We start from the raw sequence: 57,671 nt of genomic DNA, 5'->3' as shown, positions 1-57,671 counted from the left end.
GAACGCTGCGGGACACCGGGCCGTCCTGGTGGGAGGCTGCGTCCGGGACAGGCTGATGGGCCGGACGCCCCACGACTATGACGCGGCCACCTCCGCCCGGCCGGAGCAGATCCGGGAGGCCTGTGCCCCCATGCGGGTGGTGGAGACCGGCGTGCGGCACGGGACGGTCACCGTTCTGTCCGGCGGCCTGCCGGTGGAGGTGACCACCTTCCGCCGGGAGGGGCGGTACACCGATCACCGCCGCCCGGACCGGGTGGAGTTCACGGGGGATCTGGGGGAGGATCTGGCCCGCCGGGACTTCACCATAAACGCTATGGCCTGGGAGCCCTCCGGCCTGACTGACCCCTTCGGAGGCCGGGCCGACCTGGCGGCGGGGGTCATCCGCTGCGTGGGGGAGCCGGAGCGCCGCNGGCCTGCGGGGGCCCGCGGTGGGCCGGGCGCTGGCCGCCCTGCTGGAAGAGGTGATGGAGGGCCGTCTCCCCAACCACCGGGCCGAGCTGATGGCCGAGCTGGACCGTTTGGCGGGGAGGGAGCGCTGAGCGCTCCGTTGCCCGCTGGGGGCACAAAACAGGACCGGGGGACAGCACGGACTGTCCCCCGGGGCATTTATCCCAGCATCACATCCAGCAGCATCATCACCAGGAAGCCGCACATGACGCTGGCGGTGCCCACATGGGAGTGCTCCCCCAGGTGGGCCTCCGGGATCAGTTCCTCCACCACCACATAGATCATGGCCCCCGCGGCGAAGGAAAGGACCCAGGGCATCACCAGGGAGACGCTGCCCGCCACCAGTACAGTGAGCAGGCCGAAGATGGGCTCTACCACGCCGGACAGGGCGCCCGCAGCGAAGGCCCTGCCGGTGCCCACGCCGTCGGACCGGAGGGGGAGGGAGATGGCGGCCCCCTCAGGGAAGTTCTGGAGCCCCATCCCGATAGCCAGGGCCACTGCCCCGGCCAGGGCGCCGCTGCCGGTGTCCTGGGCGGCCATGGAGAAGGCCAGCCCCACCGCCATCCCCTCCGGGATGTTGTGCAGGGTGACGGCCAGTACGATCATGGTGGTGCGGCTCAGATGGGCGGGCAGCCCTTCCGGATCGCTGCTGCCGATGTGGAGATGGGGGGTGAGCCGGTCCAGGACCATGAGGAAAGCCCCGCCCAGCAGGAACCCGCCGCCCACCGGAAGGGCGGGGGACTGCCCCATCTCCTCCGCCATTTCCATAGAGGGGATGAGCAGGGACCACACAGAGGCAGCCACCATCACGCCGGCTGCGAAGCCCAGAAAGATCTTCTGGGTGGCGGGTTTCAGGTCCTCCCGGAAGAAAAACACCATGGCGGCTCCCAGCACGGTGGCCAGACAGGTAAAGCCGGTGCCGATGGCGGCAAAGGTAAGTTCTCGGATCAGCATAGCGACCTCCTGCCCCAGGGACTGGGGCACGTTCAGTTTATGTAGAGCGGGGCCATTCTATTTGGGCGTCCCCGCTCCTGGGGCGGGTCAGAACAGAAACCCGGGCTCCAGGCCGGGCGGGAGCTCCAGCTCCCGGAACATCCCGGCAGTGAGGGCCTCAAACTCCGCCGGGTCCGCCGCCTTGCGCAGCTTTTTGGCATAGCTTTCCGGGTCCCGGAAGAGGTGGATGAGATAGGACCAGAGCTCCTTCATCCGCAGCATGGCGTTGCGCCGGCTGCCGAAGTCACGGGCATAGCCCTCATAGAGGGCGTCGTGGAACGCGCGGAGGGTGTCCCGGTCCGCGCCGGGCCCGCCCTTGGCCTTGGAGGCCAGCGCCGGGTCGGCCACCAGCCCCCTGCCCATCATCAGACCTGCGCCGGGGAAGCGGACAGAGAAAGCTCGGCAGTCCGCCGCTGTCACCAGGTCTCCGTTGTAGCACAGGGGGGTGCGGCTGGCGGCCAGGATGGCGGGGAACAGCTCCGGCCGGGCGGGGCGGCGGTACAGGTCCTCCCGCACCCGGGTGTGGACAATGAGCTGGGCGATGGGATACTTGTTGTAGATGTCCAGGATGGGCCAGAACTCCTCCGGGTCCTGGATACCCAGACGGGTCTTGACAGAGACGGCAGTGGGGGAGGCGGAGAAGATGTCCTCCAGCAGGTGGTCCAGTTCCTCCGGCCGCCCCAGCATCCCGGCCCCCTTCCCCTTGGCGGTGACGGTGCCGGAGGGGCAGCCCAGGTTCAGGTTGACCTCACGGTAGCCCATCCGGGCCAGCTCACCTGCCGCCCAGAGAAAGTCCGCCCCGCTCCGGGTGAGCAGCTGGGGCACCGCATCCAGGTCCCCGTCCTGCTCCGGCAGGATGTCCCGCAGCTCCCGGCGGGTGAACACGTGGTGCTGGCTGGGGGAGAGAAAGGGCATGAAATACCGGTCCACCCCCGGGAAGAACCGGCGGTGGGTCCGGCGGAACAGGGCTCCTGTGATCCCCTCCATGGGGGCGAAAAAGCAGCGCATAGCCTGCAATTACAGACCCGCCGCAGCCAGCAGGGCCTGAGCATCTCTCTCATCAGGGCGGGTGCGGACCGCGTCGAAGTCCTTCAGCAGAAGCTCTGCCTGTCCGGCGGAGACGGGGTCCTGAAGCATGGCCTCATAGCGGCGGCGCACTCCCTCTCCCATGCGCCCAGGACACATGTACCAGCCAATCACGGTGCAGTTCTGGGGGAGTTCACCCTCAAGGCGGCGGATGATCTGAGAAAAATACGCCTGATCCGCACCAAAGCCGGCGGTGCCGAAGAGAAAGATCTGCTTGCCTGCCAGTGAGGGGAGAACAGCCCGCAGACGGTCGGAGCAGGTGCCCTTGTCCGTCCAGAAACCCAGATAGACCAGCTCGGCTTTCGAGCAGTCCAGGGACCCGACTGGACCGCATGGGACGTTGGGCAGGGCATGGGAGAGGGCTTTGGCCAGATATTCTGTGTTTCCTGTGGCGCTGTCATATAAAATGATCTGCTTCATCATCGGGCTCCTTTTTATTCTAAGCAATAGGGACTGATCCTCATGGTGATTATAGCATCCCGGCGGGGCTCTTGTCGACAGCAAGAGAAGGAAAATCATAGCGGTAGGGAGGGAAAATGTTCATGGTAAAATCTTCACAAAATGAAGGAGGCCAAAAATTAAAATTTCATAAATATGCAAGGTATGTTTTGACTTTTGGACAAAAACACAGTAAAATAAAAAGGGGGCTTCTGCCCGATTTTCCGCGGCACGGGATGGCCGCCCCCAGAATTTTAGGATGACAAAACGCAGGAAAAGGAGAATAGAATGATGAAGACAGGTTTGCGGCGCCTGTTGGCGCTGGCCCTGGGAGCGGGGCTGCTGACCGCGAACACCTACGCGGCCGCCACTACATTCACCGATGTGCCCACCACCTACTGGGGCTATTATTACATTGACCGGGCCGCCACAGAGGGGCTGGTGTCCGGCATCGGAGACAACCAGTATGGACCGGAGCAGACCCTGTCCAACGCCCAGTTCGTCACCATGATCTGCAACATGTTCTATAAGACGGCGGTGGCCGCCAACCAGAACAGCTCCGGCCAGTGGTGGTATCCCTACATGGCCGCAGCCTACTCGGCGGGCATCCTGAGCAACACCACTGTTGCCCAGCGCCGCGCCGCCGCCGGCGGCTGGACCGAGGCCATGGTGAACGCGGAGATCAGCCGCTATGACATGGCCCAGATCATGGTCAACGTGGCCGGCTCCAAGGGGTGGGAGAACCCCAGCGCATGGGATCTGATGGCCGCCCGGATCAGCATCAAGGACTGGAGCACCATCCCCAGCAATTACCAGAATGCTGTGGCCGGGGCTTATGCCAGGAAGCTGCTCAGCGGCGATGAGAACGGCAACTTCAACGGCGCCGCCAGCACCACCCGTGCCCAGGCAGCTGTGGTGCTCTGCTCCTTGTATGACGCCTCCACCACCATCCAGGTGCCCACCTACGTCAACTCCAACCGGCTGGTGAGCGGCAAGACCCCCTCCGAGTCCAACGTGTATGACGACCTGGTGGCCCTGAAGAGCGACTATCCCGAGAACTACCTGTGGGATATGACCCGCAGCTACACCTCCAAGGAACTGGGCACCGCCACCGGCGTGGAGGCCTTTGCCTACATGCTCAGCGACAAGGTGTTCGGCGCCATGGCCGCCAGCAAGCTGAAGGACCCCGCGGACCTGCGGGTGGGCGACGTGGTCAGCTTCGACTCCGGCAGCGACTTCGGCGTGGTGGTCTCTGTGGACCGGAATGACTTCACCTATGTCACCTGTGACAACAGCGGCTGGATCACCTGGAAGGAGACCGCGGACCTGGACAGCAGGGATACTGTCTACACCCGCTATCTCACCAAGGCCTCCGGCGACGACACCCTGAGCAACGGAGAAAAGGCCACTGAGTCCAACGTGGAGGACCTTCTGGACGACCTGATGGACGACTATGAAGACGGCGACGACTGGGATATGAGCGACCGCTACACCTCCAACGTGTTCGGCTCCGCCAAGGGCGACGAGGCCTTTGCTTACACCATCAGCGACGAGATCTTTGACGAGCTGGATTACAAGAGCGTGAAATATGCCGAGGACCTGCGGGCAGGCGACGTGATCTATGACAGCGGGAATGAGCTGTGGGGTGTCGTGGTGGATGTGGACACCAAGAACGAAGTCTGCACCTACGGCAGCATTGATTCCAAGGACAGGATCGCATGGGATTTCGAGGCTGATTTCGATGACCTGGACGAGATGTACACCCGCTATCCCAGCAGCTCTTCTTCATCCTCTGACGATGAACTGACCAACGGGGACAGTATTACCGAGTCTCATGTGGAAGATTATCTGTGGGAGTTTGAGGACGACAGGGATTATGGCGATGGAGAATACTGGGATGACGATGATGAAGACTTTGCCTGGAGCCTGAGTAATGAAATCTTCGGTGATTTGGATGATACCCGACACAGGGACTCCGATGAGCTGAAGATTGGTGATATCGTGGAGTTGGACGATGGCAGTTATGGCGTGGTCATTGGCATCAGCAAGAGTGATTTCGATTATGTGGGCCTCTATTCCGACGGCGAGATTTGTTGGGACTTTTACGCAGATTTTGATGACATTGATTATATTTATACCCGTTATCCCGACAGCACCTCTTCTGACGACACCTTGAGCAATGGAAAAAAGGTTAATGAGAGCAATGTAGAGGCCCTTTTGGAAAAGAAGCTGAAGGATATCGACTCCTGGGACATGAAGGAATACTATGATTCCAAAGTGTTTGGAGATGATCTGTCTGGAGCCGAAGGGTTTGCCTGGATGCTCAGTGATAAAGTATTTGGAAATTTGGACTATGAGCGTTTGAGCGACAAAAAGGAGCTCCAGGCAGGGGATGTGATCGAGTTCAAAGACGATGATTCCTATGGTGTCGTGACGGATTCGCAGGGAGATAGTGACTACGATTTCTTTTATGTGACTGTAAACAGTAAAGGAAGAATTCAGGAAGACCAAAGGGCAGATTACGAAGATATTTACCGCGTCTACACCCGCTACCCCGACTGATACGCGAACGACAGACCAGACCTCACAGGCGCGCGGCTCAAAAAGCCGCGCGCCTGTTTCATCTCCTTCCCGTCCATCTTCACGCCCCATCTCAGGGGCGTCCCTCCACACGGGCCAATAGGCCGGGCGAGCCTGGGACCTGCCCCTGCATGGGAGCTGGGAACAAATATACCCCGCATGGTGCGCATGCCCTGATCCCGATGTAGGGGCGGGCTGGCCCCGCCGGCCCCAAAGGTATCCCGCCCTGTCACCAGCTTTCCTCAAAAAAGAGGTATATTTTTTTCCAAAAAGCTGGTAGAATAAACCGAAAACATACACAAGGAGTGAGCTTATGGTCCATCTTTACTGCGGAGAGGGCAAGGGTAAGACCACTGCCGCCATGGGGCTGGCCCTGCGGATGGCGGGCCGGGGAAAGTGGGTGGTGGTGGCCCAGTTCCTAAAGGGGGCGGACAGCGGCGAGCGTTATGCCCTGGCCATGCTGCCTCAGGTCACCCTGCTCCCCCTGCCGGAGCGGGTGAAATTCTCCTTTCAGCTCACCCCGGAGGAGCGGGAGGCGGAGCAGGTCCGCTATCTGGCCTTGGCGGAGCAGGCCCGGACACTGGGGGCACAGCCGGACTGCGGACTGCTGGTGCTGGACGAGGTCTGTGCTGCGGTGAACACCGGCCTGCTCCCACTGGAAGAGGTGATCTCCTGCCTGGACCGTGCGGCGGGGGAGGTGGTCCTCACCGGGCGGGACCCCGACCCGGCCCTGGTGGGACGGGCGGACTACATCACTGAGATGGGCAAGCTGCGCCATCCCTTTGACCTGGGGACGGCGGCCCGGCCTGGGGTGGAGTACTGAGGGCAACATCGCCATAAATGTGAAAAAATCGTGAAAAACTCCCGCCGGACAGTTGCAATATTTCGTGCAAATAGGTATAATATTTCCGCGACTGTCAAAGGAGGCCTGTGGGGGCCCCCGGAGGGCGGCGGCGACTTGGGCTTGTTTGAGACATGCCGGTACGTCCGGTGCCGCCGTGTTTCAGACAAGCCCCAGGATTGAAGAAAGGAATGAAGTAAATGGCAACAAAGTATGTGTACCTCTTCTCTGAGGGCAACGCCAACATGCGTGAGCTGCTGGGAGGCAAGGGCGCCAACCTGGCCGAGATGACCAACATCGGCCTGCCCGTGCCCCAGGGCTTCACCATCACCACCGAGGCGTGCACTCAGTACTATGAGGACGGCCAGAAGATCAACGACGAGATCCAGGCGCAGATCATGGAGTATATCGTCAAGATGGAGGAGATCACCGGCAAGAAGTTCGGCGATCTGGACAACCCCCTGCTGGTCTCTGTCCGTTCCGGCGCCCGGGCCTCCATGCCCGGCATGATGGACACCATCCTCAACCTGGGCCTGAACGAGCAGGTGGTGGAGGTCATGGCCCAGAAGTCCAACAACCCCCGCTGGGCCTGGGACTGCTACCGCCGCTTTATCCAGATGTACTCCGACGTGGTCATGGAGGTGGGCAAGAAGTACTTTGAGCAGCTCATCGACAAGATGAAGGAGGAGCGCGGCGTCACCCAGGACGTGGAGCTCACCGCTGATGACCTGAAGGAGCTGGCAGGCCAGTTCAAGGCCGAGTACAAGGCCAAGATCGGCGTGGACTTCCCCACCGACCCCAAGGAGCAGCTGATGGGCGCCATCAAGGCCGTGTTCCGCTCCTGGGACAACCCCCGCGCCAACGTCTACCGCCGGGACAACGACATCCCCTACTCCTGGGGCACCGCCGTCAACGTGCAGTCCATGGCTTTCGGCAACATGGGTGACGACTGCGGCACCGGCGTGGCTTTCACCCGCAACCCCGCCACCGGCGAGAAGAAGCTGTTCGGTGAGTTCCTGACCAACGCCCAGGGCGAGGACGTGGTGGCCGGTGTCCGGACCCCCATGCCCATCGCGGAGATGGCCGAGAAGTTCCCCGAGGCCTTTGCCCAGTTCGAGGGCGTCTGCAAGACCCTGGAGGACCACTATCGGGATATGCAGGACATGGAGTTCACCGTGGAGCACGGCAAGCTCTTCATGCTCCAGACCCGCAACGGCAAGCGCACCCCCGCTGCAGCCCTGAAGATCGCCTGCGACCTGGTGGACGAGGGCATGATCGACGAGAAGAAGGCCGTGGCCATGATCGAGCCCCGCTCTCTGGACACCCTGCTCCACCCCCAGTTTGACGCCGAGGTCCTGAAGAAGACTCCCGTCATCGGCTCTGCTCTGGCCGCCTCCCCCGGCGCCGCCTCCGGCAAGATCGTCTTCACCGCTGAGGACGCCAAGGAGTGGGCCGCCCGGGGCGAGAAGGTGGTCCTGGTCCGCCTGGAGACCTCTCCCGAGGATATCGAGGGCATGAAGGCTGCCCAGGGCATCCTCACCGTCCGCGGCGGCATGACCTCTCACGCCGCCGTCGTGGCCCGCGGCATGGGCACCTGCTGCGTGTCCGGCTGCTCCGCCATCGTTATGGATGAGGAGAACAAGCAGTTCCAGCTCGCCGGCAAGACCTTCCACGAGGGCGACTGGCTGAGCTTGGACGGCTCTACCGGCAAGATCTATGACGGCGCCATCCCCACTGTAGATGCCTCCATCGGCGGCGAGTTCGGCCGGGTCATGGCCTGGTGCGACAAGTACCGCCGCCTCCAGGTCCGCACCAACGCCGACACCCCCCACGACGCCGCCCAGGCCCGCAAGTTCGGCGCCCAGGGCATCGGCCTGTGCCGCACCGAGCACATGTTCTTCGACGAGGACCGCATCCCCGCCATCCGGGAGATGATCTGCTCCGACACCGTGGAGCAGCGCGAGAAGGCTCTGGCCAAGCTGGAGCCCATGCAGCAGAGCGACTTCGAGGGCATCTATGAGGCTATGGAGGGCTGCCCCGTCACCATCCGCTTCCTGGACCCCCCGCTCCACGAGTTCGTGCCCACCGAGGAGGCTGACATCGAGAAGCTGGCCAACGACATGGGCAAGACTGTCGCTGACATCAAGGCTATCATCGCCGGCCTGCACGAGTTCAACCCCATGATGGGCCACCGGGGCTGCCGTCTGGCCGTGACCTACCCCGAGATCGCCGCCATGCAGACCCGCGCCGTCATCAAGGCAGCGCTGAATATCCAGGCCAAGCACCCTGAGTGGAACATGGTCCCCGAGATCATGATCCCCCTGGTGGGCGAGGTCAAGGAGCTGGCCTATGTGAAGAAGGTAGTCACCGAGACCGCCGACGCCATCATCGCTTCTGTCAAGTCCGACATGAAGTATAAGGTGGGCACCATGATCGAGATCCCCCGTGCCGCTATCACCGCTGACGAGATCGCCAAGCAGGCCGACTTCTTCTCCTTTGGCACCAACGACCTGACTCAGATGACCTTCGGCTTCAGCCGTGACGACGCGGGCAAGTTCCTGGATGCCTACTACGATAGGAAGATCTATGAGAACGATCCCTTTGCCAAGCTGGACCAGAAGGGCGTGGGCCGTCTGATTGAGATGGCTGCCAAGCTGGGCCGTACCGCTAACCCCGACCTGCATCTGGGCATCTGCGGCGAGCACGGCGGCGATCCCTCCTCTGTGGAGTTCTGCCACCGTGTGGGCCTGGACTATGTTTCCTGCTCCCCCTTCCGTGTGCCCATCGCCCGTCTGGCCGCCGCGCAGGCTGCCATCAAAGAGGGCTGATCCCAAGCAACTCTCTGTGAAAAAAGCGCCCCGCTCATATGAGCGGGGCGCTTTTTTCAGCTCAAAGGCGGGAGAGAGCGCAGGGAGTGCCTCAGAACAGGCTGAGGATCAGGATGGTGTACCGCTTCAGGCCCAGCATCCCGCACCCGAGAGCGATGTGGTAGTTTTCTGATGCGCCCCATCCCAGCTCGCGCAGCAATGTGCTGGATCTGCTGACTATGTGGAGTTGGACTCCTCGAAAAGTCCGCGTCCCCAAGGGCTGAAAAGGGACACTGGGAACGCTTTAAGAACAAAAAAGACGCGTAGCGTTTCAACCGGAATTACGCGGTAAGACGGCATTATGGGGCGGGGGAGATTATGAAGGAATGCGACCCGGAGACTTGGAGATCGGATCGGTGATTGAGGTGCTCCCTCAGAAACAAGAGACTGCCAACACCGTCTGCGCTTGGCCTGGTCCGCTGTTCTGCATATGGGGGTTGCAGACCGATAAGCAAACAGTGAAAGCTTGACATTTTGTACACCCAGGATGAATTCCACGCTCCGCCATGTTACGAGTTCGCCCTCTGCCACTTGATGGTGGTAGAGGATTTGATAAAACTGTTTCCGATTATTTAGGTTCAGAAATAGGTGAGTAGATACAATGAAGCGATTAAATGCTGATGCAATTGTCGACAGTAAAGATTCGGGTCCTTTCCAATTTACATTAGATGTCATTTTGAATACGCAGTATGGTCCTTTGATATGAACGGCGTTCATTATAGAGAAGCAAAGCTGTTCTGTCAAGTGCTGCAATCATTTTCGAGTTCTCTGCGGTTTGTTTGATTTGAAGCGATGAAAATTTGGTGACTCCCTGCCGGTAAGGATAAAGTCAAAACTGCATCTAGATTAATATCTTGAAACAGACTCAAAAGAAGGGCCGTCTCTTTGCTCGAACCAGGAAAATTACTTCATTTATATATGAACTGTAACATATTTGTGAATTGATTGTAAAAATGCTTGGACACCAATTGACAGAACATTGTTTTCGCAATATGCTACTACACAGATAGTTTAATAATAAACTGTCTGCAATAAAAATGAGGAGACTATTTCACTATGGAAGCGTATGATCGATCCTCGCAAGATGTATGCAGTGAATTGAAAACGGAACCACGATCGGGGTTGACCTCCACCCATGCTGAGGAGATATTGACCCAAGTAGGGGAGAACCGCTTGAAGGCAAAGAGAAAGCAAACCGTTGTTGAACGATTCTTCAGCCAGTTCAAAGATGCCATGATTCTCATCCTGCTGGCTGCAGCGGCTATCTCCTTCTATGTAGCATTGCAGGGCAGCGATCCAACGGAGTTTTTTGAGCCGGCTCTGATCCTGCTCATTGTCATTTTGAATGCCATCATGGGTACGGTTCAGGAGAGCAAGGCAGAAAGATCACTGGAAGCACTTCAAAATATGTCTGCTCCCCATGCGCGAGTGCGTCGTGATGGACAGGAATCCATCATTGACGCCAGCAAACTGGTGCCCGGGGATATCGTTTTGATCGAAGCGGGCGATTACATTCCCGCAGATGGGCGCCTGATCTCGGCTTTCAATCTGAAGGTGGAGGAGTCTGCTCTTACTGGTGAATCCGTTCCGGTTGAGAAGGACGCTCAGGCTGTGGTGGCCTCCAGTGCGCCTCTGGGAGACCGGCTGAACATGGTCTACTCCGGATGCAGCGTGACCTACGGCCATGGTGAAGCAGTTGTGACAGCTACTGGCATGAACACCGAGATGGGCCATATTGCCGGGATCCTGAACAACGAGAAACAGACTCAGACACCTCTGCAGAAAAAGCTGGCCCAGTTTGGGCGGATGCTGGGTGTTCTGGCGATCATCATCTGCGCAGTGATTTTTGCGATCGGTCTGGCCAGTGGCATGGAGCTGATGGAGATCTTCATGGTATCGATCTCTCTGGCGGTTTCTGCCATCCCAGAGGGCCTTCCCGCTATCGTTACCATCGTGCTGTCCATCGGTGTTACCCGGCTGGCCAAGCGCAATGCCATCATTCGAAAACTCCCCGCTGTAGAGACACTGGGCGGTGCTTCGGTGATCTGCTCAGATAAAACAGGTACTCTGACCCAAAACCGTATGACCCTCATTCAGGGCTACTGTGTCCAAGGTGATCTCAGAGAAGATATCTCTTCCGCCAACACGCCTGAGATCCAGACTCTGCTCAAACTTGGGACCCTGTGTTGTGACGGCATAGTCACCATTCAAGATGGGAAAGAAGTGGATATCGGCGACCCAACGGAAACCTGTATCGTTGCTGCCGCTCTGAAAAATGGCTTTTGTAAAGACGACTTGAACAAGGCGTGCCCCCGTGTAGCTGAGGTCCCCTTCGATTCCGACCGTAAGCTCATGAGTGTGGTCTGTCGGATTAGTGGCAAATTAGTTGTCATTACCAAGGGCGGTTTCGACACCCTAGCCTCACGCTGTACTGACGGCTTGACGGAGAAGGCCGCCAACGTGGTAGAGGAGATGAGTCGGCAGGCTCTACGTGTGTTGGCGGTGGCCTGTAAGGTCATTGATGAGGTGCCGGAAGAAGTCACTTCGGAAACTTTAGAGCACGATCTGACACTGATCGGACTGGTCGGCATGATCGATCCGCCTCGTGAAGAGGCCAAGCAGGCGGTGGCTGTTTGCCGTCAGGCAGGTATCAAGCCGATAATGATCACTGGAGATCATGTGCTCACTGCGTCCGCTATTGCCCAGCAGCTCGGCATCATGGAGCCTGGTGACCGGGCTGTGACTGGAAGTGAGCTGGCCAAGCTGAGCGAGGAAGAGTTGGATCAGCAGATTGAAGATATCGCAGTTTATGCCCGTGTGTCTCCAGAGGATAAAATAAGGATCGTCAAGGGCTGGCAACGCAGAGACGCGATCGTAGCCATGACGGGTGACGGTGTCAATGATGCCCCCGCTTTGAAGGCAGCAGATATTGGCTGCGCGATGGGGATCACTGGTACTGATGTTGCCAAGGGCGCCTCTGATATGACGCTGATGGACGATAACTTTGCCACTATCGTTTCTGCTGTTCGAGAGGGCCGAGGTATTTATGACAATATTAAAAAGGCGGTCGCGTTCCTTCTGGGTACCAATATTGGCGAGGTGCTGGTCACTTTTATTGCCATGCTGCTTTGGAATCAGGCCCCCTTCCTGTCCATGCAGCTGCTGTGGATCAATCTAGTCACTGACTCTCTGCCTGCTATTGCCCTGGGAATGGAGGCCATCGACCCCAATGTGATGGACCGTCAGCCAAAGCCCAAAAAGGAAGGGATTTTCGCCAACGGGCTTGGAATTCAAGTTGTTTTGCAGGGTGTCATGTTTGCGATCCTGTCACTGATCGGATTCCGTGTTGGCAGTCAGGTCACCGGTGCCATTGAAGGTGGCCGAACCATGGCTTTCCTTGTGCTGGCCTTTGCGCAGATCCTGCATGCGTACAATATGCGCTCCCATAAATCGCTGTTTAAGACCGGACTATTTACTAACAAATATCTGAATCTAGCCAGCCTTGTTTCCACTGCTTTGATGTGCTTGGTGCTTTTTGTTCCTCCGATCGCCTCCGTGTTTGGCCTCATCCGTCTTCCTATGAAGCTGTATATGCTGGGCTTTGGGCTGGCGGTCGTTCCCGTGGTCGTACTGGAGATCGTCAAGGCGTTTGGGCTGGTGAAACATCATAAGTGAGTTGATATTCGATGAAGAACGTCGTAGGAACATTCCATAAAATACAGAAGGCGTATTATCAATACTGCTATCAGGCGGTAGAACCAGACGGGATCAAAATGAGTGAGATGGCTTGTATATTGTCTCTCTACAACAGTGCGCCTAAAGATACTGCACGGGATATCATTGAGTACTCCTGCCTCTCTCCCGGCATGGTAAGCAGGAGCTTAGAGTCACTTCGTAAGTCTGGTTTGGTTGAAGGATATCGTGACCAAGAGGATAGCCGATATATCCATCTGCGTCTGCTGCCGAGAGCGGCCCCGATTTTGGACAAGCTCACACAGGCTCAAACCAAATTCATTACTTGTATTGCGGAAGGCATTTCAAAAGAGGATTTTGCGCAGGTCTGCCAAATTGCAGAGAAGATGGCTGAAAATCTGGATGCGAATCCGAAACTCAAAGAGCCCCTCACTTAAAAACAAGAGGAGTGCATGGAGAGTAACTCCTTGCACTCCTCTTATATGTATAAAACAAAACCAAAAGCAGATATCTTGGCATCTAAATATCGGGCGACAGAGGAGGTTTCACAATGCAAGTGTGGTTCAGCGAATTTATTAGAGGGCGTGTGTTCTCTGTCCTCTTTTGTATATTAGGTTTTGGGCTGACGATTTATCTGTCCAGCCGATTGGGCATACTGATTGAGGAATTTGCCGGCCTTGACCTCCAACTGGCAATTTTTTTGATACTGACAGTGTTTTGCACCTATATGCTCATCTATGTGAATATCCACAGAGAGAACAAGAAAACACAGAAGTTATTCAACCTATGTGGAATCATATTTTCTTTTTTTCCAAGCACAGTGATCTGTTTTTTCTTGTTCGACCTGATAAGATCCCTTTGCGGAGCCTCCGATGGGCGGCTATACCTCATTCCACTGCTGTTGGCTGCTGTTGTGTCTGCCTATGGATTTGTCCATGCCAGAAAGATCTTTGTGAAAGAGTATTCGATACCCATTGCTGCCAGCAGCAAGCACCAAAGATCTGAGGTAAAGGCAGTACTGCTCAGCGATATCCATACCGGGAGCTATGTGGATCGGAAACAACTCCACAAAATAGTTGATGCAGTCAATCGGTTGCAGCCAGACCTTGTCATCATGGCCGGTGACACCTTTGATCAAGATGCCTTCGGGCATTGTGATATGGATGGTGTCAAAGCAGAACTACAGAGGCTCCAGCCAGAGGGAAACGTCTACGCTGTGCTGGGGAATCATGATCCGGATTCGAGCCATAAAGAGGTCAAGGAATATTTCGAGGAGGCTGGAATACATCTGCTGATTGATGAATGTGCAGAAACAGAGGACTTCTTGATCGTCGGTCGGGATGATATCTTGGGAAATCCTGCCCGCAAGGGCATTTCTGAACTGTTCGCCGGTGTGGATACGGAGAAGCCGAAGATCATAATTGACCACAACCCTTTAGGCATCGAAGATGCCGTCAAAGCGGGGGCCGCTTTGATCCTTTGTGGGCATACCCATAAAGGACAGTTTTTCCCCGCCACACTGTTTACCAAGTGGGCATACGGCAGACGCGGATTCTATGGGCACTTTCAGACTGGAGAGACCCATAGCGTTGTTTCATCTGGGACCGGTTATTTTCAACTGCCAGTCCGTTTGGGGACGAACAGCGAAGTCGTTGTTTTACATATTAAACTTCAAGCATGATGAAGGGGGCGGGATAGGGGGCGGCGCGGGTCACCTTTCATAGGTATCCACCGGGGCTTGAACATCTGTTCCCTGGGCCGGTCACAGCAGCGGCGCGGCGGCTTTTGCAATAAAGCCCAGCAGCCGGCGCTTGAGTGGCTCTGCTGGGAGCAGATCCAGCGTGACTTCCCTGCATTTACCCTGTGTCTTTTCAAAATCGTCTTGGATCTGGGGGATACAGTCCGTTCCCCACAGATAGGTCGCGCATTCAAAGTGATGATAGAGGCTGCGGTAGTCCAGATTGATGGTGCCGACAACAGCCTCCCGGTCGTCACAAACAAAGACCTTGGCATGTACGAAGCCGGGGGTGTATTCGTAGATCTTCACCCCGGATTCCAGCAGGGATCTGTAATGGGTCAGCGCAAGGGCAAAGGGGATGTACTTATCTGGAACACCAGGCAGGATGATCCGCACATCAACACCGCGCTCGGCGGCATACTTGAGCGCATTTTCCAGCTCACCGTCCAAAATCAGATATGGCGTCATGATATGGACATACTTCTGGGCCCGGTTCAGCATATCCATGTAGACCTGCTCGCCCACCTTGTCCTTGTCCAAGGGGCAGTCTCCGTAAGGCATGACAAAACCGTTTGCAGCCTGCTGCTTTGCCGGTACATTCAGAAATGTGTCAAAATCCGGTGCCTTTTCATCCAAGTACCACATGTGCAGGAACATCCTGGTGAAGCTGCGGGCTGCTTCGCCCTTTACCATCACGGCGGTGTCCTTCCAGTGACCGTACTTTTCATAGGCGTTGATGTATTCATCCGCCAGATTGATGCCGCCGTTGAAGGCGGTCTCCCCGTCGATCACCAGGATCTTCCGGTGATCGCGGTAGTTATAATGGGTGGAGACAAAGGGCTTGATGGGGGCAAACATTTTGCTTTGAATGCCAAGAGATCGAAGCCGCCTGGGGTAGTCATGGGGCAGGGTAGACAGCTCACAGGTGCCGTCGTAGAGCATACGGACCTCCACGCCCTCTTTGGCCTTCCGCGCCAGGATCTCCAGGATCTTGCCCCACATTTCCCCCTCATCCACGATGAAGTACTCCAGGAAGATGAACCGCTTTGCCTGCTCCAGCTGGATCAGCATCTCCCGGAACTTGTCCTCGCCTAGTGGGAAATAGGTGACGGCAGTATGGTCATAGACCGGATAGCATCCACTGCGCTGAACATAGCGGGCAAGCGCCGCGGCTCCGGGGTCGGACTGCCCCAGGGCCTGAGCTGTCTCCGGGGACTGGACAAGGGTTTCCGCAGTTTCCGTATTCAATTCCGCATAGCGCTTTTTCAGAGCCCGGTGGCCAATGTTTTTCTGGGTGTAAAGAAACAGCAGGGCGCCGAACACCGGCAGGAGCATGACCACCACCAGCCACGTGATCTTGGCGGTGGGGTCCATAGCGCTGTTGAGCAGATACAGTACCATAAAAAACGTGAAGATCACAACGCCGCCGTAAATGTGGGGCAGGAAGGCCTCGAACCAGTGAAAGATGCTGAACAGGAACAGCACCTGCACGGCCAGCAGGACGAGGATCAATCCAGAGCGGCTGAAGATCACCCGGAAAATCCCCCGCTTGCCCTTTTCCAAAAGGTGTATCCCTGCTTTTTTGGAATTCTCTTTCATAATAAGCCCTCTCTTTTGGAAATTACAAAAATTTCCGCAAACCTTATGCAACAGCAGTTCTTAACTTTTATTATATCATTGAAATCTCCTATTTGAAATGGAAGTCACCAAAAGTTAACAAATGCGCTTGCGGGGTGTACAAAATTTTATATTGGATAGGTGGAAAAAATACGCTTTAGTAAACGGGGACAAAGATAAGAAAACGATCTTGTTTCAGCAGTTTAAACATGTCTGTCGGTTCATTTTGGAGGCCGGTCATTCTGGGCTTTATTTCATAGGGGAAATTATTGAAACCTACATTGTATAGGTGTTTTTGAAGAAGGGGTGGCTCTTTGCTTTGTGTTACGAGCTATAATAAAGGAGCACCAATTTGGATAGGCAAGTGTACAGAATGAAGGCCAGTTCTGGATATTCTAACTTCGGCAGTCCAAAAGTGAAAAAGATACCGCCGGCTATCAGCAAGACAGCCGGCGGTATCTTTTATCAGATCTCTGTGCTGGCCTTCATGGCCTTGAAGCCGATCAGGACCGTCCAGACATAGGCGCAGGTCTTGGGGATCATCAGCATACCAATCATAGGGACGACGTCTGCCCAGAGGACCACGGGAATGTAGAAACCGAAACTGAGCACAATGGTCAGCCACATATTACGGAACGCGCGGTCCTTTGCTTGCCGGGCGCTCCTGTAGAACAAGACGATGATCAGCAGGCCCAAAAGCGCAAAGGGAATGTTCCGGTAAATGCCCCAGGAAAGCGGCGCATTGGCGCTCAGCCATGCATTCTGAGGGAAGAAGCAGAGGGCGATCCGCAGGGCAGACAGCAGATACACGGCGGCGGTAATGCCGTTTTGACCATTGACCTTGTACCGGACCCGCCACACATAGTAGAGGATGATGTAAAAGATCGTCATGGTAATGGAGGTGATGAATTTGCCTATGCCCAGGGGGACGATAAAGTTTTCCAGACCAGTGGTGCAGAGAGCCAGAGCCCGGGGGACCAGATGGAAGGCGTCGCCGGCGCCAAGGACGACGGCCATGATGCCGAACAGCCAGTACTCTTTGTTTCCCCTGCTCTTTACGATCATGGTGACGCCAATGGCGATCACGGAAGTCAGATAGACTGCATCAAACAGTGTTTCAACAATAGCTTGCATAAAGAGGCCTCGCTTTCCTACTTGATATGAACTTTGTTCATTTTGCTGGATAAAGAATTCCCGCATGAACGGGAATTCTTTAACGGTAAAGGATCCGTTCCACCATCCTGACAATGCCGGCACAGTCATAGTCGTGCCGCAGCAAAGAGGAGATGATCAGAGAGAAGATGATCTCAACAAATTTTTGAGGAGTAAAGACGTCGTCAAAAACCGCCCGATCTACATTTTTATCCCGCATTAGGACCATGTGGAAGCCCTCCTGAATGTGTTTCCACGATTTTGCCATCAGCTCCTGCCCACTGGACTTGTCTTCACCGACAAAGCTCATGGAGTGCATGGAGAAGAAACCGGGATATATTTCATTCCCACGCCGCATACTTTCATAGGCCCATTCAATGCAGTCTGGAAACCGTTTGAAGGAGGTCTGGCCATCAGGGATGTGGAAGATATCGCACCAGACGCGTTCCACCGTTGCGGCGATCAGGTCAGATTTGCTGTCAAAATAATTATAGACGGAGCCGACGGAGATATTGCAGGCCTGCGCCACGCTGCGGATGTTGACGGCCGCCCAGCCGTTCTCCTGGATCAGCTTGCGGCTGGTCTCCAAGATGGCCTCTTTGGAAGTGATGACTGTGTTCACGTTTTCACGCCCCATTCTGAACGATGTTCACTATAGCATCCCACCCTTGATTTGTCAAGACTTTTTTGTGTCAGGTCTCTACCCTGTCAATGGTCGAAATGGACGGCAAAAGCAGCCGTTGACGGGGGCCGCAGGCTGTGCTTTGTCTGTTATCAAGGTGGGACAGCCGCAGGCTGGCTGTCCCACCGCTGTGATATTAGTTTGATTTTTTATCAGCCCGATAAGCTGGGATTACAGGTCCATTAACATTTGCGCAAAATGTTCAATATGTTCAGAGAGATCCTGTTCTCCATAGTAATCGGCAAACAGGACGGTATCTCCGCGACGCAGCACGAGGATGCCGCCGGGCAGAAAAACACGCGGTTCCCCGGTTATCTCATTGACATGAGTTCGCCCTTCGCGTTTGGCGTACAAGCATTCATCGAGAACATCAAACTGCTGATAGTCACCGGAGTTGTTAAATTTCTGCCTGCTCCATTCCTCTGCCCGCATTTCGGCGAGTATATCCAATGGGTAACGAGTGATGATGACCTCCAGATGAGGTACGTCATTTGGGCTGTCATCCTCGTTGAATGCACCATACTGATGAAAATACCAAGATTCCGGGTCGAGTAGCGTTCCACCATGAGAGATATAGTCCATGCTGTAAAACACATCCCGGGAGAGCGGCAGATCTTCTCCCTCAATGTCCGTCAGAGTGATGAAGCCGGAACCTGCTAGATCATAGGGGCGGTAATCTGTTCCCGCAAACAACTGTATGGTATTGATAAAGACCGGAAGCAAAAACGCGAATCCTATCGCCAACAACCAGCCGACTCTTTCGTGTCTCTTTGGAACTGTCCCGCTTTTAATCGCCTTTCGGTAGCACAGTAAATGGAAAAGCCCCAACAAGTACGATAAGTCAATCAGCAACAACCCAAACGCTGTCAGTAGGAACGGGAGCACAGGTCGGTTGGAAAAGGTCTCAACGGGATAATATCTGAGCCATGTCCAATCAATTTCCCATGGGGAGCCGTTTTGATAAAGGCTGAGCAAAAGCACATTTCCGAAGGCAAGCAGTACACCTCCAATCACTTTCTCTTTGAAAAAGCGCTTTAACGCATAATCCTGTGTTTCCGAGTCTGTATGTGCCTGCGCCGTCAAGTCGTCAGAGGCAAAGACATAGAAACTTCCGCGGAAGATCCCCCAGTAGTGCCAGCCTGCATCTTCGTAAAGCGCATTTAGCTCTGGATCATCATTTACTGCTCCGCGAATCGGCTCTAAATGGATTTGTACCGTTTGTTGCGCTGTCTTTTCAAAAATGGTGAGGGGGCCAGTGGTCATGGAAAAGCGCAGTCCTTTCCCAGCCATAACAGCGAACCAGTTTTCTAACCCTGGAATATCAAAACCGCCAACTGGTGTTATACGGATCACAGTCTTGCTCATAAAAATTCCTCCTCTCCGTCAAGGACACAGGCTTTTAGGCGTGCCAGCTCGTCCTTAAATACTGCTCTGCCTCTCTCAGTCAGCCGATAGCTGCGTTTGCGGCCATCGGTTTGTGTTTCTTCGATCAGGTGCTCATCTTGAAATTTGCCTAACAATGTATAAAGCGTACCGGGACCAAGACGCACCCGTCCATTGGTCTTCTGTTCTACAAATTCTGTGATCTCAATACCACACATTTCACGGTGCAGGAAAGACATCAGCACATAGAACATTGACTCTGTCAGTACCCCTCTATCTTTCATATCGATCATGGCACCTCTCTCTGCAATATCGTCTCACGATATTGCTTTTCCCCATTCTAACATCGCGGCGCGATATTGTCAAGCAGCTCCTCCTGTATATGCGGATATGGAGTTGTGAAATTTAATGTCTTTAAGATTTAGCAGAACAAAAGAAAAAGCCGACACCTACAAAACTGTAAGTGTCGGCTTTGGTTCACCCTGTTATGCGCTTTTATTTTTGCGTTTGTGGAGTAAGCTTGGCATAAGGGCTGCACTCCTGTGTTGCAAAAGTTCAGCGTTTTCAAGAGGTCGAGGCATGTCTTAGTACATGCCGCCCTTACGGACCACTCTTTGTGTCGGCATCACATTTTCAATAAATATCGCAAAAAATCAATTTATTTTCTAAAAATAGCGAACTATTTAGAATGTTTTTGCAAAATACCGATTTCCGATCCACTCCGTAACTCTCCTTAAATCTACAGAAGTTTACGGGCAAAGTGTGTAAGCTGTGTGTAAGCTATGTGCAAACACAAGGATGAAAAAATGCAGTGATTACAAGGCCTGCGCGATCTGTCGGAAGGCCCGCTCCGCAGATTCAAAGTCGCTATGTGTGTAAACATCCAGCGTCACGCTGGCCGTCGAGTGGCCCATGAGGTATTGCAGACTTTTCACGTCCAGCATAGCCTGCTGTGCGTTGGTACAGAAGGTATGTCGCAATACATGTGGAGTGACCGCAGGAAGCGTTTTCCCATACATCTTGACATACTTTCTTTGCATCCCTCTCATATAATTCTCTAGGTGCATAGCGACCTTAGGTCGGGCATCTTTATCCAGAAACAGGAACCCACTGTACCCATCCACCATCATCTCCACCTTTGGGTTACCACGGCGCTCCATCACCCTGCGAAAGGCCATATAGACCGCATCTGTCATAGGGATGCTGCGGTTTCCGCTGCTGGTTTTTGGCGGTGCCACAAAATACGGCTTGTCTGCTGTACGACAGAGTTGCTTACGAATGTGGATACAGCGCCGGTCAAAATCGACATCTGCACGAGTCAGCCCATACAACTCGCTCACTCGCAGCCCTGTGCCCAGCAGAATGACAATATCATCGTAATAATTATCTTTGCCATAATCACGGATAAACTGCAAGTACCGTTCCTGTTGGGCCTTGGTGAGCGCGCTACGGACATAGGCATCCTTGGGGATCACATCAGACAATTTGAATTTGAACGGATTCTTACGAATCATGTCATCATCTACTGCCATTTCAAAGGCTGGCCGGAGAACACTTTGAATGATCCCAATGGTATTCTGCTTGAGCCCGGCATCATGCAGGGCCACGAACCAACCTTTTCCATCAGAGAGTTTGACGCTTCTGATCTTTCTCTGCCCGAAAGGGTCAGCATGAATCCGTTTGATTGCCGTGCCATAGGCTCGCATGGAGTTTTCCTTTAAGCCACGCCTTAAATTCATATACCGATCTACCAGCTCTGCAACTGTGATTTCACCACCGGCGTAGTCGATGCCATCCAGTATGTCCTTTTGGATCTCCTCTTCCTTTTTGCGAAGTGCTTCCAAGGTTGGTTCATAGATGTAATACCATTTTTTATCCCCATTCCTGTGATAGCGATAGAAATAGGTCCCATTAGGACGTTGGCCTTCCCCGGAACGAAAGATCCGGCCCTTTTTATCTTTGCGCTTTTCGGACAATTCTTCGCTCCTTTCCGCCGGAAAGCGCTTAACATAGCATATCTGAATCATACACTATCTTCCGCCATTTTCCAAGCTCAAACCGAGAATGCAGACTCCAAATATTTCTCGAACGCTTTTCTCTTGATCAACCGCTTGCTCCCATTCCAGAGTACAAACGGACAATTCTCATCATTGGTCATATCCCGGAGTTTGTTCACCCCAATCCCAAAGTAGGCTGCCGCTTCCTCCAGACTGAGGTTGGCTTTCTCCCAAACAGGGACTTTCTCAGACGGCATCCATCCCACCGCCTTCCTGTGACGCTAATGACGGTAATGACGGTTCTTCCCCAGTGGGGGGTATATCGTCATTTGCGTCATTACTGTCATCCATCGTTTTCTGGGAAAATGTGATTCCCCTCCGCTTACTGCTCCTGTGATTGCGGTAGAGGATCCCATATTCTCTCTCCAGCCTCGTTGTCAGTGTGTTGAGTCTCCGCGTCAACGCATTGGGCTCATTCGTTAGACTGGGATCGATTTCCTTGATTAGACGCATCAACTCTGTTGCAGTACCTTCCCAGCAGCCACCGTCCACAATCTGAGCGATGACCTCCAATACTGGTTCAGGAGGCTCCTGTATCGCATCCAATTCCTTCCGAACCAGTTCCCAGATACAGCGTTCTCTGTTGAAGGAAAGCACATACCGCTGGCCAGGCATATCACGGACACTCTGCTCCAGGAAAACTTCATTCTTTTCCCGGTGCAATAAAAATGCCCCATCCGCAGCCCCCAGCAGGCCGTTGGTCCCAGAAATCTGATTGAACGGATTTTCATCTTCCGTTTGCTTTCGGGTATGATGCACTACAATCAGCGCAACGTCATGTGCATCCGAAAAAGTCTTCAATGGCGTAATCGTCTCATAATCGCATTTATAACTGAAAGATGTCCCAGTATCCTCACGGATCCTCTGTAAGGTGTCGATTACAATCAATCTGGTCTCCGGGTGATCAAATACAAAGTCATGAAGCTGTGGGATCAAGGCCTCTCCCCGCTGCTCTATCTGGAACAGCAGGTGCAGGTCATCCCCGGCCCAGTCCGTGCCAAACATCCTCACCAAACGTGCTTGCAGCCGTTCTCTGGTATCCTCCAATGTCATATACAGCACGGTTGACTTCCGTGTTGGCATTCCCAGAAAGGGAACTCCTTCTGCCACGCTCCAGCAAAGCTGTGTTGCAAAAAAGGATTTTCCGATTTTCGGAGTGCCGGCCAGAATATAGGTGCCGGTGGGCAGCATTCCTTCTACTACTATGGGCTTCGAGGGCAACTGCTTGTCCAGCAATTCACCCGCAGTCATAATTTCATGTTCAAACATCGTTACGAACTCCATTCATATCAAAAATCAAAACCATCTGCCATGTAATGGCCAGATTGCATCCTCACCGGTACGGATTGCTGTGTCAAAATCCTCCAATAGGCCGGATGGCATAGAAGTCAGGTCTGCATCAGGTGGGCAGATCTTCTTCGCCGTGGAGAACTGGAAATCAAAGAAGTAATTGCTTTCCTCACCGTTGAAATCTGGCTTGCCGATCCCGTCTAGTTGGAAGAGATAGCCTGGCAGCATGGTCACGGGACAGCCACAGCGTTCGTATAACCACTTTTGAAGTTGGAAACTATAATAGCCGTCCAGGATTGCCTGAAGCAGCATGATTCCATGACGATCCAGTGTCCCATAGTAAAAGGTGTTACTAGGCGTAAAGCGGATCAGTCGGCTATGGGGATTCTTCGCATGACGCACGATCCGTTCTGCCAGGGCCCAATCATCTCCAAGAAGGAGATTGCCACCGAAATGAAGATTTCTGCCGATTTCGGACAGTTCAAACCGATCACGCAACAGCTGCTCCGTTTCTGTATTCCAGCGCATATTGCGATCTCCTAAATAGTAGGCGGGATAGTAGGTGTATTCATCTGCAAAGATCCCGGACGCCCGTGCGGACTTGTTATCCTTGCCAGATTTCTTATCCAGGTGATAGGTACTGTAGTAGACCAACTTCTTGCCTCTGGCTGCATCCTGCGATTTACCCGGCATCCATACGGCTCCAAGTTTTATGGCAGCCAGCAGACAGGCTGCATTCCTGTGCAGACGATGGGTTCGCCGCCAGTTTCCCTGACCATCCTTTGGGGCCAGAAGATGCTGTCGGATTTGCGCCGCCTGATTGGGAGAGAGATGCTGAATCTGCCGCAATCCCGCCTCGGTCAAACTCAGAGAGCGGACCACATGGCGCTGCTCCGCCCGGAATATCCGTTCCTTCAGATACCCTGCCCGGACCAATTCTGTAACCACTCTGCGATTATAATCGTAATAGCCTTCCATCCACCGTACCAAAGAGATTGGAACCTCTCCGCAATATCCCACAAATAGCAACAGACGAAATCCGAACTGCCCAACTTGCAATTTCATTTTGAATACCTCCTATTACAATGTATTTACGGTTGAAGGAACGGCAGCCAGCCGTGTCTTTTTCCGCATCGTTGCCAAAGCTGTTAGAATGAGAGAGTCTTGGCCTGATGTATACCTCCAAGGACCAGCGCGTCCGTGACGAAGTCCGTCAGCCGGCCTCTTCGCACCAACCAGACCACTCCTCCACGACCTTGATCCTGTCCACACAGACCACCTTTTACAGGCTGTCCAGTCCCCCACACGCCTTTTCTCACAGCAGTAAACATCCCCAAAGAGGCTGCCTGCGCTGGCACGTATCTTTTATACCAAGCAAACCCACACGCGGTTCAGCCATCCGCCCGGAATCCCTTGCAAATCAAGGCTTTTCCACTCCAATACACCACCGAAAATGTGCAGCTTCCCTAAAACAGATTTTGGTATCGTTTTTCATGGCTATTGCTGCATGATTTCGGTGCCGTTCTTCCAGCACTCCGGATAACACTTCAACCACTCTGGGAACTGCTCCGGCGTCAGGATCCAGATGCGGGTGCTGTCGTTCTCTCCGTGGTGGCTGCACTGAAAGGCCGAGCAGAGGGAAGAGGTGTCGTTGACCAGAAATGCCGCTTCCAGCACATCCTGACAGTGCTTCAGTTCCAGATTATCGTGGTCAATAAATCGGTGGCTGCGACTGATGTCATAGATATGTTCATAGACCAGCACACAGGTACGGAACTTTGGGGGGAGTGTTTCCTGATATTCCCGCCGAATGGCATTCCGCAGCAGACCGGCGAGAAATCGGGAGCGATCTCCATCTGCGCGCTTCGGCAGCATCGCCGGCAGGAGCAGGGAGAGCCAGCCTTCTGTTGTGAATTCCACAGAGGTGATGTCCTTCGCTTCCCCGGATACAGATGTGGCGCTTTGACGACCAGTGAGTTCTGCGGCGGCATATTGCCGGAGTCGGATGGCTGCCGTTTCCGCAGACTGGACCGCTTCCAAAAGAGCCTGTTCCTTTTTTAATCCATTCATCATGATATCACGTCCTTTTTCTATTTTCCGAGAAGGAAGATACATGGCCTTCGATTTTGAATCATTCCAGGTTCCTCTTGTCCAAGATTCCAGGTCATCTTCTCTACCCCCTCATTAAAGCAGGAGAAAAAGCGGGGCAGAACACAACCCAGTTTTGAGAAATTTTTGAGGAAATTTTTCCGCCACATTTCCTTATCATAATGAATGTAGAAATCCCCCCGCCTTTGACCACCCTCCAAATGAAAAAATGACGTATAACGTAGACTTTCCTGAACCAAGCCGGGGGCTCGATTACATTCGCTCTACGTTATACGTCATGAAAAAAATAATGGTGAGATAGGTCTACGCTGTACGTAATATTTCTATCAAAGCACCGCCGGAAGCCGGAGTACAAATCGATTCCCGCCAGCCTGATGTTCCTCCACCCACACGCTGCCGCCGTGGACCTCCGCGATGGCCCGGACCAGGGCCAGCCCCAGGCCAGTGCCGCCCAGCTCCCGGGAGCGGGCGGTATCCACTCGGAAGAAGGGCTCAAAGACCCGCTCCCGCAGCTCCGGCGGGATGGTGGGTCCCTGGTCGGCTACGGTGATGACCATGTCGTTTCCATCCAATTCCGCACAGAGCCGTACCTGTCCGCCCTCCGGCCCGTATTTCACTGCATTTTCCACCAGATTGAACAGCGCCCGGCGGAGCAGCTCCCTGCTGCCGGTGATGGTGCCGGGAGCAGAGTCCACCAGAATGACAGAACCTTTGCTGTTGGCCAGAGGAGATATATCATCGGCAACTTGGCCGAGCAACTCCTGCAATTCGACTTGGTCGGTGCGGGGCACCTGTTCCAGATTGGTCAGTTTCAGCAGACTGTCCACCATGCCGGAGAGCCGGTCCACTTCGCCCTCCAGAATATCAAGAAAGTCCCCTGTGACCTGAGGCGTAAAATCCCGCTTCTTGCGGAACAGACCGATCCGGGTCTTGAGAACGGCCAGTGGCGTGCGAAATTCGTGAGCGGCATTTTGGGAGAAGCTGCGCTGCATGACAAAGGCCTGGCTCAGCCGCTGGGACAGTTCCTGAAAGGACTGCGCCAGCTGTGTCACCTCGTCCCCGCGGTCCGGGATGGACAGGGGCCGATCCAGGTCCTTGGCAGTCCGATGTTGAATTTGCGTATTCAGGTCCTTCAGCGGCGCAAGAGCATGGCCCACCAGCAGGTAGATCAGCAAAAGTCCCATCGCCAGGATCGCGGCGGTGGCCAGCAGACTTTGGGTGTGGAAGATCCGCTGGGCCTGCTGGATCGCTGGTGCTGCCGGAGCAATGAGCGCGGGCTCCCCATCAATTACGGTGCCGGGAACGGCTTGCGCTGGTTCCAGAGGGACGACAGTGATGGTGTCCGCCAGTTGGATGGCAGATAGATTGCTGGTCACAGCCAGGGCAGCACAGCACAGTGTCAGCAGCAGGGCACACAAGAGTGTGATACGCAGCCGCAGAGAACGAAAGGGTTTCATAGCGTCTCCTTTTCCATCAGGCGATACCCCTGACCGACCTTTGTTTGGATGGGGTCATCACCCAGAGCATCCCGTAACTTTTTCCGCAGGGAGGAGATGTGCATCCGAATGACATTGCTGAAGGGGTTGGCGTCCGACTCCAGTACATGCTCCATCAGCTCCTCCTGACTGACCCAGCGGTCCCGGTGGAGCACCAGGTGTTCCAGAATGGCGAACTCTCTGGGCGTCAGTTCCAGCGCTTTCCCGCCAGCGGAGATGGCGCGGGAGGACGTGTCCAGCGTCAGCCTACCCACAGTAAGTACCGTATTTCGGGAGACAAACTCCCGGCGCAGCAGGCTGCGGACCCGGGCCTCCAGTTCCTCCAGGGCAAAGGGCTTGGTGAGATAGTCATCGGCTCCCAGATCCAACCCCGCCACCCGATCGGACAGCTCGGCCCTGGCCGACAGGATCAGCACCCGCAGCTCCGGGTGCTCCACGCGCACGGCCCGCAGCAGGTCCAGCCCGTCCATGCCGGGCAGGTTCAGGTCCAAAATCAGCAGGTCGAAGGATTCGCTCAGGAGCAGGTCGTAAGCCGCCGCGCCGTCATAGCACCGCTCCACCGTGTATTTCTCCAGTTCCAGATCCTCCGCAATGCCGTCGCACAACAGCTTTTCGTCCTCCACCACCAGAATACGCATCATCAGCCCTCCTCCACATGATATACCATAATAACAGAAACCTGTAAATTTTTCATCAATACGCCTTGATGAAAAATTTACACCGTATTTGTTATACTCCCTCCTGTTCCATTAGAACAAGGAGGTTTTATTGATGAAATTTTGGACGAAGAAACGAGCGGCGGCTCTGGGTCTGGCCGCTGTCATGACGCTTTCCCTGACTGCCTGCGGCGAAAAGGCGCCCAGCCTGGAGGAAGTGGAGCAGGCCATCGAAGCAGGCACTCTTACCGTGGAGGATGCTCTGGACAAGGGCTGGGTGGATCAGGCGTGGGTGGATGCCTATCAGGAAGAAAGCTCTGTGCCAGCCGTAAGTAAGATCGAAGCCAACCGGGTGGGGGAGTTTACTACAACGACCCTGTCCGGCGACCCCTTTACCCGGGAGGATCTGGGGGATGTGCTCCTGTTCGCCTTTGTGGACCCGGCCAGCGAGGAGGCGGGAGCATTTTATGACGCAATGACAGCGGCGTGGGACGGCGTACAGGAGGCGGGGGCCGGAATGGTACTCTGCCTCAAGGGGGAAGACGAGAGCGGACGGTTTGCAGACGCCCCCTTCCCGGTGATCCTCTATAACGACTCTCTCAAGGAGGCGCTGGGGAACAACAGCGGCATGGTGGAGGACAAGGAGGTGCCCAACACGGCCTCCTGGTATGAGAACGGTTCCTTCCTGTCTGCATGGATGATGACGCTGGATGCCGAAGAACTTCCCGAGGACGCGGCGTCCTTTGTTGCCATGGGGCAGGAGGGGAGCGCCGGGGACAATGCACCATCTGACAGTGGCGCAGCCTCTATGGTCCCAATGGGTTGAGCGGCATGAGAAAGATGACCATGTTCTACTTGCTGGCAGCCCTGCTGATAATGGGCCTCGGCCTGTGGCGGGGCGAGGGGGCAACAGTCCTCTCCAAGGGGATCAATCTGTGCATGGAGTGTGTGGGCATTGGCTAAGAACAGACATCGCTGGAAGATCCAGCTGGGCGCGACGCTGGCCACCAACCCCTTCTTTCTGAACTTCTTTCAGGGGAAGATCTCTCGTGGAAAGCTGAAAGGGGTCTGTGTCCCTGGACTGAACTGCTACTCCTGTCCGGCTGCGGCGGCCTCCTGTCCCATCGGGGCGATCCAGGCCGTGATCGGCTCCTCCAAATTCCATTTTGCCTACTATGTAGTGGGTTTCCTGCTGTTCATCGGCGTTCTGCTGGGCCGGGTGGTATGCGGCTTTCTGTGCCCATTTGGCTGGTTTCAGGAGCTGCTCCACAAGATCCCCACAAAAAAATTCAGCACAAAGCGGTTCCATATCCTTACTTATCTGAAATATGTGATCCTGGTCCTTTTTGTCATCGTCCTGCCGATGACAGTGGTGAACGAGGTGGGAATGGGGGACCCCTTTTTCTGCAAATACCTCTGTCCCGCCGGGATCCTGGAGGGCGGAATTCCCCTGTCTCTGGCCGACGCCGGCATCCGGGCCAGTCTGGGCTGGCTCTTCACCTGGAAAAGCTGTATCCTGCTGGGCGTCGTGGTGCTGTCGGTGTTCTTCTACCGGCCCTTCTGTAAATGGCTGTGCCCTCTGGGGGCCTTTTACGGGCTGTGCAACAAGGTCTCGGTCTATCGGCTGGAGGTAGATCAAAACAAATGTACCTCCTGCGGCGCGTGCAGCCGGGTATGTCAGATGGATGTGGACGTATTCCGCACACCCAACCACGCCGAGTGCATCCGCTGCGGGGACTGTGTGGCCACCTGCCCCCATCAGGCCATCGCCAAGACCTTTTCTCTGAAAAAACAAGCGAAAAAGAAGGAGGCTATACTATGATGAAAAAAGGATCATCTCTGCTGTTGGCGGCGGCCCTGCTGTTGGCTGTTCTGACAGGCTGTTCCGCCGGGGAGGACAACTCCCTGGTATCCAAAACGCCCTTTCCGGAATTCTCTGAGGTGGACACCCAGGGAAACCCGGTGACTAGCGACATCTTTGCGGACTACGACGCCACCATCGTCAACTTCTGGAACAACGGCTGCGGCACCTGCATTGAGGAGATGCCGGAGCTGGAGGAGCTGTATCACCAGTTTCAGGAGCAGAATATCAATCTCATCGGCGTAGGCACCGATTCCGGCGAGGGCGAGGAGCAGCTGGAGACCGCCCAAAACATTCTGAAGGAGAAGGGCGTCACCTATGTGAACATCTCCCCGGACCCGGAAGGCGAGTTCTACAAGGACTTTGTCTCCGAGATCTTCAGTTATCCCACCACCTACATCGTGGACGGTGAGGGCAATATCATCGGCGCCCCCATTGTCGGGAATGTGAAAAAGCAGATCGACACAGTGAATGAGCGGCTGGAGTTGATTTCCGAGTAATTGTAAAGGCGGCTGTCCTCCTTGGACAGCCGCCTTTCATTGATATGCGTTATTCGGACAAAAGCCAGCTGAGCTGTACGCTGTCCCAGGAATATCGCTCCTCCAATTCTTCCTGAGCGAAATGGCACAGTTCAAATTTGGGAGACAGCCCGCGGTCTGCTGTGGCGTCAAACCAGAGCCAATGGCCATCCAGATCTGCGATATTCCACATGTGGTGCTCACTTCCATAGAGCCCTGTGGCGGTATAGCAGGGGATGTCTGCCTGCTCAAAAAGCAGCTTCAGGGCGAGAGAATACCCGCCGCAGATGGCTACCCCGTCCCGGAGAGCGCCGACAGCAGTCTGGGAGTCGTATGGCATATTGGCCCGGTCGGAATAGTACCGCCGGTCATATTGAACGTATTCCGTCAGATACCGGTACAAAGTTTCTGCCTGCTCCCGCTTTGTCATGGTGTCATCGATTAGTTTTTCCGCGGCCTCGGCGGCCAGAGTTTCCGCCTGCTCCAGCAGGGTGAGACACTCCTCCATGGTCATCCCCATAGCTGGGGAATACGTGAGCTGTGTCCCGTCCTGGCTAAGGGAGCAAAGGATATACCCGCCGCCTACCTGCTGCAATGCATAGCTGATCTGATCCGGGTCCATAGCGGGGTCGGTCATTCGGATGTTCAATGGCTCCGAGCTCAGATGGGCCTCCGCTGTTTCTATCAGCTCCAGGATCGTGTCCACTGTGATCCCTTGCCAGTCTGCGGGATAGTTTCCGGTCTTATGGGGCATATAGGAGATCTGGCAGGTCAGCGCCCCGTTTTCCAGTTCAGCAGTGATGTCATAGGCATATTTCAGTTCTGGATGCTGGCCGATCAGTTCATAATAGAGATTCCTAAGGTCAATTTCCGGCGTCTGATCCCAGACCACCTGAGACACCTCCATGGGTAATGGCTGGCGTACCTCTGAAATTGCAGCGTAAAGCTCTTCCTGAAGCATTTTCGCATCGGTGATATTCAATGGAATCACTTCAGTCGGCTCGACTGGTATCTCTACCGAAGGATCTGTGGATTCTGAACCAACAGATGGCGGCGTCAACTCGGGGCCGTTTTCACTGGCGGCACACCCCACCAGCAATAGAACTGTTAACTGCGCCATCACCCATAGTAATGTGAATTTCTTGATTTGAATTTTCATTAAGATCTCTCCTTTTTGTCTTGGTTGACAAATACCTTCTGCACGCTGTCCCTATATGTTCACGCTTATCATTCATTCTCTGTGCAGTGGCACCCTGACTACCTTATCACAAAGAGAACTGCCGCAGCAAAAGAGTCTTGGGGGGATCCAGTTTCAGGCGAGTATTGAACTCTCAGCTGTTGCTGCCGCATTACTGGGCGATGATGAAAAAGTACACTGGTTCAGTCCCTTTTTGACAGCCGATTCATATTGGCCGAGGCAATGCGCTTCATGGAGCGGATGGAGCAAAGACACACCAGAATGGTCAGCAGATCCGCCGCAGGCTGGGTCAGGTAGATCCCTGTGACACCAAATAGCTTGGGCAGGACCAGAATGAAGGGCACATAGAACAATCCCTGCCGGATCATGGACAGAAACAGACCGTAGCCGGAAGCGCCGATGGTCTGGTAGGTGATGGTCATCATATAGCACAGCCCGAAAGCCGGATAAAGTGCCACCTGAGAGATCAGCAGCCACCGTCCATAGTCCACAATGACAGGATTCTGGTTAAACAGCAGGATCAGGGGACGGGACAGCAGGATATAGGCGGCGGCTACCAGCACCGTCAGGACCAGCGAACCCTTGAGCGCAAAGCGCACCGACTGATGGAAGCGGTCTTCCTGCTTGGCGCCGAAGGCGTAGGAGGCCACCGGCTGATAGCCCTGCATAAAGCCCATGACCACATAGCAGCCGATGAGGATGAGCCGCTGGACCACGCCGTAGGCCGCAATGATGTTGTCGGCATCCGGCAGGGGCGCGGCGGCGATATTGGTGAGAGAGGATGCCACCGAAAGGCAGATCTGGATGACAGCCGTGGGGATGCCGATGACAGTGACGGTTTTGATGAGCTTCCAACTGGGGCGGAAGGAGCGCAGGTGCAGCTTGATAATAGAATGTCCGCTAAGGTAGAACCATGCCAAAATAAAGAAGGTGACGAACTGGGACACTGTTGTAGCAAGGGAGGCTCCCTCCACGCCCATGCCCAGCCCCCAGTCAAACATGAATACGGGGTCCAGCACCACATTGAGCAGTGCGCCGGTGATGACGGCAATGGAGGAGATCTTTACGGAAGACTCTGCCCTCGCCGCGCAGTTCATGCTCTGGGCGGGCAGATTGGCCAGGGCCGCCACAAACATCCAGAAGGCATAGTCTTTGGCCAGCGGGAGAGATGCCTCAGAGGCGCCGAAAGCCCGCATCAGCGGTTCGATAAACACGATGCCGCCCACGCACAGTATCGCGCCGATGACGATGGATAAACCGATGATGGTGGTAACAGTGCGGCTGGCTCCGTCCTCATCTTTGGCCCCAAGCTGCCGCCCAGCCAGCACAGCTGCTCCGGCGGCAAAGATATTCTCGATGGATACCATGATGAGCAGAAGGGGAACGGTGACCCCCACTGCCGTCAGGGCGATATCATCTTTCAGCATTCCGATATAGGCAGTATCCACAATGTTGTAAACTGCTTTGGCCAGCAGGGCCAGGGTGGCGGGAAGGGCCAGCTTGATGATGGCCTTTGAGGGTTTGGCTTCTCCCAGAATAGAAGCGTTCTGTTTGGCGGCCATATCACTCACCCCTCTCTGTCACGCCGTACAGCAGCACGGTCAGCAGCTTGCGGCACTGGGCGTCCCGGTGGACAAACCGTTCCTCGGCGGGGATCGCGGGCGATTGGTTTTGGGCGTTGATGAAATCCTGAAATTGCCGGAACAGGTCCACCACTTCTTCTGTGGTGATGTCGGAGCGCAGGGGCAGCCGGCGCAGCAGCCGCTCCAGTGTGGATACGGTCAGGGTGTCAAACGCCTTCCGCCTTGCCCGCACCTCTTCCGCCAAAGGAGTGGGGGGCGAGATGACTGCCTCGCAGAAGATGGACTGATAGATGGGATTCTCCTGAAAAAAGGCCATGCGGGCGCTGAAATACCGCCCCAGCTGGTCCTCCGCCGATCCGGCGTCCTCCTCCGGCAGGGCGGCGCTGAGATGTGCGGTCAGCCGCTGGAAGCACTCCTCCACACAGGCCAGATACAATTCGTCCTTGTTCTCAAAATAGTGGTAGACGATCCCTTTGGAAATTCCTTGGGCGGCACAGATGGTGTTCACTGAACTGCCGCCGTAGCCTTTTTCTGCAAATTCCGCCAGCGCACTGTCCATGATCCTGCGCTGGGTCTGTTGATTCTTTTCTTCCCGTTTCATAGGTCTGCCTCCGAAAGATAATTGACCACAAGGTCTATTTTCTGCATCATAGCACAAATAGACCTTGTGGTCAATATTTGAAATGTGAACTTTTTGTGTGATAAAGAAACTGACATGGAGGCAGCGCCTACTGGTAAAAAGGAACATAAAAAGCCCCCTGTATCCACAATCGTGAACACAGGGGGCTCATTCCATGTTAAGCGCTTCCGGACTAGTAAAGTGTGTAAATCGTGTGTAAGCTTACAGCACTTGCGCGCAAAACACTTCGAATTCTTGCGAAAAACGTGTCATCTTGCGCTTAAATCCTCAGAAAAGCAGCACTTAGAGCGATTGTTTAGTACATGCCACCCATGTCGGGAGCGGCGGGGGCTGCAGGTGCGGGAGGCTGAGGCTTATCGGCCACCAGGGATTCGGTGGTCAGGAGAGTAGAGGCAATAGAGGCGGCGTTCTCCAGAGCGGAGCGGGTCACCTTGGTGGGGTCAACGATGCCAGTGGGGATCATGTCGCAGTAGACCTCGTTGTAGGCGTCGAAACCGTAGCCCACCTTGCCGGACTCGCGGATCTTCTCCAGCACCACAGAGCCATCAATGCCGGCGTTGGCAGCGATCTGCTTCACGGGGGCGGTCAGTGCGCGGGCCACGATCTGCAGACCGGTCTTTTCGTCGCCCTCAGTCTCAGCGTAAAGCTTCTCCACGGCGGGGATGGCGTTCAGATAGGCGGTGCCGCCGCCGGCCACGATGCCTTCCTCCACAGCAGCGCGGGTAGCGTTCAGGGCGTCCTCGATGCGCAGCTTCTTCTCCTTCATCTCCACCTCGGTGGCAGCGCCCACCTTGATAACGGCTACGCCGCCAGCCAGCTTGGCCAGACGCTCCTGGAGCTTCTCCTTGTCGTAGTCGGAGGTGGTGACTTCGATCTGGCTCTTGATCTGGCCGATGCGGGCCTTGATCTCTTCGGAACTGCCGGCGCCGTTGACGATGGTGGTGTTCTCCTTGGTGACCTTCACCTGGCGGGCCTGACCCAACTGATCCAGAGTGGCCTCCTTCAGCTCCAGGCCCACGTCGGAGGAGATCACAGTGCCGCCGGTGAGGATGGCGATATCCTGGAGCATCTCCTTGCGGCGGTCGCCGAAGCCGGGGGCCTTGACGCACACCACGTTCAGGGTGCCGCGCAGGCGGTTGACGATCAGGGTGGACAGGGCGTCGCCCTCCACATCCTCAGCGATGATCAGCAGCTTCTTGCCGGACTGGACCACCTGCTCCAGAACGGGCAGCAACTCCTGGATATTGGAGATCTTCTTGTCGGTGATGAGGATGAGGGCGTCGTCCAGGTTGGCCTCCATCTTCTCAGTGTCGGTGACCATGTAGGGGGTGACATAGCCGCGGTCGAACTGCATGCCCTCCACTACCTCGGAGTAGGTCTCGGCAGTTTTGGACTCCTCGATGGTGATGACGCCGTCGTGGCCCACCTTCTCCATGGCCTCGGCAATCAACTGGCCGATGGCCTCGTCGCCGGAGGAGACAGCGCCCACGCGGGCGATGTCAGCGGAGCCGTTGACCTTCTGGCTGTTGACCTTCATGGCCTCGATGGCGGCGGCGGTGGCCTTGGCGATGCCCTTCTTCATGACCATGGGGTTGGCGCCGGCGGCCAGGTTCTTCAGGCCCTCCTTCACGATAGCCTGGGCCAGCAGGGTAGCAGTGGTGGTGCCGTCACCGGCCACGTCATTGGTCTTGGTGGAGACCTCCTTCACCAGCTGGGCGCCCATGTTCTCAAAGGGGTCCTCCAGCTCGATCTCCTTGGCGATGGTCACGCCGTCGTTGGTGATGAGGGGGGCGCCGAACTTCTTGTCCAGCACCACGTTGCGGCCCTTGGGGCCCAGAGTGATCTTGACGGTGTCAGCCAGCTGGTCCACGCCCTTTTCCAGAGCCTTGCGGGCTTCCTCGCCGTAGCAAATGATTTTAGCCATAACATATTACCTCCAATTTAGAGAAGACTTAGTTTGAATCAGAAATTAGGAGTTAGAACTTAGGAATTGCGGCGGTCCGGCTTTACCGTAGCCATTGGGATCGACTGCCGCCTCAGGCAATTCATCGATCCGACGTTTCTCATTCCTAGTTGCCGTCGCTGAATTTCACTCTACAATGGCCAGGATATCGTTCTGACGGACGATGGTCACCTCTTCGCCGTCGATCTTTACCTGGGTGCCGGAATACTTGCTGGTGATGACCTTGTCTCCCACCTTCACGGTCATAGTGACCTCCTTGCCGTCCACCATGCCGCCGGGGCCCACAGCCAGGACCTCGGCCACCTCGGGCTTCTCCTTGGCGGCGCCGGTGAGGATGATGCCGCCCTTGGTGGTCTCCTCGGCCTCCACCATCTTCAGAATGACGCGGTCAGCTAAGGGCTTGAGTTTCATAACAGGTTCCTCCTTATATGATATTGGTATTAAACGAGTTGGGGAGAGTGCGCCGACACTGTGACCGACAGGACTCTCGGAATGTTAGCACTCAATAAAACTGAGTGCCAACCACGAGTATGATAATAAACGTTTTAAAACAAAAAATCAACCCCCAATTTCAAAAAATTGCGGGCAATTTCGTAAAAGTTTACCGTCCGTTCACAAAGTGGAGAAAAGAGTGCTAAAATTCGGGGGAATAATCGGCACCCGCAGGGAAGAAAAAGTTGATTTTCAAGGGGGAGAGGCGGACGGTGAAGCGGGTCCCGCGCATGACCTCGCCGTCCACCACCACGGTGATCTCCCGGGAGGAGGAAAAGGAGAGGGACTGGCCGTGCCAGTCGGTGATAAGTTGGGGGTACTGCCGGTAGAGCCCCTGGGCGTACTTGCCCACCAGGCGGAAGAAAGTGAGGCGGCTGATCTCCCCCACGGCCAGGACATCCAGCACACCGTCGTCCGGCATGGCGTCCGGCACGGGCATGAAGCCGCCGCCGTAGTGCCTGCCGTTGCAGATGCACAGGATGGCGGTCTGCCGCTCCTGCCAGTCCAGGCCGTTGGCACGGATGGTCAGGGGACGGCAGAGGCCCCGGAAGATGACCTGCTCCGCCAGGGATAGAAGATAGGCGCCGATACCGGAGACAAAGCGCAGGTCCTTATATCGGTGCACCCCCGCGGCGATGCGGGCGTCCACGCCGGCACACACCACGTCCAGGCCCAGCTTGCCATTGCAGTCCATCAGGTCAAAGGCACGCTGGGGGCCGGCGGCCAGGGCCTCCAGGTCGTAGAACAGCTCCCGGAAGCGGGGGCCGAACAGCTTGAGAAAGTCGTTGCCCGTCCCCTTGGGCACGCAGGTGACCGCGGCGTTGTCAAAGCCCGCCGCCCCGTTGACCACCTCGTTGAGGGTGCCGTCCCCGCCGCAGGCGTAGATGCGCACCGGCCCCCCCGTCCGGGCCGCCGTCGCCGCCAGCCGTTGGGCGTCCCCGGCCTCCCGGGTATAGGCCACCTCGTGGGGAAAGGACAGCCGGGACAGCAGGGTCTCCAGCCGGGCGGTGCTCTCCGGCCTGCCCGCCGCCGGGTTGATGATGAACAGGTGCCTCATAAATACCTCCCAGGGGTCAGGGCAGGTCCCCATAGCCCCAGATCAGCGTCCGCTCCACATAGCCCGCCCAGTGGAACTCCTCCAGCACGCACCGCTCCGGGAGCGTGGAGGACAGCCCCAGCTCCGTCAGCAGAGAGCGGTCCTTTTGGAGGGTCCAAAGCCCGTCCGCCGGGTCAGTGCGCAGCCAGAAGGTCTCAAACCGCTCCCGGTCATAGATGAGGACGATCTCCGCCTGGCCCAGGTCTCCCCCAGGCATAAAGAGGAATATTTTGCAGAAGGGCAGGTCCGCCGGCTTGGCGGCGATGAGGGCCTCCGTCTTGCGCAGCAGGGCGGAAAACAGGGCCTTCCGGCCCTTTCCACGGGGGTGGAAAAACCGGTGAGAGTACAGGTCCAGCTCCAGAAATTCTTCCCGACCATCCGCCTCGTCCGGGCGCCAGTCGGGCTGGTAGTCCTCTACCACCCGGATCAGCTTCCTGAGCATCCGCCGATAGCCCCGGAATTTTTTGACACGATATGCCATGATGCACCTCCTATTTGACGCCGTAGAGGAACAGGTCACATTTCAGCATTCCGTTATATAACTTCCGCTTCCTGTCCGCCGTCTTCCCAAAGGTGCGCTCAAACTCCGTATGGGAGGAGAGCAGATACAGCTTCCAGGTCTCCGGGAACTTGGTCCATGCCTTTCCGAAGGCGCGGTACAGCTCCTCTGCCTCCCGGCGCTCCATAATGCGCTCGCCGTAGGGAGGATTGGTGACGATCCGGCCGTACATCCCGCCCCAGTGGAAGGTGCGGGCGTCCGCCGCTTCAAACCTTACAATGTCGTCCACCTCGGCCAGCTGGGCGTTGTGCCGGGCCAGCTCCACGGCGGCAGGGTCGATATCGCCGCCCCAGATCTCATAGTCCCCGTGGAACTCCCGGTCCTGGGCCTCATCGGCGGCATCCATCCAGGCCTGAGCGGGGAGCCAGCTCCACTTCTGAGCGGAGAAGGAGCGGTTCAGGCCCGGAGCCCGGTTTTTGGCGATGAGGGCGGCCTCGATGGGGATGGTGCCCGAACCGCAGAAGGGGTCGCACAGCGGGTCCCGGCCCCGGTAGCGGGAGAGGAGCACCATGGCGGCGGCCAGGGTCTCCCGCAGAGGGGCGTCCACCCCGTGGGCCCGGTAGCCCCGCTTGTAAAGCCCTGGTCCCGAGGTGTCCAGCATCAGGACGGCGGTGTCTTTCATGATGGAGAACTGGATCTGGAAGAGCGCTCCGGTCTCAGGGAGGGTATTCAGGCCGTAGGCATCCCCCAGACGGGCGGCGGCCGCCTTTTTCACAATGGATTGGCAGGCAGGCACGGAATGGAGGGCGGAATTAAGGCAGTGCCCCTTGACAGGGAACCGGCCCTCCCGGGGGATGAACTGCTCCCAGGGGAGGGCACGGGTCCCCTCAAACAGGGCGTCGAAATCTCCGGCAGGGAAGGTGCCCAGCACCAGCAGCACCCGCTCCCCGGTGCGCAGATTTAGATCCATCCGCGGGATGTCGCCGGGCCGGCCGGAGCAGAGGACGCGGCCATTTTCCGCCCGCACCTGGTCCAGCCCCAGGCGGCGCAGCTCATCCGCAGCCAGGGCCTCCAGGCCGAAGAGGGTGGGGATCGCAAAGTTCAGAGTTTCCATGGCAGTTCTCCTTATTCCTGGGGGGCGGGCGCCCCGAGATCAGTGTAGATGCCCGAGATGCCCTGGCGGACCAGGGCGGCCTGATCCGCCGGGTCATTGACCGTGTGGACGAAGAGAGGGACCTGGGCCTCCAGGAGCGCCTCCACATAGCCTGGGGTGTCCGCCAGCTCCGCCGGGAAGGTGATCCCCTCCAGGGGGTGTTCAGCAGCAAAGCGGACCAGGGCGGCGGTGTCCTGCTTTTCGGACCAGGACATCTGATACACGGTGAGGATGATGTGCTCAAAGCCCAGATCTGCCACCTGGTCATATTCTTCCGGGTGGTAGATCTGAATGATGAAGCGGCTGCGCAGATCCGGACAGCGCTGGGCGATCAGGGCGGCGCCCGCCGCGCAGTCCTCCTTGATGTCAGTGACGATGGAGACGCCGGGGTGTTCCCTCAGCCAGGCGATCAGATGATCCAGGGTCAGGGAAGTGAAGCCGTAGGTGCTGTCCCGGACGGCCTCGAACTGGGCCAGGGTGGGGGAGTCCGTGTCCAGGATGCGGCCATAGAAAGCGTTCCAGTCGTGGACGCAGACCAGCTCCCCGTCGCAGGTCCAGGAGAAGTCCAGCTCCAGCAGCCGGAAGCCGTTTTCGTAGGAATGTTCCAGCGCCTCCAGACTGTTGCTGCCCGTCACTCCCTCCGGGGTGACGCCGCCGGCGTGGAGGATCATCAGGGGGGTGTGGAGCTGCTGCGCCTGAGCGGTGATGGCAGGAAGGGAGACGGCCAGGCCCGGCGGAGCAGAGAGGGGAGCTCCGGCGGACAGGGAGGCAGTGAGCATGAGGGAGAGGATAAGTTCTGAAACGATGGGCATGGGCGGGATTCTCCTTTAAGCGTCGAGAGAGATTGGTAAAAAACAGTATATCGGATTTTTCGCCATTAGGCAAATACTTTATAGAGCGGAAAGGCGGCGCTCCCCCGATCCTGAAATTATTTACAGAAAAAAGAGAGAAAACCATAGCAATTTTTTGTAAGATATGATATCCTGTCATCCAAGGAAAGAAGTTTTCTTTCCAGCCCCCCGGGATGGGAACAGAAAGGAGTGTGCTATGATACCCATACCGTTTACTGTGCTCTGGCTGATCGCCCTGATCGTGTTCGCGGTGGGGGAGGCTATCACTGTGGGCCTGACCTCCGTTTGGTTCGCGGTGGGTGCTCTGGGTGCGCTGATCGCGGCAGGCTTTGGCGCGGCGCTGTGGCTCCAGGTGGTGGTCTTTCTGGCTCTGTCCGGGGTGACCCTGCTGCTGGTCCGCCCCTTGGCAAAGAAGTTCCTGACGCCCCGCTACCAGGCCACCAACGCGGACCGGGTCATCGGCGCCACAGCACTGGTCACAGAGGAGATCGACAACCTGAAGGGGAGCGGCCTGGTGAATATCTCGGGACAGGTCTGGACCGCTCGCTCCGCCCATGACGTTGTCATACAGCCTGGGCGGGAGGTCAAGGTGCTCCGCATCGAGGGAGTCAAGGTTTTTGTAGAGCTGTTATAAGGAGGAGAGATCATGGATAGTATTCTTTCGTTTTTAGTGCCCATCATCCTGGTGGTGCTGGTGCTGCTGGTGCTGGCCGCCAACGTCCGGGTGGTCCCGCAGTCCCGCGCATTCGTCATTGAACGCCTGGGCGCCTTTCAGGGCGTGTGGGGCGTGGGCCTGCACTTCAAGATCCCGTTCATTGAGCGGGTTGCAAAGAATGTTTCCCTGAAGGAGCAGGTGGTGGATTTTCCCCCCCAGCCCGTCATCACCAAGGACAATGTTACCATGCAGATCGATACGGTGATCTATTTCCAGATCACCGACCCTAAGCTGTACACCTATGGGGTGGAGAATCCCATGTCCGCCATTGAGAACCTCACTGCCACCACCCTGCGCAACATCATCGGTGACTTGGAGCTGGACCAGTCCCTCACCAGCCGAGACCACATCAACGGTCAGATGCGGGCCATTCTGGACGAGGCCACCGACAACTGGGGCATCAAGGTCAACCGGGTGGAGCTGAAGAACATCATGCCGCCCAGAGACATTCAGGAGTCCATGGAGAAGCAGATGCGGGCCGAGCGCGAGCGCCGTGAGTCCATCCTCCAGGCCGAGGGACAGAAGCAGTCCCAGATCCTGGTGGCTGAGGGCGAGAAGCAGTCCGCCATCCTGCGGGCTGACGCGGCCAAGCAGGCCGCCATCCTTCAGGCTGAGGGCGCCAAGCAGGCTAAGATCCTGGAAGCCGAGGCCCAGGCCCAGGCCATCATGAAGGTGCAGCAGGCCACCGCTGACGCCATTAAGCTCATCAACGAGGCCAACCCCGGCGACGGCGTGCTGAAGATTAAGGCCCTGGAGGCGTTCACCGCCGCCGCCAACGGCAAGGCCACCAAGATCATCGTACCCAGCGAGATCCAGGGCCTGGCGGGCCTGGCCGCCGCGGCGAAAACGGTGTTCGACACCGAGGACCCTAAGCCGGCCGCCCCCAAGACCACCCTGCCCAAGCAGTAAGACACAGACACGATCCAGGCGCCGCCCCATGGGGCGGCGCCTGTTTTTATGGCCGGCGGTGCGGTCCGGCTGACAGAAAAAAGGAACGCTCCGGACGCCGGAAGGGCGGCCGGAGCGTTTGCTCAGGGTTGTGAGAGATAGATGTGGAACTGGGCCCCCTCCTCGCCGGAGAAGACGATCCAGCCGTTTTCCGGAAGAACAACGGTGGTGTCTCCATAGAGCCAGGAGCTGGCCTGGAGACCCAGAGCGGCGTCATACACATAGAAACCGCCGTTTTCCGGGACCTCCACCGTCATCTGACTGCCGGCGGCCTCGCCTGTCCGGTACCAGCGGGCTGTCTGCCCCGGGCGGATGATGCACCAGGACTCCGGCCCGGAGAAGATGGGGGAGACGGAGCTTGCGTCCTGATAGAGGGAGCCGTTGAGCTCCAGGGTCTCGCAGCCGTCTACATCCAGCACACGGATCACGGCACTGTCCCGGCTTCCGGTGCCGGGGATCTGAAGGACTGGGGCGGCGGTGTCAGGGGCGGTGAGCTGATTGGTGAGCAGATAGCCCTCCGGGCTGCCCTGAAGGGTGACGGCGGCAAAGACGCCGCTTAAGGCGTAGTAGGCGGAGGACCAGCGCTCGTTGGTTTGAACGTACATCTTACCCTCTCTAGCCTCCCAGGCGGCCTGAGTGGCCTCGTCCGGCTGGTAGCTGGGCAGGCGCTCCATGGCGTAGGAGGCCACACAGAGGGTGGTCAGGCCGGGAATGGAGGCGTAGCTCTTCTGATAGAGGTAGGTCTCCCCGTTGTCCTCCTGGACTAGCTTGAGCAGGACGGAATCGCTCTCGTCCCGGAAACTGCCGTCCTCCCGGTAGGTGAAGGTCCCCTCCATCCCGGTAAGGGTGAGCACGCCCTCGTCGGTGATCTGGAGCTGGGCGGCGGCGGTGGAGGTGCCGTACCAGCCGCTGAGCTGGGTCAGCTCGGCGGGCATCTGGGCGGGCTGGGCGGGGGTGAGGGCGGCCTCCTCCTCCACCTCGACGCCCTGCTCAGCCAGGGCATCCAGAAGGATACGGGCGGCGGCCAGCTGATTGTAGGTGCTGATTCCGCCGGAAGTGAGCACCGCGGCGGCCATGTCATACTCGGGCAGGATGACCAGTCCGGCATGATAGACGATGGTGTCGCCCCCCTTGACCAGGGCCTGGATGCCGTTCTGACTGAAGGGGAACATATGGACGCTGTCCCAGCCCAGGCCATAGGCGACGGCGTCGCCGTCACTGTCCTCGGGCCACATGCCCAGCAGATACTGGTCGCTGGCCATCTCATCCAAAGACGCCTGGCTCAGCAGACCTTCCCCGCACAGGGCGCCGCCGAAGGCGGCCAGATCGCTGGCGGTGGAGTAGATGCCTCCTGTGCCCACGATGGTCAGGTTCTCGGCGGGCAGGGCCCGGGTGTCAGTCCCCAGATAGGTCTTGACCAGCCGGCTGGTATCGAACTCCTCCATAGGGGTCAGGGTGTTCTCCAGTCCCAGAGGCTCCAGCAGGTACTGGTTTAGAAAGGCGGTGTACTCCATGCCGCTGACCCGCTCGATGACCAGCTGGGCCAAGGTGAAGCTGTCGTTGGAGTAGACGCTGTAAGCGCCGGGCTCGGCCTGAAGGGTCTGCCCGGCCAGCCGCTCCAGCAGGCGGGAGGGAGCGTCATCGTTCCCCTGGTCCCCGAACAGGAAGGCGTCATTGGTGGTGCCGCCCATCAGGCCGGAGGAGTGGTTGAGGAGCATGCGCACCGTGATCTGGGTGTAGCGGGGGTCTGCCATGGTGAAATCAGGGAGATAGGCGGTGACCGGCTCATCCAGGTCTACTTTCCCCTGCTCCACCAGCTTCATCATGGCGGCGGCGGTATAGGTCTTGCTGATGGAGCCGATGCCGTACAGGTCATCATCGGTGAGCGCGCGGTTCTCCGTCTTGGAGTAGACGCCGTCGTGCCCCTGGAGGGTGACCTCTCCGTTCTCCCAAAGGGCGTACTGGACACTGACGGCGCCGCCATACTGCATGGCGTACTGGGCGGCCTCATGGGCGGCCTGGGCCCGGTCCTCCTGTGCGGCGGAGGCGGGCAGGGCCAGAGAGAGGGAAAGGACCAGCGCCAGGAACAGGGCGGTCCATCTGCTGCGAAGGTGTGTCATAGGATCTTCCTTTCTGATATGGAGGTTGGTTTCATTATAGCGGAAGCAAGGGCCCTGTCAAGGGAATGGAAAGCGGAAAATTGTGCATATTTCAGCACAATTTTGTCCTCTGACCACAGTCAGAGGACAATTTTTTTGAAAACAGAAAAAATATGAACAGCGGTTAATTTTTTTGAAGGAAAGGTGAATACCCTTCGGTTGCGGAGAAAAGGTCTCCTCTGATACAATGGGCACACCAAGGAAAAGGGGGACGGAACATGAAATTTCACGAGATCCTGCGGCAGCGGCGCCTGGCACTGGGGCTGACCCAGGAACAGCTGGCCCAGCGGCTGGGGGTGTCAGCGCCAGCTGTCAACAAGTGGGAGCGGAACAACTCCTATCCGGATATCACCCTGCTGCCCCCGCTGGCCCGTCTGCTTGAGGTGGACCTGAACACCCTGCTCTCCTTTCAGGAGGAACTGACAGAGGAGGAGATCGGAGCATTTGCCAATGTGCTGGGGGAGAGAGCCCAGCAGGAGGGCTGTGAGGCCGCCTTCCGTCTGGCCCGGGACAAGCTGCGGGAGTACCCAAACAGCGACCTGCTGGCCTATACGGCGGCCCAGATACTGGACGGGGCACTGGTGCTCTGGAAGAGGGGGGAGAACGACCCGGAACGGGAGCAGGCGTGGAAGGGGGAGATCCTGGCCCTCTACCGCCGGTGCGCGGACAGTGGAGACAGGCGGGTGCGGGAGCGGGCGGAGCGGATGCTCATCTCCCAGTACATGGCCCAGGGAGAGCTGGAGCAGGCAGAGGAACAGCTGGCCCGCCTGCCCCAGGAGGACCGGGAACGGCCCATGCTGGAGGCCATGCTCCGCAGGAAACAGAAGCGGTCGGAAGAGGCGTGGCCCATTCTGGAGCGGGAGCTGTTCCGGCAGGCATCAGATCTCCAGTCTACCCTCATGGCTTTGATGGACCTGGCGCTGGAGGCAGGGGACAAGGCGTGCGCGCGGCAATACAGTGAGACGGCGGAGCAGGCGGGACGGGTGTTCCAGCTCACCGCCTACGCAGTGGCGTCTGCCCCGCTCCAGCTGGCGCTGGCGGAGCAGGACGGCCCCGAGGCGCTGGCGGTGCTGGAACGGCTCCTGCGCAGCCTGGAGGAGCCCTGGGACCTGAGTGCGTCCCCTCTCTACCGCCACTTGCCCACAAAGGAGGCTGCGAGGGAAGTCCAGCAGATCATGCTCCAATATCTGCTGGAGGAACTGGAGCGGGACCCGGAATCCGCTTTCCTCCGGGAGACCCCCGGATACCAGGAGATGCTGGAGCGGGTCCACCGGGCAGAAATATAGATAAAATCAATTATTTTATAAGAAAGATCGATTTGAAAAATGGATTGGGGAGGAGTATGATGGGGACAAGATGAGACAGGTTCACGGCAGCGCGCCGGGCGGGACAGGGATACCTCCCCCTGCTTCCCCCGGGGCGGCCGAAGCGTGGTGGAGCCGTGTCCGTCTGCGACAGAACAGAGCACAGAGCCAGCCCGGTGGTCCAGGGACCACCGGGCTGGCGCGCTGTATGGGGCCGGACCGGGGAACTGCCCGCAAAAGGCACCCGCTCCCTGTGGGGAAACGGGTGCCTGGGATGATTTATTCTTCCGCCAGGGCCTTGGCTTCCTCAATGGCCTTCTGCTGGGCCGCGGGAGGGCAGTCCTCATAGCGGACAAAGTGGAAGGTGAAGGAGCCGCGGGACTGGGTCATGGCCCGCAGGTCGATGGCGTAGGTAGACATCTCGGCCATGGGGACCTCGGCCTCCACCACCTGCTCGCCGTCCTTAGTGGGATTCATGCCCATGATGCGGCCGCGGCGCTTGTTCAGGTCACCGATGACGTCGCCCATGTAGCTGTCTGGAATGGTGACCTTCAGCTCGCCGATGGGCTCCATGAGCACGGGGTTGGCCTCAGGCATGGCGGCCTTGTAGGCCAGCTGGGCCGCGGTCTTGAAAGCAATCTCGGAGGAGTCCACGGGGTGGTAGCTTCCATCATAGAGGACAGCCTTCAGGTTGACCACGGGGTAGCCCGCCAGAGGTCCGTGAACGCAGGCTTCACGCAGGCCCTTCTCCACAGCGGGGAAATAGTTCTTGGGCACGGAGCCGCCGAAAACCTCCTCGGCAAAGACCATCTGGTCGCTCTCCGGATTGGGCTNGCACGGAGCCCCCGAAAACCTCCTCGGCAAAGACCATCTGGTCGCTCTCCGGATTGGGCTCAAAGCGGACCCAGACATCGCCGAACTGGCCGGCACCGCCGGTCTGCTTTTTGTGGCGGCCCTGTTTGGAGACTGTCTTGCGGATCTTCTCACGATAGGCCACCCGGGGAGCCTTCAGCTCCGCCTCCACATTGAAGCGGCTCTTCAGCTTGGACACCAGCACATCCATCTGCATGTCGCCGGTGCCGCTGAGGACCATCTGGTGGGTCTCGCCGTTGTTCACCAAGGTGAAGGTCGGGTCCTCCTCGTTCAGGCGGGCCAAGCCCTGGGCGATCTTGTCCTCCTGCCCCCGGGTCTTGGGCACGATGGCCACGGAGTAGCAGGGCTCGGGGAAGGGGATGGGGGGCATGAAGAAGACCTTGCGGGCGTCACACAGGGTATCGCCGGTCTTGACCTTCTCCAGCTTGCCGATGGCGCCGATATCGCCGCAGGAGAGCTCCTTGACCTCCACGGCCTTCTTGCCCCGCATGGTGTACAGCCGGCCCAGCTTCTCGGGGGAGCCGGTGCGGGCGTTGACCAGGGCCAGGTCGGAGGTGATGGTGCCGGAGATGACCTTGATGAAGGAATACTTGCCGTACTGGTCGGAGACCGTCTTGAACACGAAGGCGCTGGGTACGCCGCCGGGGGAGACTGCGTATTCCTCCTTGTCGCCGCTGGGGAGCATGCCCTTGCGCATGTTGCCCTCCACCGGGTTGGGCAGAAGCTCCACGATATTGTCCATCAGCATCAGGGAGCCCATGGTGGACACGGCGGAGCCGCACAGCACGGGGAAGAGGGACAGCTCCCGCACGCCCTGGCGCAGGCCCTGGATCATCTCCACATAGGTGAAGTCCTCGCCGGAGAAGAATTTGTCCATAAACTCCTCGCTGGTCTCGGCCACGGATTCCTTCAGAGCGTCGTTGAACTGGGTGACCACGTCCTCTTTGCCCTCGGGCAGCTCGATCTCCACCCGTTTGCCGTTCTGCATCTCGTAGGCGCGCTTGTTGAGCACGTCGATGATGCCGGTGACCTTCTTGTTGTCGTCCCAGATGGGGACCACGATGGGGGCGATCTTGTTGCCGAAGCGCTCACGCAGGGCGTCGAAGGTGGCGTTATAGTCGGAGTTTTCCTCATCTGTCTTGGAAATATAGATAAAGCGGGGCATGTCGCGCTCCTCGCAGTAGCGCCAGGCTTTTTCCAGCCCCACAGAGATGCCGTCTTTGGCGGAGCAGACGATGATGGCGGCGTCAGAGACCTGGAGGGCCTCCAGCACCTCACCTGAGAAGTCGAAGCTGCCCGGGGTGTCCAGAATGTTGATCTTGCAGCCCTTATATTCCAGGGGAGCCACGGAAGTGGAGATGGAGATCTGGCGGCGGGTCTCCTCCGCATCATAGTCGCAGACGGTGTTGCCGTCGGCGGGCTTGCCCATGCGGTCGATAGCGCCGGTCATGTAAAGCAGGCTCTCCGCCAGGGAGGTCTTTCCGCTCCCACCGTGTCCCAGCAGACAGACATTGCGGATGTTTTGTACAGAATAGCTCATTGTTACCACTCCTTATGTTTGGACTGACTCATACAGACTCCCCAGGCGGAAGCCGCCGTGGCGAGGTGATCTGCTATTGGCTATTATATCGTAAAAATGCACATCTGACAACCTCTTTTTTGTCGCAGACGTAAAATGAAACAAAAATGAAGAAAAAGCGGCTCTCCCACGAAAAAAAGCAGAAAAGAGCCCTGGACCGGGCGCAAATCGCGCCCGGTCCAGGGCTGAAGTAAGATTCAGGGATACACCAGAGCCACTGCGGGGCCCTCCACCCCGCTCTCCCACAGGGCGGCGGCCTGGGCGGTCAGGGCGTCCAGCAGGGAGTGGTCCCCCTCCGCTTCCAGGGCGGTCCAGCGAAAGCCGTCCGTCTCCTGCCAGTCCCGGTCCTCCAGTTCCTCTGGAATGGTGGAGAACAGGAGCAGCCGGCCGGGACTCTGGCCCAGCTGTCCGGCCAGGTCTTCGGACAGGGCGGGGGCAAGGGCGGAGAAGTCCCCCGGGGCGCCCGCTCCCTGTTCCTGCAGGGAGAAGGGAGCGATGGAGGCGGGGGACTCCGCCTCCATCGGGGCGGTGTCCTCGGCTTCCGGACGGCCCGCATTGCTGGAGCGGACCTCGGCAGAGGGGGAGGACTCCCCGCCGGCAGCATAGGCACCGGCAGCGGGAGTGGAGGAAGCGGCCTGGGACTCCGAGGCGCTGGCAGGGGCGGCGCCGGTGCTGTTCCCGCCGCCGGAGGAGAGACCCGCCATTTGGGGAAGCAGGCCGATGCACAGGGCGGCGCAGGCCGCCATGCCCAGTGCTCCCCGGAAGGCAGGGCGTTTCCAGAGCGGGACGACCTTGGCAGGGGCGCTGTCGGCGCGTACCCGCTCCATCACGCCGGAGACGAGCTGGGGCGGGGGATCGCACTCACCCAGCTGGACGAGGGCCCCCTCCAGCTCCTCCAGCTCCCGGGCGGCGGCCCGGCAGGCAGGGCATTGTTCCAGGTGGGCGTCCAGCTCCCGCTGCTCTTCCGGGGACAGGGGGCCGTCAAGACGCAGGCCGATCAGGTCCAGCGCACGTTCACAGCCTGACATGCCGGGTCACTCCTTTCTGTGTCGTTCTATCTCCATAGACGCCGGAGAGTCAAAAAAGTTCCCATCCTCCAGCAAAATTTTTCGCAGGGAGAGACGAGCCCGGGCGATACGGGATTTCACAGTCCCCAGATCCAGGTCCAGGACCTGGGCGATCTCCTGGTAGGAGAGTCCGGACAACTCCCGCATGATCAGCACCTGGCGGTGGTGATCCGGGAGGGAGGCCAGCCCCCGCTCTAGGGCCCGGCGGCGCTCTGAGCGCTCCACCGCCTCCTGGGGCTGGAGCTGCTGATCCGCCACCTGGACGGGCCCGTTTTCCTCGTCGTCCAGGGAGAGGGCGGGCCCCATGGACTGGGTCCGCCTCTTCTGAGCCCGCAGATGGTCCAGGCACAGGTTGGTGGCCAGGCGGTAGAGCCAGGTGGCAAAGCTGCTCTCCCCCTGAAAGGTGGGGAGGGCTTTCCACGCCTGGAAAAAGGCATCCTGGGTCAGATCCAGAGCATCCTCACGGCTGCCCGTCATTCGCAGCGCAAGGGTATAGATCCGTTTTTCGTTGTCCCGGACCAGCTGTTCGAAGGCGTCCTGGTCCCCGTCCCGGGCGCGGGCCGCCAGCTCCTGGTCAGTCATACCTTCACCCCTTCCAAATCCAAACCCTCCGGCCCCGCGGCCGGGGTCAGCACAGGTCCCGCTTGATTCCCTTTGTCACCCGGTACACGTCCTCCAGGGTAGTGATCTTCACGATCTGCTCCTTATAATATCCCGCGTGGGGGACCCCCTTCAGATACCATGCGTAGTGGCGCCGGGCCTCCAGACAGGCGATCTTCTCCCCCTTGTTGGCGGCGGAGAGCTGGAACTGGCGCACCGCCGTGTCGCAACGCTCCGCCAGCGGCGGCATGGGAGGGATCTCGCGGCCCTCCAGAGCTGCCCGGCACTGGGCGAACAGCCAGGGGTTGCCGAATACCCCCCGGCCGATCATGGCCATGTCCGCCCCAGTGTAGGCCAGGATACGGGGGGCGTCCTCCGGCTTGAACACGTCGCCGTTGGCGATCACAGGGATCTTCACCGCCTCCTTCACGGCGCGGATGTGGTCCCAGTCCGCCCGGCCGGCGTACATCTGGGCCCGGGTCCGCCCGTGGACGGCCACGGCGGCCACGCCGGCCTCCTCCATGGCCCGGGCAAACTCCACACAGTTGATGGAACCCTTGTCCCAACCCAGCCGGAACTTCACCGTCACCGGACAGCCGGCCCCCCGGATGACCGCCTCAGCCACCCGAACCGCCTTGTCCGGGGTACGCATCAGGCCGGAGCCGTCCCCGCTGTTGGCCACCTTGGGCACCGGGCAGCCCATGTTGATGTCGATGAAGTCGGCGCCGGAGACCTGGCGGGCGATGGCGGCCGCCTCCTCCATGCAGACCGGGTCGCTGCCGAAGATCTGGGCGGCGGCGGGATGCTCGCCATCCCCCAGCTGGAGCAGGGGGATGGACTTCTTATCCTGATAACACAAGGCCTTGGCGCTGACCATCTCTGTACAGGTCAGGGCGGCGCCCTGCTCCCGGCAGATGGTGCGGAAGGCCATATCAGTGACCCCGGCCATAGGGCCCAGGGCCAGAGGCGCTTCGATGGGGATGCCTCCAATGGACAGCATATGGGCAAGGACAGCGGGGCGGGGCCCGAGCAGGCCGCCGTTTCACGCGCCGCGTCCTCTGTCTTCCTTTCCTGAGTCAGATTTATTTATTGTATCATACCCCCACCCGGTTGACAAGGCCGCCCTGTCCGCTTTACAATGAAAAAAGATCACCTGCGGAAGCAGGGGGAACTGGGAGAAATAAGATGGAATTTGATGTACTTTGGGCGGCCCTCCATGGCGTATCTGCCTATGCGGAGCTGCTGAAGACGCCGGTGATGGAGCAGAGCCGGGCCCTGGTGGGCAGTCTGGCCCAGGGGCGTGGAACGGAGGCCCTGGAGGCCTATACGCAGCTCTTCCACCTGCTGCGGCGGGAGGGATACCAGGGACTGGGTGACTGGCTCTGGGACGGCCTGCGCTATGTGGAGAGCCCCTATGGAACGCTGGCGGAGCGAGGGGACAGCGACCCCGCCCTGGAGAACGCAGCCCGGCGGGAGGTGGAGACCTTCCTCCTTCTGGCCCGGATGGACTGCGACCGGTATGTGGGGGAGCTGTCCAATCTGCTGCCCCCGGTGTACGCTCCGGTGCTGGCTGGGCTGCCCCGGTGGCGGGCGTCTGCCCCTTTTGACTTTGACGGCCTTACGGCGTTTTACCAGGAGAATGGCTGCGGCCTGTTCGCCCGCTACCGGGCCTTTGTCTGGGACAGCGGGGAGCTGATCCCGGTGGCCGACCCGGACTGCCCCCGGCCGGAGGAGCTGATGGGCTACGAGCTGCAGCGGGGACAGGTGGTGGCCAACACCCAGGCCATGCTGGAGGGGCACCTGGTGAACAACGTGCTCCTCTTTGGCGACGGCGGCACTGGCAAGTCAGCCACTGTAAAGTCTATGCTGTTCCGCCCCGGCTTCGGGGATCTGCGGCTGATTGAGGTGCAGAAGGAGGGGCTGGCCCAGATGCCCCGGCTGATCCGCTCCCTGGCGGGACGGCGGCAGAAGTTCATCCTCTTCATCGACGACCTGGCTTTCGACCAGGACGACAATACCTATTCCATCATGAAGACTATCCTGGAGGGCGGGCTGGAGCGCCGCCCGGCCAATGTGGCCATCTACGCCACCTCTAACCGCCGCCACCTGGTCCGTCAGTCTTTCAGCGACCGGGCGGGGGATGAGGTGGACGCCTTTGAGACCATCTCGGAGAAGACTGCCCTGGCGGAGCGGTTTGGACTGCGTATCCCCTACCTCACCATGAGCAAGGCGGATTATCTGGCCCTAGTGGACCATCTGGCCGCCCGGGCCGGGGTGGCCATGTCCGCTGAGCTGCTCCACGCCCAGGCCATGACCTGGGAGATCCGCCACGCGGGGCGCACCCCGCGCACCGCCCAGCAGTTCATCGCCAGCCTGTCCCTCCAGGAGAAGCAGTAACACCGGGAACGGAAAGAGAGCTCCCCCGGACGCGCCTTAGGGCGTGTCCGGGGGAGCTCTTTGCACGGGCAGGTGGGCCGGAACTTTCGACAGAGGGGAAGGACCGGGAGAATAGGGACTTGCGTGGGGGGAATAGAGTAGGGCGGAGGTGTTGGCATATGTTGTCGCCATGGATCTATCTAATGATGAACGGTCTGTTTTTTACTCTGCGGCTCTCGGGTGGGAGCGGGTCCTTCCCACGGCCGCTGAAGGCCGCGGAGGAGCGGGAATACCTGGAGCGGGCCGCCCAGGGGGACCTGGAGGCCCGCAACCTGCTGGTGGAGCATAACCTGCGGCTGGTGGCCCATATCGTGAAAAAGTACTATGCCCAGACTGGAGACCAGGACGATCTGATCTCCATCGGGACTATCGGGCTGATCAAGGGGATTTCTACCTTCAAAAGTGATAAAAACGTCCGTCTGGCTACCTACGCCAGCCGCTGCATCGAAAACGAGATCCTGATGCACTTCCGGGCGCAGAAAAAGCTGGCAGGGGAGGTGTCACTGGCGGACAGCCTGGATGGCGATGACGACGGCAGCTCCCTGTCGCTGATGGATGTGATCGCCGTGGACGACAACATGCTGGAGGAACTGGACACCCGGGACGCCTGCCGCAAGGTACGGCACTGCGTGGACACCTGCCTGACCGATCGGGAGCGGTCCATCATCACCCTGCGCTACGGCCTGGATGACCGCCCTCCCAGAACACAGCGGGAGATCGCCTCCCGCTGCGGCATCAGCCGGTCCTATGTATCGCGCATTGAGAAGCGGGCGCTGGAGAAGCTGGAACAGGCTATGCGGGAGTAAGGGCGTCGGAGTGCAGGGGGAAAATGTTAAAAATGGAATGATGCAAATACTGCATCATTATATTGAAAAGAAGGAAAAATGAGGAAATCCAAAAGAAAAAAGAGAAAAACAGAGAAAAAAACTGCAAAAATGAAGGAAATTATGCAAAATGACCGAAAATTAAAAAAGCGACTTGCAATTATAGGCAAAATGTAATATAATAACTCTGCAAATAGGTCGGCCGCATCCCTCGGGCGGAAGGCCGAGTAAAGCTTGAAATGGAGGAAAGAGAATATGAAGAAAACACTTGCTCTCATCCTGGCGCTGTCTCTGTCCCTGGCGCTGGCCAGCTGCGGCAATCCCAATCAGCCCAGCAATTCCGGTACCACTTCTACTCCTGCCGCTTCTACCGGCACTACTTCCACCACCACACCTCCGGCCGGCGGCTCCGGCGAGACCGTCACCCTGGCGACCGGCGGCACCTCCGGCACCTATTACGCCTACGGCGGCGTGATGCAGACCACCCTCAACCCCCTGCTGACCACCGGCCAGCTGAATGTGACTTCCACCGGTGCCTCTTCCGCCAACATCCTGGAGGTGGCTGACGGCAATGCCCAGATGTCCATCCTGCAGTCCGACGTGCTCTCCTATGCCCACAGCGGCACCGACCTGTTCACCGAGGCTGAGACCAGCAGCCAGTGGGTGGCCGGCCTGTACAACGAGACCGTGCAGATCATTTCCGCCCCCGGCATCAAGGACGTATCCGAGCTGAAGGGCAAGACCGTCTGCGTGGGCGACGTGGGCTCCGGCACTGAGGTCAACGCCCGCCAGGTCCTGGAGGCCTACGGCATGACCACCGCCGACATCACCGCCACCAACGGTTCCTTCGGCGACGCCGCCAACGACCTGAAGGACGGCAAGATCGACGCCGCTTTCACCGTGGCCGGCGCCCCCACCACCTCGATCACTGAGCTGGATGCCACCGCTGAATTCGATATGATCAGCCTGACTCCCGAGGCCGTGGAGTATCTGACCACCAACTACCCCTTCCTGGTCCAGGAGGACCTGCCCGCCGGCACCTACCCCAACAACATCGACTATGATGTGACCTGCGTGGCCGTGAAGGCAGTTCTGGTGGCCTCTGAGGACCTGTCCGAGGACTTCGTCTATGAACTGCTGACCCAGATGTTCGAGAATCAGGAGAGCATGGCCGCTACTCAGGCCAAGTTCCAGTTCCTGACCCTGGAGAACGCGGTGGCCGGTGTGGGTGATGTGCCTATGCATCCCGGCGCTGAGAAGTTCTATACCGAGAAGGGTGTCCTGTGAGGGAGGACCGACCTCGCCGCACGGCCCGCCGGTCAAGTTCCGGTGACGAGTGACACCGGGATCTGATGAAAAAAAGGGTAATGGGAGCCGCCGCGATAATCATCATTATTGCGGCGGCTCTTCTAGCAACAGTCAGCGTGCGGGCGGGCTGGTATCTCACCCTGCGCGGCGGGGAAAACGGTGAGACCTGCGTCCGCTACCGCCTGGACGAGGGAGACTGGTTCTGCGTGGGCTTTATCCACTCGGTCCATAAAAATCCGCTGATCGACTGCTATCAGATCCAGGAGCACAAGATCTATGTGGAGCAGACCTACTATTACAGCTTCGGCGCCGGGGTACAGAGCCAGCTGAACGAAGGGGAGTCCATGACATTGGGCGAGGACGGCTCCATTGTAGTGAGCAATATCCACAAGGATTTTGAGACGATCCCCCTGCAATATATCGTAGGCTCCCGATCAGATCACACGCTGATCCTGGGCGACATCCGGGAGGACTATGACCAGGTCCGTGATCTGGTCGGGGTGTTCCCGGAAGATGGGATGGAGGAGGTGACTTTGGAGAGCGGGATTCGAGTCATCAGTTTGAGCGCACTGTTTGGAAGAAGCTCGGTGGTCTCCATCGGGTACGAGTATCGGCTGTTCTGACCGCCTTGTCCGCTAGGGGCGGCGTCAGAACGATGCGACTAAGGAGGAGAATAATGGGCGATTTGGAAGATCGCAGCGTCAACACGGCTCCTGCCGGTGATCCCAGCGTAGACGTGGGAACGGCGGAGGACGTGGAAGCGGTCATGAAGAAGTACGACCGCGAATCCAACACCCGGATCTGGACCGGGGTCCCGGAGCTGGTCATTCGGATCATGCTGGCTCTCTTTTCCCTGTTCATGGTATGGATGAACCTGTTTGCCAGCTTTGACAACCGCGTCCGGCACTGCCTGTTTTTGGGCTTTATCATTTTGTTTGTATTCATTCTGTACCCTGCGAAAAAGGGAACACAGAAGGTGAATCACATCCCCTGGTATGACATCGTATTGGCAGTGGTGGGCGCGGCCTGCTACTTTAACTATGTCATCAACCTGAAGAGCATCGTGGCCATGATGACCCGGATCGGCACCACTGAGGTGGTGCTGGGTATCATCGGCATCCTGATCCTGGCGGAGTGCTGCCGCCGGGTGGTGGGCATCCCCATCCTATGCGTGGCCACGGCCTTCGTTCTTTATGCTTATCTGCCCATGTTTGCCGGAAAGACGGTGCAGAGCATTGTGTACAACCTGTTCTACACCACCAACGGCGTCATTGGCACCCCCATCAGCGTGTGCTGCACCTACATCGTGCTGTTCATCATCTTCGGCGCTTTCCTGGAGGCCACCGGCATCGCCAACTTCTTCATTGAAGGGGCAAACGCCATCGCAGGCTCCGCCTCCGGCGGTCCCGCCAAGGTAGCCGTCATCTCTTCCGCTCTGTGCGGCATGGTGTCCGGTTCCTCTGTGGGCAACACCGTGACCACCGGCGCCGTTACCATCCCCCTGATGAAGAAGACTGGCTATCCCCCGGAGTTCGCGGGTGCCGTTGAGGCCGCCGCCTCCACTGGCGGACAGATCATGCCCCCCATCATGGGCGCCGCCGCTTTCCTCATGGCCGAGATGGTCGGCGTCCCCTACTCTGAGATCGTGATCCGGGCCATCCTGCCCGCTTTCCTGTACTTCGCGGGCATCTTCCTTATGGTCCACTTCAAGGCCAAGAAGATGGGGCTGCACGGTCTGCCCAAGGACTCCCTGCCCAAGGCCAAGGATATCCTTCCCAAGATCTACCTGCTGGTGCCGCTGATCGTGCTGGTGTACATGATCATCGTGGGCTTCACCATGTCCCGCAGCGCTGTGTATGCCACCTTCGCCGCTATCACCATGGGTATGGTGGACCGGGAGAAGGGCGGCAAAAAGCTGCTCATGGCCCTGCCCCTCATCCCCCTGGCTGTCATCGTGATCCTGGGCAACAAGTCCTACGAATGGATCCCGGAGAACCTGGATAACATCTGTATGGGCCTTTGGGTGGTGCTGTTCGTTCTCTTCACGGTAATGAGCAAGCCCAACCGTGAGGCGGCCCCCTCCTATGTGGACGCCTTGGCCGCCGGGACCCGGAATACCCTGTCTGTAGGCGTAGCCTGCGGCATCGCGGGCATCATCGCCGGCGTGGTGACGATGACCGGTCTGGCCAATGTGCTCATCACCGCCATCGTACAGGTCGCCAACGGTCAGCTGATCATCGCCCTGTTCCTCACTATGCTGTGCTGCATCGTGCTGGGCATGGGCGTCCCCACCACCGCCAACTACGTCATTATGGCCACCACTTGTGCCCCTATCCTGGTGCAGGGCATGGGCATGGATCTGATGGCTGCCAACTTCTTCGTGTTCTACTTCGGCATTGTGGCCGACATCACCCCGCCCGTGGCCCTGGCCGCCTATGCCGGCTCCGCCATCGCCAAAGCGCCGCCTATGAGGACGGCCTTCAACGCCACCCGTCTGGCCATCGCGGCCTTCATCGTGCCCTACATCTTTGCTTTCAATAACACGATGCTGTTCATTGGCGATTTCAGCCCGCTGGACGTGGTGCAGGTGGTCCTTACCTCCTCGGTGGGTATGTTCCTCATCGCCGCCGGCATGATCGGCTACATGCTCCGGGATCTGAACTGGGGCGTGCGGATCGTGTGTATCGCCGCCGGTCTGATGCTGATCCATCCGGGCACTCTGACCGACATCATCGGTATCGGCGTTCTGGTCGTGGTGCTGGTGTTCCAGATCATTACCGGAAAGGGCAGTAAGGCTGTCAAGGCGGCCTGATTCTGCAGAAAGAGCAGAGCCTGGATCTTTACCAGTCAAACACAGGACCCCCTGCGTCTTATGGCCGCAGGGGGTCCTGGTGTATCTTGGGGGGATCTAAAAGGCAGCATTGCGCTTGGGCGGTAAATGAGATATAATAAATACGATATTCATTTCTGACAGGGAGCACCGGCCGCCGGACTCCGCAGTCAAAGATTTCGGAAAGGGAGGTCCCCGTGACATGAACACACTTTTAGAGCTTTTGGAACAGGACTGCACACAGTCTCCCGCACAGCTGGCAGCACAGGCCGGCATGACCGAGGCAGAGGCAAAGGATGAGCTGCGCCGGCTGGAAGAGGAGGGCGTGATCCTGGGATACCAGGCTGTGATCGACTGGGACCGGGTCAAGCGGGAGAATGTCACCGCCCTGATCGAGGTGAAGGTGACGCCTCAGTCCCTGGCCGGATTTGACCGCATCGCCGAGCGCATCTATCAGTATGACGAGGTGGAGAGCATGTATCTGATGAGCGGCTCCTTCGACCTGACAGTCATCATCTCTGGACGCAGCCTGCGGGAGGTAGCCCAGTTTGTGGGCGAGCGCCTGGCCCCACTGGAGGGGGTCACCGGCACGGCCACCCATTTCATTTTGAAAAAATATAAGGAGAAGCACCTGATTTTCCGGCCTCAGGAGCCCCAGGAAAGGGAGTATATCTTTGTATGAATTATGAGACGATCTTGAATCAGAAGATCCAGGGCATCCAGCCCTCTGGCATTCGGAAGTTTTTTGATATTCTGGAGGAGATGAAGGACGCCATTTCCCTGGGCATCGGGGAACCCGACTTTGTGACACCCTGGCACATCCGGGATGCGGGTATCTATTCCCTGGAGCGGGGGTACACCAAATATACCTCCAACGCGGGCATGGCGGAGCTGCGGCGGGAGATCGCCAGCTATCTGGACCGCCGGTTCGGCCTGAAATACGACTACGCCAGCCAAATCTTGGTCACAGTAGGGGGCAGCGAGGCGCTGGATCTCTCCCTGCGGGTGCTGCTGAACCCGGGGGACGAGGTTATCATCCCCGTCCCATCCTTTGTCTGCTACGGACCGCTCACCGAGATGGCGGGGGGTGTCCCGGTCTATGTGGAGCTGAAGGCAGAGAACCAGTTCCGCCTGACGCCTGAGCAGCTGAAGGCCGCCATTACCCCCAGGACCAAGGCGCTGGTGCTGCCCTTCCCCTCCAACCCCACCGGCGGCATTATGGAGCGGCAGGACCTAGAGGCTCTGGCCCAGGTGCTACGGGACACGGAGATCATGGTGGTCTCCGATGAGATCTATGCCGAGCTGACCTACGGCCAGCGCCATGTGTCCATGGCCAATCTGGAGGAGATGTATGACCGCACCATCGTGGTCAACGGCTTCTCTAAGAGCCACGCCATGACTGGCTGGCGGATGGGCTATGTCTGCGCCCCCAAGCCTATCATCCAGTGCCTGACCAAGCTGCACCAGTTCGGTATCATGTCCGCCCCCACCGTCAGCCAGTATGCCGCCATCGAGGCCATGCGCAACGGGGACCGGGACATCGAGCACATGCGGGAGGAGTACGACAGCCGCCGCCGCTATTTGGTGGAGAATCTGCGCCGCATCGGTCTGAGCTGCTTTGAGCCCAAGGGCGCTTTCTACGTCTTCCCGGATATCCGTTCCACCGGCCTGACCTCCAACGAGTTCTGTGAGCGCTTCCTGCGGGAGGAGCGGGTAGCGGTGATCCCCGGTTCCGCCTTCGGCCCCGGGGGCGAGGGCTTCGTCCGGGCCTGCTATGCCGCCTCGATGAAGGATATCTCCGAGGCCATCACCCGGATGGACAACTTCCTGACCAACCTGCGCCGCAGCCAGGGCAGGGGTTGAAAATGAACTCAAATAGGATATTATTCGAAAAAAATTACAAATCGTATTGAAAAGCGCCCGGCTTTGGTCTGCCTCTGGGACGAGCCCCATGTAATCCCTGCACCCTGTGGGTCGGGGACCACACAAGAGAAGGGACTCGGTCGGGGACATCAGGCCGGGAAACAGAGAGGAGAATCGACCATGAAT

48 protein-coding genes and 2 pseudogenes (1 of these 50 cut by a window edge) are annotated in these 57,671 nt (G+C 57.9%); 21 read left to right on the top strand and 29 right to left on the bottom strand.

Annotation, left to right across the window (positions count from 1 at the left end):
• Positions 1-373: pseudogene (locus tag BN1969_RS18795) on the top strand (CCA tRNA nucleotidyltransferase); its annotated part reaches 50 nt to the left of the window's first position; the annotation flags it as partial.
• 233 nt (positions 374-606) lie between these two features.
• On the opposite strand, the gene BN1969_RS01200 reads toward BN1969_RS18795, so the two are convergent.
• The 3 genes from BN1969_RS01200 to bilS all read right to left on the bottom strand — a co-directional run bounded on the left by BN1969_RS01200 (position 607) and on the right by bilS (position 2,946).
• Entirely contained in the window at positions 607-1,401 is a 795-nt protein-coding gene (locus tag BN1969_RS01200) for a ZIP family metal transporter (RefSeq protein WP_108979672.1), read from the bottom strand.
• 87 nt (positions 1,402-1,488) lie between these two features.
• Complete coding sequence (locus BN1969_RS01195; RefSeq protein WP_077138797.1) at positions 1,489-2,448, bottom strand: tRNA dihydrouridine synthase; 960 nt, start codon at positions 2,446-2,448, stop codon at positions 1,489-1,491.
• A 9-nt stretch (positions 2,449-2,457) separates the two neighbouring features.
• Complete coding sequence (bilS, locus tag BN1969_RS01190) at positions 2,458-2,946, bottom strand: flavodoxin family protein BilS (RefSeq protein WP_050622622.1); 489 nt, start codon at positions 2,944-2,946, stop codon at positions 2,458-2,460.
• Positions 2,947-3,255: 309 nt separating this feature from the next.
• Here bilS and BN1969_RS01185 point away from each other — a divergent pair, with 309 nt between their 5' ends.
• The 6 genes from BN1969_RS01185 to BN1969_RS16895 all read left to right on the top strand — a co-directional run bounded on the left by BN1969_RS01185 (position 3,256) and on the right by BN1969_RS16895 (position 14,626).
• Entirely contained in the window at positions 3,256-5,526 is a 2,271-nt protein-coding gene (locus tag BN1969_RS01185; protein WP_050622621.1) for an S-layer homology domain-containing protein, read from the top strand.
• A 331-nt stretch (positions 5,527-5,857) separates the two neighbouring features.
• Positions 5,858-6,367, top strand: coding sequence for a cob(I)yrinic acid a,c-diamide adenosyltransferase (locus tag BN1969_RS01180; RefSeq protein ID WP_050622620.1), 510 nt, complete (start codon positions 5,858-5,860; stop codon positions 6,365-6,367).
• A gap of 218 nt (positions 6,368-6,585) precedes the next feature.
• The gene (ppdK, locus tag BN1969_RS01175) at positions 6,586-9,213 is read left to right on the top strand and encodes a pyruvate, phosphate dikinase (protein WP_050622619.1); all 2,628 of its coding nucleotides are present in this window, start codon (positions 6,586-6,588) and stop codon (positions 9,211-9,213) included.
• A gap of 1,095 nt (positions 9,214-10,308) precedes the next feature.
• A complete protein-coding gene (locus BN1969_RS01170; RefSeq protein WP_050622618.1) occupies positions 10,309-12,927 on the top strand; it encodes a cation-translocating P-type ATPase in 2,619 nt (872 codons plus the stop codon).
• Between the two features lie 11 nt (positions 12,928-12,938).
• Positions 12,939-13,382: a MarR family winged helix-turn-helix transcriptional regulator gene (locus BN1969_RS01165; protein WP_050622617.1), complete on the top strand. Its 444-nt coding sequence runs from the start codon at positions 12,939-12,941 to the stop codon at positions 13,380-13,382.
• A 113-nt stretch (positions 13,383-13,495) separates the two neighbouring features.
• Positions 13,496-14,626 carry a metallophosphoesterase gene (locus BN1969_RS16895; RefSeq protein WP_077138666.1) on the top strand — a complete coding sequence of 377 codons (1,131 nt, stop codon included), beginning with the start codon at positions 13,496-13,498 and terminating at the stop codon, positions 14,624-14,626.
• Positions 14,627-14,707: 81 nt separating this feature from the next.
• On the opposite strand, the gene cls is transcribed toward BN1969_RS16895, so the two are convergent.
• The 12 genes from cls to BN1969_RS01095 form a co-directional block, all read right to left on the bottom strand.
• A complete protein-coding gene (cls, locus tag BN1969_RS01155) occupies positions 14,708-16,282 on the bottom strand; it encodes a cardiolipin synthase (protein WP_207642590.1) in 1,575 nt (524 codons plus the stop codon).
• Positions 16,283-16,765: 483 nt separating this feature from the next.
• Positions 16,766-17,434: a hypothetical protein gene (locus BN1969_RS01145; RefSeq protein ID WP_050622615.1), complete on the bottom strand. Its 669-nt coding sequence runs from the start codon at positions 17,432-17,434 to the stop codon at positions 16,766-16,768.
• A gap of 79 nt (positions 17,435-17,513) precedes the next feature.
• Positions 17,514-18,074, bottom strand: a complete 561-nt coding sequence (locus BN1969_RS01140) for a TetR/AcrR family transcriptional regulator (RefSeq protein ID WP_050625343.1) — start codon at positions 18,072-18,074, stop codon at positions 17,514-17,516.
• A gap of 231 nt (positions 18,075-18,305) precedes the next feature.
• On the bottom strand, positions 18,306-19,499 hold the full coding sequence (locus tag BN1969_RS01135; RefSeq protein ID WP_050622614.1) for a DUF2812 domain-containing protein: 1,194 nt from the start codon (positions 19,497-19,499) through the stop codon (positions 18,306-18,308).
• A complete protein-coding gene (locus tag BN1969_RS01130; RefSeq protein ID WP_242850257.1) occupies positions 19,496-19,810 on the bottom strand; it encodes a PadR family transcriptional regulator in 315 nt (104 codons plus the stop codon). Before BN1969_RS01130 ends, BN1969_RS01135 begins: the two co-directional genes overlap by 4 nt.
• 522 nt (positions 19,811-20,332) lie before the next feature.
• The gene (locus tag BN1969_RS01125) at positions 20,333-21,544 is read right to left on the bottom strand and encodes a site-specific integrase (RefSeq protein WP_242850256.1); all 1,212 of its coding nucleotides are present in this window, start codon (positions 21,542-21,544) and stop codon (positions 20,333-20,335) included.
• A gap of 26 nt (positions 21,545-21,570) precedes the next feature.
• Complete coding sequence (locus tag BN1969_RS01120) at positions 21,571-21,771, bottom strand: excisionase (RefSeq protein WP_050622613.1); 201 nt, start codon at positions 21,769-21,771, stop codon at positions 21,571-21,573.
• The gene (locus tag BN1969_RS01115; protein ID WP_050622612.1) at positions 21,761-22,843 is read right to left on the bottom strand and encodes an AAA family ATPase; all 1,083 of its coding nucleotides are present in this window, start codon (positions 22,841-22,843) and stop codon (positions 21,761-21,763) included. The genes BN1969_RS01120 and BN1969_RS01115 overlap by 11 nt, the downstream gene beginning before the upstream one ends.
• Positions 22,844-22,870: 27 nt before the next feature.
• The gene (locus BN1969_RS01110; RefSeq protein ID WP_050622611.1) at positions 22,871-23,929 is read right to left on the bottom strand and encodes a hypothetical protein; all 1,059 of its coding nucleotides are present in this window, start codon (positions 23,927-23,929) and stop codon (positions 22,871-22,873) included.
• Between the two features lie 432 nt (positions 23,930-24,361).
• The gene (locus tag BN1969_RS01105; RefSeq protein ID WP_050622610.1) at positions 24,362-24,937 is read right to left on the bottom strand and encodes a DUF6100 family protein; all 576 of its coding nucleotides are present in this window, start codon (positions 24,935-24,937) and stop codon (positions 24,362-24,364) included.
• Positions 24,938-25,299: 362 nt separating this feature from the next.
• A complete protein-coding gene (locus BN1969_RS01100; protein WP_050622609.1) occupies positions 25,300-26,430 on the bottom strand; it encodes a sensor histidine kinase in 1,131 nt (376 codons plus the stop codon).
• Entirely contained in the window at positions 26,427-27,110 is a 684-nt protein-coding gene (locus BN1969_RS01095) for a response regulator transcription factor (protein ID WP_419185498.1), read from the bottom strand. The genes BN1969_RS01100 and BN1969_RS01095 overlap by 4 nt, the downstream gene beginning before the upstream one ends.
• A 130-nt stretch (positions 27,111-27,240) precedes the next feature.
• Between BN1969_RS01095 and BN1969_RS01090 the strand changes: the two genes are divergently transcribed.
• From BN1969_RS01090 to BN1969_RS01080, 4 genes are read left to right on the top strand one after another with little or no spacing between them, the layout of a single operon-like run.
• Positions 27,241-27,951 (top strand): hypothetical protein, encoded by a 711-nt coding sequence (locus BN1969_RS01090; protein ID WP_050622607.1) that lies wholly within the window; start codon positions 27,241-27,243, stop codon positions 27,949-27,951.
• 14 nt (positions 27,952-27,965) lie between these two features.
• On the top strand, positions 27,966-28,088 hold the full coding sequence (locus tag BN1969_RS18790) for a CD1871A family CXXC motif-containing protein (RefSeq protein WP_473206042.1): 123 nt from the start codon (positions 27,966-27,968) through the stop codon (positions 28,086-28,088).
• Positions 28,081-28,947: a 4Fe-4S binding protein gene (locus BN1969_RS01085; RefSeq protein WP_050622606.1), complete on the top strand. Its 867-nt coding sequence runs from the start codon at positions 28,081-28,083 to the stop codon at positions 28,945-28,947. Before BN1969_RS18790 ends, BN1969_RS01085 begins: the two co-directional genes overlap by 8 nt.
• Entirely contained in the window at positions 28,944-29,486 is a 543-nt protein-coding gene (locus BN1969_RS01080) for a TlpA family protein disulfide reductase (protein ID WP_242850255.1), read from the top strand. The genes BN1969_RS01085 and BN1969_RS01080 overlap by 4 nt, the downstream gene beginning before the upstream one ends.
• A gap of 49 nt (positions 29,487-29,535) precedes the next feature.
• Here BN1969_RS01080 and BN1969_RS01075 read toward each other — a convergent pair whose 3' ends face one another.
• From BN1969_RS01075 to BN1969_RS01035, 9 genes are all read right to left on the bottom strand, one after another.
• Positions 29,536-30,663, bottom strand: coding sequence for a transglutaminase domain-containing protein (locus BN1969_RS01075; protein ID WP_082203448.1), 1,128 nt, complete (start codon positions 30,661-30,663; stop codon positions 29,536-29,538).
• Positions 30,664-30,884: 221 nt separating this feature from the next.
• Entirely contained in the window at positions 30,885-32,264 is a 1,380-nt protein-coding gene (locus BN1969_RS01070) for an MATE family efflux transporter (RefSeq protein WP_050622604.1), read from the bottom strand.
• A gap of 1 nt (position 32,265) precedes the next feature.
• Positions 32,266-32,886 (bottom strand): TetR/AcrR family transcriptional regulator, encoded by a 621-nt coding sequence (locus BN1969_RS01065; protein ID WP_050622603.1) that lies wholly within the window; start codon positions 32,884-32,886, stop codon positions 32,266-32,268.
• A 334-nt stretch (positions 32,887-33,220) separates the two neighbouring features.
• A complete protein-coding gene (gene groL, locus BN1969_RS01060) occupies positions 33,221-34,849 on the bottom strand; it encodes a chaperonin GroEL (RefSeq protein WP_050622602.1) in 1,629 nt (542 codons plus the stop codon).
• Positions 34,850-35,014: 165 nt separating this feature from the next.
• Entirely contained in the window at positions 35,015-35,299 is a 285-nt protein-coding gene (locus BN1969_RS01055) for a co-chaperone GroES (RefSeq protein WP_050622601.1), read from the bottom strand.
• A gap of 223 nt (positions 35,300-35,522) precedes the next feature.
• A complete protein-coding gene (locus BN1969_RS01050; RefSeq protein ID WP_050622600.1) occupies positions 35,523-36,437 on the bottom strand; it encodes a diacylglycerol/lipid kinase family protein in 915 nt (304 codons plus the stop codon).
• 16 nt (positions 36,438-36,453) lie between these two features.
• Positions 36,454-36,957: a DUF3916 domain-containing protein gene (locus BN1969_RS01045; RefSeq protein WP_050622599.1), complete on the bottom strand. Its 504-nt coding sequence runs from the start codon at positions 36,955-36,957 to the stop codon at positions 36,454-36,456.
• 10 nt (positions 36,958-36,967) lie between these two features.
• Complete coding sequence (locus tag BN1969_RS01040) at positions 36,968-38,089, bottom strand: THUMP domain-containing class I SAM-dependent RNA methyltransferase (RefSeq protein WP_050622598.1); 1,122 nt, start codon at positions 38,087-38,089, stop codon at positions 36,968-36,970.
• 11 nt (positions 38,090-38,100) lie between these two features.
• Positions 38,101-38,940 (bottom strand): glycerophosphodiester phosphodiesterase family protein, encoded by an 840-nt coding sequence (locus tag BN1969_RS01035; RefSeq protein ID WP_050622597.1) that lies wholly within the window; start codon positions 38,938-38,940, stop codon positions 38,101-38,103.
• Between the two features lie 235 nt (positions 38,941-39,175).
• On the opposite strand from BN1969_RS01035, the gene BN1969_RS01030 reads away from it, so the two are divergent.
• Together BN1969_RS01030 and BN1969_RS01025 are read left to right on the top strand one after the other, a co-directional pair.
• The gene (locus BN1969_RS01030; RefSeq protein WP_077138665.1) at positions 39,176-39,613 is read left to right on the top strand and encodes an NfeD family protein; all 438 of its coding nucleotides are present in this window, start codon (positions 39,176-39,178) and stop codon (positions 39,611-39,613) included.
• A 12-nt stretch (positions 39,614-39,625) separates the two neighbouring features.
• Positions 39,626-40,603 (top strand): SPFH domain-containing protein, encoded by a 978-nt coding sequence (locus BN1969_RS01025; RefSeq protein WP_050622596.1) that lies wholly within the window; start codon positions 39,626-39,628, stop codon positions 40,601-40,603.
• Between the two features lie 122 nt (positions 40,604-40,725).
• Here BN1969_RS01025 and BN1969_RS01020 read toward each other — a convergent pair whose 3' ends face one another.
• Positions 40,726-42,762: a serine hydrolase domain-containing protein gene (locus BN1969_RS01020; RefSeq protein WP_050622595.1), complete on the bottom strand. Its 2,037-nt coding sequence runs from the start codon at positions 42,760-42,762 to the stop codon at positions 40,726-40,728.
• Between the two features lie 257 nt (positions 42,763-43,019).
• Between BN1969_RS01020 and BN1969_RS01015 the strand changes: the two genes are divergently transcribed.
• A complete protein-coding gene (locus BN1969_RS01015; protein WP_050622594.1) occupies positions 43,020-44,087 on the top strand; it encodes a type II toxin-antitoxin system RelB family anti-toxin in 1,068 nt (355 codons plus the stop codon).
• A 297-nt stretch (positions 44,088-44,384) separates the two neighbouring features.
• Here BN1969_RS01015 and BN1969_RS01010 read toward each other — a convergent pair.
• The 4 genes and pseudogenes from BN1969_RS01010 to dusB all read right to left on the bottom strand — a co-directional run bounded on the left by BN1969_RS01010 (position 44,385) and on the right by dusB (position 49,224).
• Positions 44,385-46,518 (bottom strand): annotated as a pseudogene (locus BN1969_RS01010) (elongation factor G).
• A 236-nt stretch (positions 46,519-46,754) separates the two neighbouring features.
• Positions 46,755-47,585 (bottom strand): zf-HC2 domain-containing protein, encoded by an 831-nt coding sequence (locus tag BN1969_RS18365; protein ID WP_050622593.1) that lies wholly within the window; start codon positions 47,583-47,585, stop codon positions 46,755-46,757.
• A 6-nt stretch (positions 47,586-47,591) separates the two neighbouring features.
• A complete protein-coding gene (locus BN1969_RS01000; RefSeq protein ID WP_050622592.1) occupies positions 47,592-48,206 on the bottom strand; it encodes an RNA polymerase sigma factor in 615 nt (204 codons plus the stop codon).
• Positions 48,207-48,252: 46 nt separating this feature from the next.
• Positions 48,253-49,224 (bottom strand): tRNA dihydrouridine synthase DusB, encoded by a 972-nt coding sequence (gene dusB / locus BN1969_RS00995; protein WP_077138664.1) that lies wholly within the window; start codon positions 49,222-49,224, stop codon positions 48,253-48,255.
• Between the two features lie 185 nt (positions 49,225-49,409).
• On the opposite strand from dusB, the gene BN1969_RS00990 reads away from it, so the two are divergent.
• The 7 genes from BN1969_RS00990 (at position 49,410) to BN1969_RS00960 (ending at position 57,485) form a co-directional block, all read left to right on the top strand.
• Complete coding sequence (locus tag BN1969_RS00990) at positions 49,410-50,621, top strand: ATP-binding protein (protein WP_050622591.1); 1,212 nt, start codon at positions 49,410-49,412, stop codon at positions 50,619-50,621.
• Positions 50,622-50,779: 158 nt separating this feature from the next.
• Complete coding sequence (gene sigK, locus BN1969_RS00985; protein WP_050622590.1) at positions 50,780-51,466, top strand: RNA polymerase sporulation sigma factor SigK; 687 nt, start codon at positions 50,780-50,782, stop codon at positions 51,464-51,466.
• Between the two features lie 273 nt (positions 51,467-51,739).
• Entirely contained in the window at positions 51,740-52,771 is a 1,032-nt protein-coding gene (locus BN1969_RS00980) for a TAXI family TRAP transporter solute-binding subunit (RefSeq protein ID WP_050622589.1), read from the top strand.
• A 65-nt stretch (positions 52,772-52,836) separates the two neighbouring features.
• On the top strand, positions 52,837-53,415 hold the full coding sequence (locus tag BN1969_RS00975) for a DUF1850 domain-containing protein (RefSeq protein ID WP_082203447.1): 579 nt from the start codon (positions 52,837-52,839) through the stop codon (positions 53,413-53,415).
• Positions 53,416-53,468: 53 nt separating this feature from the next.
• Positions 53,469-55,604 (top strand): TRAP transporter permease, encoded by a 2,136-nt coding sequence (locus tag BN1969_RS00970; RefSeq protein WP_050622587.1) that lies wholly within the window; start codon positions 53,469-53,471, stop codon positions 55,602-55,604.
• 220 nt (positions 55,605-55,824) lie between these two features.
• Complete coding sequence (locus BN1969_RS00965) at positions 55,825-56,304, top strand: Lrp/AsnC family transcriptional regulator (RefSeq protein ID WP_050622586.1); 480 nt, start codon at positions 55,825-55,827, stop codon at positions 56,302-56,304.
• Complete coding sequence (locus tag BN1969_RS00960) at positions 56,301-57,485, top strand: pyridoxal phosphate-dependent aminotransferase (RefSeq protein WP_050622585.1); 1,185 nt, start codon at positions 56,301-56,303, stop codon at positions 57,483-57,485. The genes BN1969_RS00965 and BN1969_RS00960 overlap by 4 nt, the downstream gene beginning before the upstream one ends.
• Positions 57,486-57,671 lie beyond the last annotated feature (186 nt).

The organism is Clostridium phoceensis (assembly GCF_001244495.1).
In the GTDB taxonomy this organism is placed as follows: domain Bacteria; phylum Bacillota; class Clostridia; order Oscillospirales; family Oscillospiraceae; genus Lawsonibacter; species Lawsonibacter asaccharolyticus.
This window is presented reverse-complemented; position numbering and strand designations above follow the sequence as displayed.

Excerpts from the sequence above, each read along its gene's own strand:
- BN1969_RS01200 (WP_108979672.1), bottom strand. The coding sequence starts at position 1,401 with ATGCTGATCCGAGAACTTACCTTTGCCGCCATCGGCACCGGCTTTACC.
- BN1969_RS01105 (WP_050622610.1), bottom strand. The coding sequence starts at position 24,937 with ATGATGAATGGATTAAAAAAGGAACAGGCTCTTTTGGAAGCGGTCCAG.
- BN1969_RS01025 (WP_050622596.1), top strand. The coding sequence starts at position 39,626 with ATGGATAGTATTCTTTCGTTTTTAGTGCCCATCATCCTGGTGGTGCTG.
- BN1969_RS16895 (WP_077138666.1), top strand. The coding sequence starts at position 13,496 with ATGCAAGTGTGGTTCAGCGAATTTATTAGAGGGCGTGTGTTCTCTGTC.
- BN1969_RS01120 (WP_050622613.1), bottom strand. The coding sequence starts at position 21,771 with ATGCCGTCTGAGAAAGTCCCTGTTTGGGAGAAAGCCAACCTCAGTCTG.
- BN1969_RS01080 (WP_242850255.1), top strand. The coding sequence starts at position 28,944 with ATGATGAAAAAAGGATCATCTCTGCTGTTGGCGGCGGCCCTGCTGTTG.
- BN1969_RS01195 (WP_077138797.1), bottom strand. The coding sequence starts at position 2,448 with ATGCGCTGCTTTTTCGCCCCCATGGAGGGGATCACAGGAGCCCTGTTC.
- BN1969_RS01130 (WP_242850257.1), bottom strand. The coding sequence starts at position 19,810 with ATGATCGATATGAAAGATAGAGGGGTACTGACAGAGTCAATGTTCTAT.
- BN1969_RS01035 (WP_050622597.1), bottom strand. The coding sequence starts at position 38,940 with ATGCCCATCGTTTCAGAACTTATCCTCTCCCTCATGCTCACTGCCTCC.
- groL (WP_050622602.1), bottom strand. The coding sequence starts at position 34,849 with ATGGCTAAAATCATTTGCTACGGCGAGGAAGCCCGCAAGGCTCTGGAA.
- BN1969_RS01115 (WP_050622612.1), bottom strand. The coding sequence starts at position 22,843 with ATGTTTGAACATGAAATTATGACTGCGGGTGAATTGCTGGACAAGCAG.
- BN1969_RS01050 (WP_050622600.1), bottom strand. The coding sequence starts at position 36,437 with ATGAGGCACCTGTTCATCATCAACCCGGCGGCGGGCAGGCCGGAGAGC.
- BN1969_RS01095 (WP_419185498.1), bottom strand. The coding sequence starts at position 27,110 with ATGATGCGTATTCTGGTGGTGGAGGACGAAAAGCTGTTGTGCGACGGC.
- BN1969_RS01075 (WP_082203448.1), bottom strand. The coding sequence starts at position 30,663 with ATGAAAATTCAAATCAAGAAATTCACATTACTATGGGTGATGGCGCAG.
- sigK (WP_050622590.1), top strand. The coding sequence starts at position 50,780 with ATGTTGTCGCCATGGATCTATCTAATGATGAACGGTCTGTTTTTTACT.
- bilS (WP_050622622.1), bottom strand. The coding sequence starts at position 2,946 with ATGAAGCAGATCATTTTATATGACAGCGCCACAGGAAACACAGAATAT.
- BN1969_RS00970 (WP_050622587.1), top strand. The coding sequence starts at position 53,469 with ATGGGCGATTTGGAAGATCGCAGCGTCAACACGGCTCCTGCCGGTGAT.
- BN1969_RS01170 (WP_050622618.1), top strand. The coding sequence starts at position 10,309 with ATGGAAGCGTATGATCGATCCTCGCAAGATGTATGCAGTGAATTGAAA.
- BN1969_RS00965 (WP_050622586.1), top strand. The coding sequence starts at position 55,825 with ATGAACACACTTTTAGAGCTTTTGGAACAGGACTGCACACAGTCTCCC.
- BN1969_RS01070 (WP_050622604.1), bottom strand. The coding sequence starts at position 32,264 with ATGGCCGCCAAACAGAACGCTTCTATTCTGGGAGAAGCCAAACCCTCA.
- BN1969_RS01045 (WP_050622599.1), bottom strand. The coding sequence starts at position 36,957 with ATGGCATATCGTGTCAAAAAATTCCGGGGCTATCGGCGGATGCTCAGG.
- BN1969_RS01135 (WP_050622614.1), bottom strand. The coding sequence starts at position 19,499 with ATGAGCAAGACTGTGATCCGTATAACACCAGTTGGCGGTTTTGATATT.
- BN1969_RS00975 (WP_082203447.1), top strand. The coding sequence starts at position 52,837 with ATGAAAAAAAGGGTAATGGGAGCCGCCGCGATAATCATCATTATTGCG.
- BN1969_RS01040 (WP_050622598.1), bottom strand. The coding sequence starts at position 38,089 with ATGGAAACTCTGAACTTTGCGATCCCCACCCTCTTCGGCCTGGAGGCC.
- BN1969_RS01000 (WP_050622592.1), bottom strand. The coding sequence starts at position 48,206 with ATGACTGACCAGGAGCTGGCGGCCCGCGCCCGGGACGGGGACCAGGAC.
- BN1969_RS18365 (WP_050622593.1), bottom strand. The coding sequence starts at position 47,585 with ATGTCAGGCTGTGAACGTGCGCTGGACCTGATCGGCCTGCGTCTTGAC.
- BN1969_RS01020 (WP_050622595.1), bottom strand. The coding sequence starts at position 42,762 with ATGACACACCTTCGCAGCAGATGGACCGCCCTGTTCCTGGCGCTGGTC.
- dusB (WP_077138664.1), bottom strand. The coding sequence starts at position 49,224 with ATGCTGTCCATTGGAGGCATCCCCATCGAAGCGCCTCTGGCCCTGGGC.
- BN1969_RS01030 (WP_077138665.1), top strand. The coding sequence starts at position 39,176 with ATGATACCCATACCGTTTACTGTGCTCTGGCTGATCGCCCTGATCGTG.
- BN1969_RS01110 (WP_050622611.1), bottom strand. The coding sequence starts at position 23,929 with ATGAAATTGCAAGTTGGGCAGTTCGGATTTCGTCTGTTGCTATTTGTG.
- BN1969_RS01125 (WP_242850256.1), bottom strand. The coding sequence starts at position 21,544 with ATGATTCAGATATGCTATGTTAAGCGCTTTCCGGCGGAAAGGAGCGAA.
- BN1969_RS18790 (WP_473206042.1), top strand. The coding sequence starts at position 27,966 with ATGACCATGTTCTACTTGCTGGCAGCCCTGCTGATAATGGGCCTCGGC.
- BN1969_RS00960 (WP_050622585.1), top strand. The coding sequence starts at position 56,301 with ATGAATTATGAGACGATCTTGAATCAGAAGATCCAGGGCATCCAGCCC.
- BN1969_RS01055 (WP_050622601.1), bottom strand. The coding sequence starts at position 35,299 with ATGAAACTCAAGCCCTTAGCTGACCGCGTCATTCTGAAGATGGTGGAG.
- BN1969_RS01165 (WP_050622617.1), top strand. The coding sequence starts at position 12,939 with ATGAAGAACGTCGTAGGAACATTCCATAAAATACAGAAGGCGTATTAT.
- BN1969_RS01100 (WP_050622609.1), bottom strand. The coding sequence starts at position 26,430 with ATGAAACCCTTTCGTTCTCTGCGGCTGCGTATCACACTCTTGTGTGCC.
- ppdK (WP_050622619.1), top strand. The coding sequence starts at position 6,586 with ATGGCAACAAAGTATGTGTACCTCTTCTCTGAGGGCAACGCCAACATG.
- BN1969_RS01065 (WP_050622603.1), bottom strand. The coding sequence starts at position 32,886 with ATGAAACGGGAAGAAAAGAATCAACAGACCCAGCGCAGGATCATGGAC.
- cls (WP_207642590.1), bottom strand. The coding sequence starts at position 16,282 with ATGAAAGAGAATTCCAAAAAAGCAGGGATACACCTTTTGGAAAAGGGC.
- BN1969_RS00990 (WP_050622591.1), top strand. The coding sequence starts at position 49,410 with ATGGAATTTGATGTACTTTGGGCGGCCCTCCATGGCGTATCTGCCTAT.
- BN1969_RS01180 (WP_050622620.1), top strand. The coding sequence starts at position 5,858 with ATGGTCCATCTTTACTGCGGAGAGGGCAAGGGTAAGACCACTGCCGCC.
- BN1969_RS01185 (WP_050622621.1), top strand. The coding sequence starts at position 3,256 with ATGAAGACAGGTTTGCGGCGCCTGTTGGCGCTGGCCCTGGGAGCGGGG.
- BN1969_RS00980 (WP_050622589.1), top strand. The coding sequence starts at position 51,740 with ATGAAGAAAACACTTGCTCTCATCCTGGCGCTGTCTCTGTCCCTGGCG.
- BN1969_RS01145 (WP_050622615.1), bottom strand. The coding sequence starts at position 17,434 with ATGCAAGCTATTGTTGAAACACTGTTTGATGCAGTCTATCTGACTTCC.
- BN1969_RS01015 (WP_050622594.1), top strand. The coding sequence starts at position 43,020 with ATGAAATTTCACGAGATCCTGCGGCAGCGGCGCCTGGCACTGGGGCTG.
- BN1969_RS01090 (WP_050622607.1), top strand. The coding sequence starts at position 27,241 with ATGAAATTTTGGACGAAGAAACGAGCGGCGGCTCTGGGTCTGGCCGCT.